Source organism: Pseudobutyrivibrio ruminis (assembly GCF_015057245.1).
Classification (GTDB): domain Bacteria; phylum Bacillota; class Clostridia; order Lachnospirales; family Lachnospiraceae; genus Pseudobutyrivibrio; species Pseudobutyrivibrio ruminis_E.
This window is the reverse complement of record NZ_SVET01000003.1, coordinates 1-57671: the sequence shown is the minus strand read 5'-3', so window position 1 is coordinate 57671 and position 57671 is coordinate 1. Positions and strand designations below refer to the sequence as shown.

50 protein-coding genes (1 of these 50 running past the window's edge) are annotated in these 57671 nt (G+C 37.5%); 49 read left to right on the top strand and 1 reads right to left on the bottom strand.

Annotated features, from left to right (window positions below):
* The 44 genes from addA to E7274_RS03725 form a co-directional block, all read left to right on the top strand.
* Positions 1-3092: the 3' portion of a helicase-exonuclease AddAB subunit AddA gene (addA, locus tag E7274_RS03940; protein ID WP_304173926.1), read on the top strand. 514 nt of this gene lie to the left of the window's left edge; 3092 of the gene's 3606 nt are visible here — the last part of the coding sequence; its start codon lies off the left edge, out of view; its stop codon occupies positions 3090-3092.
* Entirely contained in the window at positions 3077-3331 is a 255-nt protein-coding gene (locus tag E7274_RS03935; RefSeq protein ID WP_033154444.1) for a hypothetical protein, read from the top strand. The genes addA and E7274_RS03935 overlap by 16 nt, the downstream gene beginning before the upstream one ends.
* Before the next feature lies 1 nt (position 3332).
* On the top strand, positions 3333-4319 hold the full coding sequence (locus E7274_RS03930; protein WP_304173924.1) for a peptidylprolyl isomerase: 987 nt from the start codon (positions 3333-3335) through the stop codon (positions 4317-4319).
* A gap of 187 nt (positions 4320-4506) precedes the next feature.
* Positions 4507-4953, top strand: a complete 447-nt coding sequence (locus E7274_RS03925; protein ID WP_052169908.1) for a DUF6465 family protein — start codon at positions 4507-4509, stop codon at positions 4951-4953.
* A gap of 84 nt (positions 4954-5037) precedes the next feature.
* A complete protein-coding gene (locus E7274_RS03920) occupies positions 5038-6255 on the top strand; it encodes an acyltransferase (protein WP_304173922.1) in 1218 nt (405 codons plus the stop codon).
* A gap of 231 nt (positions 6256-6486) precedes the next feature.
* Entirely contained in the window at positions 6487-7779 is a 1293-nt protein-coding gene (locus tag E7274_RS03915) for an ABC transporter substrate-binding protein (RefSeq protein ID WP_304173920.1), read from the top strand.
* Positions 7780-7926: 147 nt separating this feature from the next.
* Positions 7927-8805 carry a carbohydrate ABC transporter permease gene (locus E7274_RS03910; protein ID WP_033154440.1) on the top strand — a complete coding sequence of 293 codons (879 nt, stop codon included), beginning with the start codon at positions 7927-7929 and terminating at the stop codon, positions 8803-8805.
* Entirely contained in the window at positions 8805-9659 is an 855-nt protein-coding gene (locus tag E7274_RS03905) for a carbohydrate ABC transporter permease (protein ID WP_033154439.1), read from the top strand. The genes E7274_RS03910 and E7274_RS03905 overlap by 1 nt, the downstream gene beginning before the upstream one ends.
* 55 nt (positions 9660-9714) lie before the next feature.
* On the top strand, positions 9715-10692 hold the full coding sequence (locus tag E7274_RS03900; protein ID WP_304173918.1) for a LacI family DNA-binding transcriptional regulator: 978 nt from the start codon (positions 9715-9717) through the stop codon (positions 10690-10692).
* A gap of 90 nt (positions 10693-10782) precedes the next feature.
* Positions 10783-11190 carry a PaaI family thioesterase gene (locus tag E7274_RS03895; protein ID WP_304173916.1) on the top strand — a complete coding sequence of 136 codons (408 nt, stop codon included), beginning with the start codon at positions 10783-10785 and terminating at the stop codon, positions 11188-11190.
* Between the two features lie 162 nt (positions 11191-11352).
* Positions 11353-11496 carry a YezD family protein gene (locus tag E7274_RS03890; RefSeq protein WP_074791284.1) on the top strand — a complete coding sequence of 48 codons (144 nt, stop codon included), beginning with the start codon at positions 11353-11355 and terminating at the stop codon, positions 11494-11496.
* A 123-nt stretch (positions 11497-11619) separates the two neighbouring features.
* Entirely contained in the window at positions 11620-12864 is a 1245-nt protein-coding gene (metK, locus tag E7274_RS03885; protein ID WP_304173915.1) for a methionine adenosyltransferase, read from the top strand.
* Positions 12865-12881: 17 nt separating this feature from the next.
* Positions 12882-13760 carry a nucleotide-binding protein gene (locus E7274_RS03880; protein ID WP_074791288.1) on the top strand — a complete coding sequence of 293 codons (879 nt, stop codon included), beginning with the start codon at positions 12882-12884 and terminating at the stop codon, positions 13758-13760.
* A gap of 23 nt (positions 13761-13783) precedes the next feature.
* Complete coding sequence (locus E7274_RS03875; RefSeq protein ID WP_304173914.1) at positions 13784-15178, top strand: nitrogenase component 1; 1395 nt, start codon at positions 13784-13786, stop codon at positions 15176-15178.
* Positions 15178-16611, top strand: a complete 1434-nt coding sequence (locus E7274_RS03870; RefSeq protein ID WP_304173912.1) for a nitrogenase component 1 — start codon at positions 15178-15180, stop codon at positions 16609-16611. The genes E7274_RS03875 and E7274_RS03870 overlap by 1 nt, the downstream gene beginning before the upstream one ends.
* Before the next feature lie 19 nt (positions 16612-16630).
* Positions 16631-17695: an ABC transporter substrate-binding protein gene (locus tag E7274_RS03865; RefSeq protein ID WP_304173910.1), complete on the top strand. Its 1065-nt coding sequence runs from the start codon at positions 16631-16633 to the stop codon at positions 17693-17695.
* Positions 17696-17716: 21 nt separating this feature from the next.
* Entirely contained in the window at positions 17717-18946 is a 1230-nt protein-coding gene (locus E7274_RS03860; protein ID WP_304173909.1) for a radical SAM protein, read from the top strand.
* 10 nt (positions 18947-18956) lie between these two features.
* A complete protein-coding gene (locus tag E7274_RS03855; protein ID WP_304173907.1) occupies positions 18957-19718 on the top strand; it encodes an ABC transporter permease in 762 nt (253 codons plus the stop codon).
* Positions 19715-20416, top strand: a complete 702-nt coding sequence (mtnN, locus tag E7274_RS03850; protein ID WP_304173905.1) for a 5'-methylthioadenosine/S-adenosylhomocysteine nucleosidase — start codon at positions 19715-19717, stop codon at positions 20414-20416. The genes E7274_RS03855 and mtnN overlap by 4 nt, the downstream gene beginning before the upstream one ends.
* Positions 20417-20453: 37 nt before the next feature.
* Positions 20454-21242 (top strand): ABC transporter ATP-binding protein, encoded by a 789-nt coding sequence (locus E7274_RS03845; RefSeq protein WP_304173903.1) that lies wholly within the window; start codon positions 20454-20456, stop codon positions 21240-21242.
* A gap of 133 nt (positions 21243-21375) precedes the next feature.
* On the top strand, positions 21376-22026 hold the full coding sequence (locus E7274_RS03840; protein ID WP_304173901.1) for a DUF3990 domain-containing protein: 651 nt from the start codon (positions 21376-21378) through the stop codon (positions 22024-22026).
* 4 nt (positions 22027-22030) lie between these two features.
* Entirely contained in the window at positions 22031-22663 is a 633-nt protein-coding gene (locus tag E7274_RS03835; RefSeq protein WP_304173899.1) for a helix-turn-helix domain-containing protein, read from the top strand.
* Positions 22664-22757: 94 nt separating this feature from the next.
* A complete protein-coding gene (gene hemA, locus E7274_RS03830; protein ID WP_304173897.1) occupies positions 22758-23882 on the top strand; it encodes a glutamyl-tRNA reductase in 1125 nt (374 codons plus the stop codon).
* A complete protein-coding gene (gene hemB / locus E7274_RS03825) occupies positions 23869-24840 on the top strand; it encodes a porphobilinogen synthase (RefSeq protein WP_304173895.1) in 972 nt (323 codons plus the stop codon). Before hemA ends, hemB begins: the two co-directional genes overlap by 14 nt.
* A 2-nt stretch (positions 24841-24842) precedes the next feature.
* Positions 24843-26108, top strand: coding sequence for a glutamate-1-semialdehyde 2,1-aminomutase (hemL, locus tag E7274_RS03820; RefSeq protein WP_304173893.1), 1266 nt, complete (start codon positions 24843-24845; stop codon positions 26106-26108).
* A gap of 183 nt (positions 26109-26291) precedes the next feature.
* On the top strand, positions 26292-27668 hold the full coding sequence (locus E7274_RS03815) for a YeiH family protein (protein ID WP_304173891.1): 1377 nt from the start codon (positions 26292-26294) through the stop codon (positions 27666-27668).
* Positions 27669-27688: 20 nt separating this feature from the next.
* Positions 27689-27970: a hypothetical protein gene (locus tag E7274_RS03810; RefSeq protein WP_304173890.1), complete on the top strand. Its 282-nt coding sequence runs from the start codon at positions 27689-27691 to the stop codon at positions 27968-27970.
* Positions 27971-28207: 237 nt separating this feature from the next.
* Positions 28208-29374: an ATP-binding protein gene (locus E7274_RS03805; protein WP_304173888.1), complete on the top strand. Its 1167-nt coding sequence runs from the start codon at positions 28208-28210 to the stop codon at positions 29372-29374.
* Positions 29375-29542: 168 nt separating this feature from the next.
* Positions 29543-32014, top strand: a complete 2472-nt coding sequence (gene hpsG / locus E7274_RS03800; RefSeq protein WP_304173886.1) for a (2S)-3-sulfopropanediol dehydratase — start codon at positions 29543-29545, stop codon at positions 32012-32014.
* Positions 32015-32016: 2 nt separating this feature from the next.
* Positions 32017-32952: a glycyl-radical enzyme activating protein gene (locus tag E7274_RS03795; RefSeq protein WP_304173884.1), complete on the top strand. Its 936-nt coding sequence runs from the start codon at positions 32017-32019 to the stop codon at positions 32950-32952.
* Between the two features lie 76 nt (positions 32953-33028).
* Positions 33029-34333 (top strand): ABC transporter substrate-binding protein, encoded by a 1305-nt coding sequence (locus tag E7274_RS03790; protein ID WP_304173882.1) that lies wholly within the window; start codon positions 33029-33031, stop codon positions 34331-34333.
* Between the two features lie 12 nt (positions 34334-34345).
* On the top strand, positions 34346-35224 hold the full coding sequence (locus E7274_RS03785; RefSeq protein ID WP_304173880.1) for a carbohydrate ABC transporter permease: 879 nt from the start codon (positions 34346-34348) through the stop codon (positions 35222-35224).
* Positions 35225-36064 carry a carbohydrate ABC transporter permease gene (locus E7274_RS03780; protein ID WP_304173878.1) on the top strand — a complete coding sequence of 280 codons (840 nt, stop codon included), beginning with the start codon at positions 35225-35227 and terminating at the stop codon, positions 36062-36064.
* Between the two features lie 141 nt (positions 36065-36205).
* Positions 36206-37423, top strand: a complete 1218-nt coding sequence (locus E7274_RS03775; RefSeq protein WP_304173876.1) for an O-acetylhomoserine aminocarboxypropyltransferase/cysteine synthase family protein — start codon at positions 36206-36208, stop codon at positions 37421-37423.
* Positions 37424-37434: 11 nt separating this feature from the next.
* A complete protein-coding gene (locus E7274_RS03770; protein WP_304173874.1) occupies positions 37435-38304 on the top strand; it encodes a 4Fe-4S binding protein in 870 nt (289 codons plus the stop codon).
* A 55-nt stretch (positions 38305-38359) separates the two neighbouring features.
* Positions 38360-38608 carry a sulfurtransferase TusA family protein gene (locus tag E7274_RS03765; protein ID WP_304173872.1) on the top strand — a complete coding sequence of 83 codons (249 nt, stop codon included), beginning with the start codon at positions 38360-38362 and terminating at the stop codon, positions 38606-38608.
* Positions 38609-38610: 2 nt separating this feature from the next.
* Positions 38611-38928 carry a thioredoxin family protein gene (locus E7274_RS03760; protein ID WP_304173870.1) on the top strand — a complete coding sequence of 106 codons (318 nt, stop codon included), beginning with the start codon at positions 38611-38613 and terminating at the stop codon, positions 38926-38928.
* A gap of 19 nt (positions 38929-38947) precedes the next feature.
* On the top strand, positions 38948-39154 hold the full coding sequence (thiS, locus tag E7274_RS03755; RefSeq protein ID WP_304173868.1) for a sulfur carrier protein ThiS: 207 nt from the start codon (positions 38948-38950) through the stop codon (positions 39152-39154).
* Positions 39154-39993, top strand: a complete 840-nt coding sequence (gene thiF, locus E7274_RS03750; RefSeq protein ID WP_304173866.1) for a thiazole biosynthesis adenylyltransferase ThiF — start codon at positions 39154-39156, stop codon at positions 39991-39993. The genes thiS and thiF overlap by 1 nt, the downstream gene beginning before the upstream one ends.
* Positions 39980-40411 (top strand): M67 family metallopeptidase, encoded by a 432-nt coding sequence (locus E7274_RS03745; protein WP_304173865.1) that lies wholly within the window; start codon positions 39980-39982, stop codon positions 40409-40411. Before thiF ends, E7274_RS03745 begins: the two co-directional genes overlap by 14 nt.
* A gap of 9 nt (positions 40412-40420) precedes the next feature.
* A complete protein-coding gene (gene hemC / locus E7274_RS03740; RefSeq protein ID WP_304173863.1) occupies positions 40421-41326 on the top strand; it encodes a hydroxymethylbilane synthase in 906 nt (301 codons plus the stop codon).
* A gap of 1 nt (position 41327) precedes the next feature.
* Entirely contained in the window at positions 41328-42863 is a 1536-nt protein-coding gene (cobA, locus tag E7274_RS03735; protein ID WP_304173861.1) for a uroporphyrinogen-III C-methyltransferase, read from the top strand.
* Between the two features lie 81 nt (positions 42864-42944).
* Positions 42945-45041 carry a molecular chaperone HtpG gene (gene htpG, locus E7274_RS03730; protein WP_304173859.1) on the top strand — a complete coding sequence of 699 codons (2097 nt, stop codon included), beginning with the start codon at positions 42945-42947 and terminating at the stop codon, positions 45039-45041.
* A 190-nt stretch (positions 45042-45231) separates the two neighbouring features.
* Positions 45232-46866: an alpha-glucosidase gene (locus tag E7274_RS03725; protein ID WP_304173857.1), complete on the top strand. Its 1635-nt coding sequence runs from the start codon at positions 45232-45234 to the stop codon at positions 46864-46866.
* A gap of 40 nt (positions 46867-46906) precedes the next feature.
* Here the strand turns inward: E7274_RS03725 and E7274_RS03720 are convergent, their stop codons facing one another.
* On the bottom strand, positions 46907-51160 hold the full coding sequence (locus tag E7274_RS03720) for a 2-hydroxyacyl-CoA dehydratase (protein ID WP_304173855.1): 4254 nt from the start codon (positions 51158-51160) through the stop codon (positions 46907-46909).
* Between the two features lie 259 nt (positions 51161-51419).
* On the opposite strand from E7274_RS03720, the gene E7274_RS03715 reads away from it, so the two are divergent.
* The 5 genes from E7274_RS03715 (at position 51420) to E7274_RS03695 (ending at position 57629) form a co-directional block, all read left to right on the top strand.
* Positions 51420-52667, top strand: a complete 1248-nt coding sequence (locus E7274_RS03715; protein WP_304173853.1) for a glutamine synthetase family protein — start codon at positions 51420-51422, stop codon at positions 52665-52667.
* 14 nt (positions 52668-52681) lie between these two features.
* A complete protein-coding gene (locus E7274_RS03710) occupies positions 52682-53254 on the top strand; it encodes an ANTAR domain-containing response regulator (protein WP_304173851.1) in 573 nt (190 codons plus the stop codon).
* A gap of 1 nt (position 53255) precedes the next feature.
* Entirely contained in the window at positions 53256-54848 is a 1593-nt protein-coding gene (locus E7274_RS03705) for a CTP synthase (protein WP_304173849.1), read from the top strand.
* 34 nt (positions 54849-54882) lie between these two features.
* Positions 54883-56310 carry an NCS2 family permease gene (locus E7274_RS03700; RefSeq protein ID WP_033154429.1) on the top strand — a complete coding sequence of 476 codons (1428 nt, stop codon included), beginning with the start codon at positions 54883-54885 and terminating at the stop codon, positions 56308-56310.
* 146 nt (positions 56311-56456) lie between these two features.
* Positions 56457-57629, top strand: coding sequence for an aldo/keto reductase (locus E7274_RS03695; RefSeq protein WP_304173847.1), 1173 nt, complete (start codon positions 56457-56459; stop codon positions 57627-57629).
* Positions 57630-57671 lie beyond the last annotated feature (42 nt).

Genomic DNA, 57671 nt, shown 5'->3' with positions numbered 1-57671 from the left:
TGGTCTTCGCATTACATGATAAAGCTACCAGTTTTGCATGGGTAGATGAATGGTATGATAATGCCTTAAATCTATACAATATTGATAGCGTTCAAGAATTAGAAAAGTCTGAATTAATAAAACAGATTATCGCATATACGGATTTATATGTAGCTGGACTCATAGATTCAGTTGCAAAGCTTTTAGATTTATATGATTCAGATTGTGATTCAAAGGATAAAAACATATTTTCAAATGAGTTGGCACAGCTTAGAGGCATAGCCGAAGCTACTTCTTTTAAAGATAAATACAGTGCTGTTATAGGTACAGATTTTTCTGAAAGATTTGGAAGCAAAGGCACATCTTTAAATGAGGATGATTTAGCCAGAGCAAAGGCGCTTAGAACAAAATACAAAGATGTAGTTGGTAAACTCAAGGAATCATATTATTCAGCCAGTTTGGAAGATATGTTTTCTGATTTGATGTATGTGAAAAAGCAGGCATCAGCCCTGATTAGATTTACAAAAGAATACACAGATGTTCTAAACAAAATAAAAGCCAAGAAAAACATATACGATTTTAATGATATAGAACATATGGCTCTTGAAATCCTTAGAAATAAGGATTCAAAAGAGCATGAAAAAAGACCTGTAGCTATAGAACTGTCGCAGCATTTCAAAGAGGTTATGGTAGATGAATACCAGGATTCTAATGAATTGCAGGAGCAGATTCTTACTGCAATCAGCAACGGAAGCAATTATTTTACTGTAGGTGATGTTAAGCAGTCTATATATGCTTTTAGACAGGCTAGTCCACAGTTGTTTATAGACAAACTATACTCATATCCAACTGAGGGAACAGGCAATGATATTCGAATCGATTTGGACAACAATTTCCGAAGTAGATGGCAAGTTCTTGATTTCTGCAATCAGGTATTTGAGCCTCTTATGCAGATGGATGTTGGTGGAGTTGCCTATGATGAAAAGGCAGCCTTAAAGCTTGGAGATAAGAGCTTCCCTGGTGATGAAAAGGACTATGAGTCAGAAATAATAATCGCAACTCAAAATACCGATTCAATGCAAGAGCTCGATATCGAAAATGGAGATGAGTTAGAGGCTCTTGTTGTAGCAAAGCGCATTAATGAACTGATGGCGTCAGGTTTTCAGGTCAGTGGCAAAAACGATGAGGGACGATATCTTAGAGATATGCGATTATCAGATGTTGTTATCCTCATGAGAGGTACAAAGGGACATGCGGACAAATATATTTCCACCCTAAAAGATTATGGCATACCTGCATATGTTGCCGAGGAGACAGGATTCTTTGATAGAGAAGAAATTGAAACAGTACTGTCTATGCTTACAATTATTGATAATCCTTTTAATGATATTCCTCTGGCGGCAGTACTTCATTCTCAAATGTTCGGTTTTTCTTCTGAAAGACTTGCTGAAATACGTACAATTAATCCGGATGAATCATTGTATGGATGCTTACTTGAGTGGGATAAAACAAAGTCCACAAAGGATGTTTCAGAGTTTCTTGATACATTAAACTATTTCAGGGAGCAGGCAATAGATACACCAATCCATGAAATAATAGAAAATATTTTGGAATATACCAAATATGGAATGTACTGCAAGGCTCTTCCTAATGGCAAGATGGCTTCTGCGAATCTGGATAAACTTGTTGATGAGGCAGTTAATTTCGAGAGCACCAGCTTCAAAGGCTTGTCACGTTTTGTAAGCTATATTGAAAGTCTTAGAACCTATGATGAGGATTTGGGACTGGCTAAAACAGTTGGTGAAAATGATGAGGCTGTCAAAATAATGACCATTCACAAAAGTAAGGGATTGGAATTCCCTGTGGTTTTTGTTTGTGGATGTGGTCGTGGCTTTAGAAACGATACAAGCAATTTTTCATATGATGCTTCACTTGGTGTAGCTTTAAATTATCGAAATCCTGCTACAAGGATTACCTACAAGACACCATTTTTTAATCTGATTCATGCAAAAGCGGCAGCTGAAGAGAGAGGAGAATACCTACGAATTCTCTATGTTGCCCTTACAAGAGCTGTTGATAAATTAATAATTACTGGTGCAATAAAACCATCGAAAGATAAAAGTGTTGTTGATAAGTTAGAAGAGTTTAGCGGGGATGGAAGTAAGCTTAGTTTCCCTACTAAAATAGGGGCATCCACAAGTATCGAACTTATTATTCGCGCTTTAAATGCATCAGCTAGAGACTACAATAGACGTATTGTAGATTGTCAGGAATTATTTATTGACCAGGTTGAAAAGGAAATTGTAAAGGAACAGGTTAAGAAAACAATTGAAACTATTATTCAGTCTGACAGTGCAGAAAAAAACACTATCGTAAATACGTTATCATTTAAATACAATGGTCTTGCAGATAGTAAATATAAAAGCAAGTATTCTGTTTCAGAGATCAAACATCAGGCAATGGAGAATGCGTTCAGGTTTAATGAAGATGCAGCGCCAGCTTTTATTCAGAGCGATGAGGAAAGCTATATTCCGCAGTTTATGCGTACAGCTGTAGAAGGAAAAGACGATGAAAGCAAAGTCCCTTCCGGTGCCTTATATGGAACGGCAATGCATAGATTTTTGGAATGCTTTGATTTTGCCAGAGATGATTATAATTCAAGCTTTGATGAGCAACTGAAATACATGGAAGCAACAAAAAGCTTATCGGAGGATGAATTTGCTAGAATTAACCATAGAAAACTGAAAGTATTCCTAGATGATGATTTATCTAATCGTATGTCAAAGGCGGCTTTAAATGGAAAGCTATATAAGGAAAAGCCTTTTGTATTTGGAAGTGATGCAAAGGAATTGTTTGATGATGACGATGTTACTGACGAGATGATCTTAGTGCAGGGTATTATCGATGTATTCTTTGAAGAAGATGATGGAATAATTCTTATGGACTACAAGACTGATAAGGTGGACGAAGATAATGAATTAGTGCTAAGATATGAAAAGCAATTAAAGCTATACAAAGATGCAATTGAGCATGCATATGATGTTCCGGTTAAGGAAGTGCTCATTTATTCATTTGCACTTGAAAGGAGTATAAATATATGTACGACAAATTAGTAGTAGAAACATTTTTGGAAAAGCAGTTACAGCTATTTCCTGAAAAGGTTGCAGAAGATTATGATGAGGCAGTAGAGTTTTTAGAGGACGTATGTGCTACAGTCTGCAAGAATAAAAAAGAGGTACTTGAATATCTTGAAGATGAAATGGATATCACTGGCATGAGCGAAGAAGAAATATTATCAGCCGAAGAAGTTTTCTCTATTTCTGATGGTAGATATCTTGTAGTAGAGGGTTAATATGAAGTTTTATAAGAAGTTATTACCTATCGCATTTGCGATATGCCTAGCGGTTAATTTTACTGGATGCACCATAGGAGATAAAGTAGTTTATTTTGATACATCTAGTGGATACAATACTGTGTTTAAAATCGGAGATTTTAAATGCTCTAAAAAGGAAGCTCTGGTTTATCTTTTAAATGAGAAAAACATATATGGATCTGTTGATGGAGTGAATCTTTGGTCAGAGGATTATGACACTGATACAATGACAAGCTCAATCAAAGATTTAACTATGGAACATTTGACAAGAGTATACATCTTAAATCTTTATGCAAGTGAGCAGGAAATAGAGCTTTCAGAATCAGAAAAAAACGCATGCTCAGATGCTGCTGAAGAGTACTATAAATCATTAAATTCGGCAGAAAAAAGTTTTACAAAAGCAAAGAAAAAAGACATCGAAAAAATGTATATGCGATATGCTTTGGCCTCTAAAGTATACGAAGAGTTAATGAACTCTGTTGATGAAGAAGTATCAGAGGATGAGGCTCGCGTAATGGAAGCATTTGTACTGTATGTTTCAGACGAATCCACAGCTGAAACTATCCAGGGAATGATAGATTACGGCTATACATTTGAAAGACTTGCATCAACATACACAGAGCTAGATTCTTACCAGGTTACCTTCGCAAGAGGAGAGTATCCTGAGGAAGTAGATGATGTAGTTTTCAATCTTGATACAGATGAAGTTTCAACAGCAATTGCTGCTGATGGAGGATATTATTTCTTCCAGTGTTTGGATAAGTATAACGAAGAATTATCAGAAGAAAATAAAACAGTAATCATTGAGAATCGCCGTAAGCAGGTGCTTGAAGATATTGTTTCTGATTTAGAGGATAGATATTTTTCTGATATGAATACAAAGCTTTGGGAATCCATAGACTTCCCAGAGGATTCTTCTGAATTGACAAGTGCAAGTTTTTTTGAAACTTTGAATAACCATTTTTAGATAATTCAAAATATAATCAACTTTCTATATATAATTGCAATTTGTACTAAAAAGAATTAATAATTTATATTTTATTAGTGATTTGGTAGAAAATTAATTGAATGTACTAGCAATTGTGTGAGTAAATGACTATAATAAAGGGCATATAAAAAATAATAATTGTTTGCTCATATAGGAGGGTGAAAAAATGGTAACAAATGCAAAGGTTACAGTTGACGATGTAAAGAAGTCAGCTGCATCTGCTGCTACAACTGTAAAGACTGCAGCAGCAAGCGCTAGTGAAGCAACTAAGAAAGCAGTTGCAGAAGTTAAAAAGGAAGCTACAGCAGCTAAGAAGACAGCTACAAAAGCTAAAGCAACAGCAACAAAGAAAGCTACAGCAGTTAAGAAAACAGCTACAAAGACTGTTAAGAAAGCAGCTGCTAAGTCTAAGAAGGCAGTAGTAACAACAGCTGTTGTTCAGTATCAGGATCGTGAATTTACAGAAGCTGAGTGCCTCAAGAAAGCACAGGCTCAGTTCAAGAAGGATTACAAGAAAGAGACTCTTGAAGAGCTCAACATCTACATCAAGCCAGAGGAGCGCAAGATTTATTATGTAGCAAACAAGGATCGTGTTGGTTCAGTAGATCTTTAATCCTAAATAATTTTTATGTCGTAGCACAAAGCTGTATCGTATATACGATGCAGCTTTTTTACGGTCATGCTACGTGGAGGAATGATGAAAAAAAGTTTATTCGCAGTGGCCTATTGGATATTTGTAGATATCCTTTTCCTGGCTATTATAGGAGTGTTTACAACACATCCTATTAATTGGTTTATCGCCATTTTAATTGTTGTGTTATGCAGTGTTTATAGTATTGTAAAATCTATTAAAGATACAGGCTATATAAAACAGACATTAGCGATACCAGAAAACAATCATAAACCAGTATATGATTACATTCGTGCTCTTGCGGTATTATTTATTATGTTTGTTCATGTGCTGGCTTTGGATTGGCCATATGCATCAGGTATGGCAGGAACTCCTTTATATGAAGCTTTAAATCTTATTAGATGTATTTCCGGGGTAGGAGGCAACTGTTTATTTTTAATGATATCAGGTGCATTGTTACTACGCTTTAAGGATGAAAATCTTTTGACATTTTATGGCAGAAGATTTACCAAGATAATAGTGCCTCTTGTAATATATTATTTTTATTATTTGTGGGAGTATAATGCGCAGCGCTATACATCATTTACAACTGCAATTTATAAAATAATTACTGCAGATTATTCTAAGGCGAATGTTCATCATTTTTGGCTTATATATGTAATCATTTCTTTGTATGTACTGGTACCGTTTTTACGATACATGCTTAAAGAATTGCCATACAAGAAAATGACTGCATTGATATTTGTTCTATACATATATTTTGTTCTTACAAAAGTAATTATCAATGAAAATGCCATGCCAATGAATTTTACATTCTGGCTTATGATTTTCTTAATAGGATATTGGTATAGCTTGGATGAGTCACGTAAATACGATAACATTGCAATGGTGGCTGGAGGAATTGCACTAATATTATTTGAAGTGGCAATACATATGTATCCACCTATGTCAGATGATTTGGCAGCTCATTATCCATATATGATAGTTGCATCAGTTGGCATAATGGCTTCATTCTTTAAGCTAGGTGATAAGCTTAAAAATATCTATCTGATAAGACTGATCAGTCAATATAGCTATGGCATTATCTTAGGGCATATGTTGGTGCTGGTTTTTGCAGTGAGAAAATATTGTTATGCATTTACCAGCTCGTTAATGCATAAAGGCATGGGATTTTTATTCCTTTCACTAGCTACATTAATGGGTTCTGTAATAATTGCCTATTTCATAGACAACATAACTGTTAAACCTATATCAGCTTTATTTGATATAAAAAAGAGTAAATAATTAACATGGCGGCTTTAACATATATCACACGTTTGACATATGTTAAAGCCTTTTTTATGCCCATATTAGGTGAATAATGCACAAAAATAATTCTAACAATTTGACCTATTTTTACAAAATGAACACTTTGAGCTCTAAATTGTATGTCAACCGATTGACATAGTATATGTTGCATGCTAATATCCAATTTGTAAACAACACACGAACCTATTTGAAGGAGGGTTAATTTTAATGAAGAAGAGGTTATTATCACTCATGGTGGTAGCTGCAATGTCAGCTTCACTAGTTGCTTGTGGTAGCTCAGATGGTGGTTCATCTGACGGTGCTTCAGGCTCAGGCGTATCAATCACAGTACTTAATTCAAAGACTGAGATTCAGACACAGTTCGAAGAAATGGCTGAAGCTTATGAGGAAGCTACTGGCGTACACGTAGAGGTATACAACGCTGATACTGATACAACAGTTGCATCTCAGGTAGCAACAAAGTATGCATCAAACGATCCATACACACTTACAATGGTTGATGCAAAAGATATTTATTCACTTGCTGATGATTATGCTTATGATCTTTCAAATGAAGATTGGGCTAGTCACACAACACTTGGTATCACAGTAAACGATAAGCTTGCTGGTTTCCCAGTTTGTGTAGAGGCAAGAGGAATTATTTACAACGCAGATGCAATTGAGGCAATTACAGGCGAGACATTTGATCCATCATCAGTTGCAACACTTGATGATTTCCAGGCTCTTTTAGATGAGCTTAAGGCTGGCGGAATGGAGACTCCAGTTGGTGTCCTTTCTGAGTATTGGTCGCTTGGCGCACATTACTTCGCAGAAGTATATGAGCAGCAGGAAGATCCAGATGCATTCGTTAACTCATTATTAGCTGGTGAAGCTGATCTTGGAAGCAACGAAAAGTTCAACGAGCTTATGGATACATTCGACACATTAATCGCTTACAACTATGCTAAGGGTTCAGCAGCAAACGCTGACCGTGAAGAGTCTTCAATGATGCTTGCACAGGGCGATATCGCATTCATGTTTGGTGGTAACTGGGATTGGTCAGTAATCAACCAGTACGATTACACAGAGAACATGGGAATCATGCCAGTACCTGAGAACACATCTGATGACACAAATACAAAGCTTGTTGGTGGTGGTTCTAAGTACTTCTTCGTAGATAACTCAGATGCTACAAGCGATGAGCAGAGACAGGCAGCACTTGACTTCCTTAACTGGTTAGTAAGTGATCCTGAAGGAAATGCATTCCTTACAGAGCAGTGTGCACTTGTTCCTGCATTCGACAACATCGATGCTTCAGCACTTGACCCACTTTCATTATCAGTTAAGTCTTATGCAGATGCAGGAAAGCTTATTCCTAACTACAACTACTTACCAGATGATCACATGACAGTTGTTGGTCAGGAAATCATGCAGAAGTATTTGGATGAGGCTATGACAAGAGACGAATTGGTTACAGCTGTAGAAGACTACTTCAAGACAGCAACACCAATTGAGCACTAAAATCATATATTTTTCCTAGCTTGCGAAGGAAAAACATATGACAGCGAGTCCTATTGACGAAGTCAATCAAAAATGGACGAGCTTCCTAGTTATTAAAAGGGGGCCAGCATTATAGCGGGCCCCATGTTTTTTGAAAGGGATAGAATTATGAAAACAAATACAATGAGCTATAAAATAAAGCAGTATTTGCTTTTTGCAGGTATATCAACAGTTATATTTGCCTGCGTGGTAATCATACCTTTCATTTATGGTTTATACTTAACACTTACCAGCTGGGATGGTGTTTCTCGTAACAAACCATTTGTGGGTATTCAAAATTACGTTAACGCATTTGCGGATTCAGGTTATTGGGTTTCATTAGGACGCACATTTATTTATTCAGCAATTGCAGTTGTACTTGTAAATGCTGTAGCTTTTATCATTGCCTATATGGTAACAAGCGGAATTAAAGGGCAGAATTTTTTCAGAGCAGGTTTCTTCGTACCAAACTTGATTGGTGGTATCGTACTTGGTTACGTTTGGAAATTTGTATTTAATAAAGCTTTTGTAGCATTGGGAAGCTTTATTTCATCAGGCAATGCTAAGTCACTCCTTGCAACAGAAAATGGGGCGATAGCAGCACTTATTATAGTTTCTGTATGGCAATATGCAGGCTATATGATGCTTATCTATGTTGCAGGTTTTATGAGTGTTTCAGAAGATGTTATTGAGGCGGCTAAAATTGATGGCTGTACAGGAACACAGTCAATCATTCACATATCAATTCCACTTATGACAGCGTCATTTGTACAGTGTCTGTTCCTTACAATCACCAGATGTTTCATGGTTTATGATGTAAACCTTTCATTGACAAACGGTGATCCATACGGTAGTTCAGCTCTTGCAGCTATGCACGTATACAATCAGGCATTCGTTAACAAAAACTATGGTACAGGCCAGGCTGAGGCTTTGATCTTGTTTGTTATCTGTGCAGTAATCGGTGGAATTCAAGTTTACGTTGGTAAGAAAGGGGAGGTGCAGGCATAATGGAAAATGAAGTAGCAGCTCGTAATAAAAAAATTAAACATGCCATTATGATTATCGTACTTACGTTATTATTTATTGCATTCGTATTCCCTTTCATAATGGTTATCTTGAACGTTTTCAAGGTTAAGGCTGATATTACAGCAAGTCCACTTGCTCTTATAGGTAAGCATGGATTTACACTTGAAAACTTCCCAAATGCTATCAAGAAAATGAATTTCTTTACAGTATTTGGAAACTCATTGTTCGTAACAATTCTTTCTACAATAGGAACTATCATTCTTTCATCTATGACAGCATATCTTATTGTTAGAAATAATTGGAAGGCTAACAAGATTTTATTTGTACTTATGATTGCATCAATGGTTATTCCTTTCCAGGTGCTCATGGTACCTCTTGTTTCCCTATATGGTGGAATTTTTGGTATTTTAAATCATAGAGTTACATTAATTTTTATGCACATAGGTTTTTCGCTTTCTATGGCAACATTTATGTTCCACGGAAGTATTCATACCAATGTACCAATTTCGTTGGAAGAAGCAGCTACAATTGATGGATGTAATAAATGGCAGATTTTCTCACAAATCGTATTTCCGATATTAAAACCTACAATCGCTACAGTAGCAATCATTGATGCTATGGCATTCTGGAATGATTATTTGCTTCCATCACTTGTACTTGGTAGAAAGGAATTATATACTATTCCTATTGCAACAAAGGTATTCTATGGGCAGTTTTCTACAGACACAGGATTAATTATGGCAGCACTTTTGCTTGCTATGTTACCTATCCTCATTCTTTATATTTTCTTACAGAGATATATTGTTGAGGGAATAACAGCGGGGGCTGTGAAGTAGGCAATTATAATGCTGCGTCTTCCCGTAAATATCCTTGTATGATAAGGGGGTTACAATGGCAACATTAAAAGATGTGGCAGCAGAATGCGGACTGACTGTCACCACGGTATCGAGAGTATTAAATAACAGAGGTTACATTAGCGATAAAACTCGTAAAAAGGTTTATGAAGCTATGGCTAAGCTTAACTATAGACCGAATGAGGTAGCAAGATCTCTATCGAAAAAAACAACTAATACTATCGGGGTCATTGTTCCTCATATTAGGCATCCATACTTTGCAGAGATGATAAGTAACATCGAAAATGCCGCTAGTAAGCATGGTTACAAGATTATTTTGTGCAACTCCAAGGGGAGAAACAATAAGGAAAAAGAGTATTTGGATATGTGCACGAGCAATAGGGTTGCAGGAATCATTCTTTTCTCTGGAAGTGTGGCAGTACAGGAATTTACGGATAGCAATATAGCACTTGTTACAGTTGAGCGTTTTGTTGAAAATGGAACAGCAGCTGTAGAGTGCGACAATAAACAAGGGGGAGAGCTTGCAGCACAGCATCTTATTGATTGCGGTTGCAAGAGACTTCTACACGTCAGTGGTATTTTGGACAACTCCATGCCAGCTGATGACAGAGCTCTAGGGTTCATAGAAGTCTGTGAAAAGAACGGAGTATTTTATAAGGTTGTTGCTACGAATATGGGGCAATATAACAGCCTTGATTATCATGATATGCTGGAAGGTGCATTGGAATATGACGAAGAAATCGATGGAGTCTTTGCCAGTTCAGATTTGATTGCTTCTCAGATTTTGCAGGTATGTTCCAAGCTTGGCAAGCGTGTACCTGAGGATATCAAAATAGTTGGATTTGATGATGTTATGATTTCTCAAATCACAAATCCACCAATCTCTACCATTCATCAGCCAATAAAAGAAATGGCTGAGGCGGCTGTTGATATGGTAATAGCAGCATCTGAAGGCAAGACAGTTCCTAAGCGAACATTGCTTCCAGTTACGCTTGTAAAGAGAGAAAGTACATAATATTTCAGCTCACATCAGGGTTTGATGTGGGCTGTTTTTTTGTTTTAAATAATTTATAATATCTCTAGTTAATTGAAAGGAAGTTATATTATGAGTGAAGAATTAATGGAGATGTTAGCAGAATCTCTTAATGCAAATGAATTTGTAAAATATAATCATATCGTTATGGACGATATTGAGTTGACAGGTGCCACCGCGCATATTGATATTGTGCCAGAAACACTTAATGTTCTTGGAATTGCCCACGGTGGAGCACAATTCACATTGGCAGATACTTGCGCTGCCTACACTGCAAGAGCAGATGGACGTCAGTACGTTACACAGCAGTCAAACTACTATTTCCTTAAAGGCGCCAAATCTGGACGTATTACAGCAAAGGGAAAAGTTGTAAAGCGTACTCGTAAGTTCTGTATCATTGATGTGGAAGTAACAGATGACAACGGCGAATTAGTTAGCAAAGGAACCTTCGATTATTACTGTGTTGCAGATCACCAGTAATGGGTTTATATGTACTAAAAATACCAAATGAGAGCTCGTTATAAAACAGATTTATAACGGGCTCTCATTTTCTTTAGGAGCTAGAAGTATTGAATTTATAGGCGTTCTCTAATATAATTCCTAACAACTTAACAGAAGGCAATTGTAAAGGGAGAGAGACATATGGCAAATGTAAGGAGCGTTTCTAATGATGAACTGGCAAAAATAAAAGAATTCATAGAAACAATAAAATTTGGTTCTGTTAGTATAATTATCCAGGATGGAAAAATAGTACAGATTGATAAAAGTGAAAAAATAAGAATTTAATATAGATATTAAATAAACTGACTAGACAACTAGAGGTTTAGAGCATGGTTCCATTAGCTGTGCTTTGGCCTCTAGTTGTTTTTTCATATAAAAAAATATTTTAAGAAAAGGAGACAAACAAATATGGGAAAGTTATTCACATCAGAATCAGTAACAGAGGGACATCCAGACAAAATTGCAGATCAAATTTCTGATGCAATCCTTGACGAGCTACTTGCTCAGGATCCATATTCAAGAGTAGCCGCTGAAACAACAGTTGCTACAGGACTGGCACTTGTTGTAGGCGAGATTACAACAAAAGCTTATGTGGACATTGCAAAAATTGCAAAGGATACAATCAGGGAAATCGGATATGTAAACAATGTGGATGGGTACAACGCGGATTCAATTGCAGTTCTTACATCAATCGATGAGCAGTCAGCTGATATCGCACTTGGTGTAGATAAGGCATTTGAATCAAAACAGGAAGGAGTAAAGGAAGATTTTGGAACAGGAGCTGGAGATCAAGGAATCATTTTTGGATACGCAACAGATGAGACGCCTGAATATTTACCACCTGCTATTTCGTTTGCTCATCGTCTTACACGTCAGCTTACAAAGGTTCGAAAGAATGGAACACTTCCATACCTTAGACCAGATGGAAAATCTCAGGTGACAGTAGAATTCGATGATGATAATAAAACAGTTAAACGAATTCATACTATTGTAATTTCAACTCAACACGCGGCAAATGTAACTTTAGAAAAGATTAGAGAAGATGTAATTAAATATGTTATTAAGCCAGTTATTCCAGAGGAGCTTTTGGATGAGGACACAATATATTATGTAAATCCTACAGGACGATTTGTAATCGGCGGACCACAGGGAGATGCAGGACTTACAGGTAGAAAGATTATTGTTGACACATACGGCGGCACCGGTCGACATGGTGGCGGTGCTTTCTCAGGAAAAGATCCTACTAAGGTCGACCGCTCCGCAGCATATGCAGCTAGATGGGTGGCTAAAAACCTTGTGGCAGCAGGTGTTGCAAAGCAGGTAGAGGTTGAACTTGCTTATGCCATTGGCGTAGCAAAGCCTGTATCTATTTCAGTTGATAGTTTTAATACGGGGGTAATCAGTGATGAAAAAATTGCAGAAATTATTGAAAATGTTTTCGATCTTAGACCAGCAGCTATCATCGACGCCCTTAATCTTCGTAGGCCAATCTACAAACAGACTGCTGCTTATGGACATTTCGGCAGGACCGATGTGGACCTTCCATGGGAGCATTTAGATAAAGTGAAGGAGATTAGAAAGTATTTAGAAAACGTAAAGGTTGACTTGGCTGTTCAGTATATTTCTGAAGCAAGGGAAGCTGTAACAATTTAAGAAAGGTAGATGAAATAATGGCTGGAAAAATAGGAAAGCATATAGCGATATATGGCAAAGGCGGAATTGGTAAATCAACAACTACATCTAATATAAGTGCAGCTCTTGCAGAGGCTGGTTACAGAGTAATTCAAATTGGATGTGATCCGAAAAGTGATTCTACAAATACACTTAGAGGAAATAACTACCTTCCAACAGTACTGGATAGTCTAAGAGAAGGAAATAAGATTCATTTGGATGATATTTCTGTTAAAGGATTTGGTGGAGTGCTTTGTATTGAATCAGGCGGGCCAGTTCCAGGAGTAGGTTGCGCAGGGCGTGGTATCAATGCGGCTGTAAATTTATTGCAGGAGCTAAATCTATTTGAGGAATTTAAGCCTGATTATGTTTTATACGACGTATTAGGTGATGTTGTTTGCGGAGGTTTTGCAGTTCCTATCAGAGATGGAATTACTGACAGAGCATATGTTGTTTCTTCTTCTGATTTTATGGCATTGTATGCAGCAAATAACCTTTTCAAGGCAATTAATAAATATGCTCCTACTGGTGGCGCAAAGCTTGGTGGAGTTATTGCAAACAGCATGAAGCCAGGCTATCACAGAGAGATAGTTGATGACTTTGTGGCAAAGACTGGCACAAGCATTGCCGGCTATGTAAATCGTTCACTTGATGTTCAGCAATCTGAGCTTTATGGAAAGACAGTTATCGAGGCAAAACCAAACAGTGCCCAGGCAGATATTTATAGAAATCTTGCAAAGTATATTGCTGAAAATGAAGATCTGGTAGTACCAAATCCTCTTGGTTCAGCAGAGCTTAGAGATTGGGCTAGGTCCTGGGGAGACCGTATATACGATATTGAAAATGGTGTTGTAAATGGAGTGGCTGAGGCTATTTAGCATTTAGGTAAGGAGGAGATTTTATGAGTTTTTTGGAAGATAGAAAAGCCCTTACCAGAGAAAAAAGATTAAGTGCATTAAGTCATTTTCACGGAACACTTGAAGGTCTTATTGATGAAACCTCAGGTACGGAAATCAAACAACGAGTAAGGACTTATTCTCAAATCCATGTGGATGAAACTATATATGCATTTGATGTGTTATCTAAGATTGAGGATGCTGCAATAATTGTGAATGGTGCAATTGGCTGCGCAGCCCTTGGAATAGGACAGGACCAGGAGCGGGACTTCTCATGGTTTTCTACAAATCTTGTGGAAAGAGACACAATTCTTGGTGGTGATGATAAGCTTCGTGAAGCAATTCTTAGGGCTAATGAAGAAAAGCATCCAAAGGCTATTTTCATAATAGGTACTCCAGTTGTTGCTATAAATAATGATGACATTAATTCGGTAATTCTGGAGCTTGAAGATGAAATAGGTATTCCAATCATCAGCATATACACAGATGGTTTTAAATCCAAAACACCAGTAACAGGATACGACATTGTGACACATAGTTTGTTGAAGTATCTGGTGGATAAGAATGTAGACCTAAAGGAAGATTTTATAAACATCATTTCCTTTTCAGAAAACATTGAGGACGTGGCTTCCATCGCAGTCATATTCAATGATCTGAATATAAAGTTTCAAGTGCTTCCGAGATTTTCAAGTGTAGATGAAATTAGAAAAGCATCGAAGGCCAGGGCAACTATTGTACTTAATCCTGATGAGGGACACTATCTGGCAAGAGAGCTGGAGGAGGTATATGGGGTGCCTTACATAGAAAGTGATGCACCTATAGGTTTTAGAGGAACAAAAAACTTTTTACAAAAACTAGGAAGCTTCTTAAATATCGATGAGCAGGTTGTTGCGTACATTGATGTGGCGGAAGAAAAAATATCAGAGCAATTTGTTAGCAATATTCTAGAGAATAAAAGAGTTTTTGTGGATGCTTCACTAAGCAAAGTGTATGGCTATGGTAGATTGCTTACAAATCTGGGTGGACAAGTAGTAGGTTTTTCTTCTCCATATGTTGATTTGGAAAATAGAAAGCAGTTAAAGAGATTTGATTTTCTAAATAAGAATGCAATAGCAATTATTGGAAATGGTCAGCAGTTTGAGAAAGCTAATGAGCTAGAAAAGAACAATATTGATATTTACTTCAGCGAGAACGTAGGTAACTCATTTGTCACCGATGAAGGTGCTATAGTTGTATCTACTAGAAATAGAGTTACATATGGCTTTGAAGGTGTGGACGTTATTATTGCTTCTGTAAGAAGAGCACTTAGGCTTCAAGGAAAAAATGGCAATAAGAGCAGCTACAAAGAAAGTTTTAAGCGACGCAGTGGTAACTGGTATGTAAAGCAGGAGGTAAGCTAATGTCAAATGTTATTAAGAATCCAAGAAATGGATGTGCACTACATGGTGCTTTGCAGACAGTACAGGAAATTGACGGAGCAGTTCCTGTTGTTCATGCAAATGCAGGCTGCGGAGTAATAAACTATCTTGCCAATAAAACAGTGGGAAATGGAGTCAGTAGATACAGCGGATTTGCTACTCCAGGTACTGCCGTACAGGAAAGACATGTTATTTTTGGTGGAGCTTCAAGACTTCGTGAACAAATCAAAAATACAATTAAGGTTGTGAATGGAGATTTATATGTCATTTTAAACAGCTGCGAGTCTGCGATGGTAGGTGATGACGTGGATGCCATGACCAGAGAAATTGTAGAGCAAGGGGCGCCAGTAGTTGATACTCTAATAGCAGGTTTTAATGGCGGTAGTCACTTTGGATACGAGCATGTTATTTACGATATATTAAAGTCCATTGACGGAGTGAAGAAAAATGAGCAAAACACTGATGAAAAGCTTATTAATATCTTTGGGATAGTTCCTGATAAGGATCCATATTGGCAGGGAAATCTAGAGGAAATCAGAAGAATTTTCGAAGGGGTTGGTTTAAAGGCAAATCTTATCTTTGGAGTATATGGAGGAGTAGAAGATTTGGTAAATGCTAAAAATGCTGTGGCTTCAGTTGTCTTTAGCAGATGGGGAGAGCTTCCAGCAAAACTTTTAAAGGAAAGATTTGACGTACCATACATTAGTTTTAGTTCATTACCTAGCTTTGTTAGTGATGAAAGAGAACTTATTGAGAAGGTTTCTGAATATACCAAAATAGATTCAGATGCTAAGGAAAATTTTCTAGAGAGGGAGGAGAGATACGAGAAGAATTATCTTTCAAGAATCAGAGATGACATTATCGAATATGACCTTGGAAAGAGAACACTCATTGTAGGAGATGAGGAGCAGGTGATTCGATACGGAAAGTTTTTCAGGCAGGTGTTTGGTGCAAGAATTGTGGGAGCAGTTCTTACAGATGCGTTAAAGAAGGATGAGGAGCATAAGACAGATAATTCTGAGATTCTTGAAGCCATAGCAGAAAAAATTTATATCACATCAGATGAGAAGGACATTGAGGATATTATAAAGAGAAGCGGTGCAGAGGTTGTAATTGGAAGCTCGCTCGAGAAAAAGATTACAGAATCAAATAATGTTTCACTGCTTGAGTTTAGCTATCCAATTTATCACAGAGCAATTCTCAATCAGACTACAGTAGGTGTGAGAGGCGCAGTAGAATTTGTAAGTGATTATATTACAACAGTAAAGCAGGCTGAAAAGGAAAAATCTGAGGTGCTTCACGAATACTTAAAGCAGCTGAAGAATCAGAATATCTGGCAGGGACACTCTTCTAAAAAGGGGCAGGTGAAACAGATAAATCTTGTTTCTGAATTGGTATCGAGAGAATCTATATAGGCATACAGGAGGTAGACTAATGAAGAAATTGAAAAATATATTGTTTGCGGCTATAGTTGGTACTTTTGTTTTATCAGCTGTAACAGCTTGTGGAAGTTCAGCAGACAATGTAGTGGACAATAAAGAGAAAGAAATCACAGCTTCCAGTGACGGAGCGCGAGAAGTAAATATCGGATTTGTTGATACTTCTGGTGCAAATATCTTACTAGGCAGCGAAGGAATTGCCAGAGACAATGGATATTTTGAGGAAGAATTTGAAAAGATTGGGGTAAAGGTAAATCTTGTCCCTATGTCGGGAGCAGGTCCTGCTATAAACGAGGCATTGGCTTCTGGTAGCCTTGATATTGGAATCCTTGGAGATGTTCCAGCTGTAAATGGAAAGTCAAACGGAATTGATACAACAGTAATTGCTTTTAATGGTTTGAATAATTTTATAGTTATCTCTGCAAATCCTGATTCAGGAATCGATTCAGTAAAGGATTTGAAGGGCAAAAAGGTAGCAACTCAAAAGGGTGCATTTATGCACAGATTGCTTTTATACGCCCTTGAAGAGCAAGGACTCACTATTGATGATATCGAATTTGTTCCAATGACGAGTCAGGATGCTTTGGCAGCTCTTGAGACAAAGAGTATAGATGCAGCTGTTGTCCAGCCTAACGATGTGACATACAGACTTTCTAGGGAGAATGGATTTAAAGAAATCTTATTTAGCAATAACCACGAAGGCTGGGCAGCAGGTTCTATTACTGAAATTAGAACTGAGTATTTAAATTCTAATCCAGATGTTGCTGTAGCATTTCTCAAGGCACTTCTCAGAGCTAATGAGTACATCGAAGCTAATGAAAATGCTTTAAAGGACCAGTGGATTGCAGCAGGTTATGCAGCAGACAGCTATGATTATGCTTATCCAAACCATGACAATTATTCAAGTATTGAAGCAACAGATGATGTTATTGAAAATGCTAAAAAGACACTGGCATTCCTTCAAGAAAATGATTTATCTGATGGGGATTTTGATGTAGATGCCTGGTATGACCTTTCATATTATGAAAAAGCTAAGGCAGAGTTTGAAGGTAGTAAGTAATAAAGCAAAATAGGAGAAAAAATGAGCACTATAAAAGACAGATTATATAACGAGCTAAAGTTTAAAGCTAAAGTAAATGTAGATGGAATAAAGGTTGATCCAAAGATTTTTAAGAATCTAGATTTAGGTGGTAAATATCAGGAGCAGATTCATGCATTATTTGAAATGGACCATGTGGCTCATCCAGAGGTTCTGTTCCCTTGCAATTTTACATCACCAAGTGGACTTCGCTATTCATTTTCATGGGATCCTAGATCTAGCGTTGAGATTAAATATATTAATGATCAGTTTGTATTGTTCGACAATGGGGTGGAGAAATTCCCAATCGAGTTTGATCACAGACCACAATACTATAGTAAGAAAACATCTGATGGAACAGAAATGTCTCACGTAGCTACATATTCAAATGGTGTTGTAAGTATTGCATATAGTAATGAGTGTTCACTTAAGGAAAAAGGTTTGGACTGCTTGTTCTGCAATGCCAATGCTACAAAAGATACATACGCTGAAAAGGAGAACATTCAGTGGAAGAATCCAAGACAGATTGGTGAGACAGTTGCAGAGGCATTTAGACTCGGTGAAGGAAGACACGTGAATCTTACAGGTGGCTTTGTACCAGAACGTCGAGAGGTAGATTACTACATTGATGTAGCTGAGGCCATTCAGGATGAGACTGGTCTTGAAGACTTTAACGGAACAGCTGTTATTGGGGCTCCTGCTGATTTATCTGTAATCGAAAAATATAAAGAGGCTGGATTTAGAACACTTGCTATTCAGCTTGAAGTATGGGATGAAAACTATTTCAAAGTTATTTGCCCAGGAAAAGAAAAAGAGTGTGGCGGAAGAGAAAACTGGATAGCTGCGCTTGATAAGGCGGTATCTGTATTTGGACGAGGCAAAGTGAGAACAGGATTTGTTGCTGGAATTGAGCCCAAGGAAAGAACTCTTGAGGGTGTCGAAATTCTTACTAAGAAAGGTATTATTTGCTTGACAAATGCATGGTGCCCGAATCCAGGTTCAAAGCTTGAGGGACACAGAACACCTACACACGAGTGGCACTATGATTTAGCGCAGAAGACATATCTGCTACATAAACATGCAGGAATTACTTATGAGCAGTATTTGGATGTTTCGCCATCTCCAGATTTCTTAGTACTTGATTTCTATAGAATTGAAGAGGAAAGACTACCTATTTTCAACGAGGAAAGGATTGAAAGAAAGAAGGAGAATGAGACTGCCGTAGCTGTATAGGAGGACATGTATGAGTAACAAGCTTAAAGATGCTAATGTTAGTTTTATAATCCCGCTTTTGATTGTTCTGGCTTGGTTTTATGCCACTACAATCAATAATATGTCAGGAGCTATTTTGCCAAAGATTAGTGATGTTTTTACTGCGTTTAGTAATCTTACTCAAAAGGGGCAGCTACAGCAAGATATTATTGCAAGTTTACTAAGAGTAATTCAAGGATATGTAATTGCATCATTGCTTGGAATTTCATTTGGCGCATTGGCAGGAATGATTCCTTTTGTTAGAAAGCTTATATTACCAGTAGCAACAGCAATTCGACAGGTACCAATCATTGCTTGGATTCCACTTATTATTCTATGGTGCGGGATTGGCGAATTATCAAAGGTTGTTGTTATAGTTATCGCAGCTACATTCCCTGTTATGATTAATACCATGAGTGGTGTTTCATCTACATCAGATTTGTTATTAGAGGTTGCCAGTCTATATAAATTAGGGAAATGGGAAACTTTCGTAAAGGTGTATTTACCCAATGCTCTTCCATCGATTTTAGTAGGATTAAAGCTAGGTATGGGAGCCTCATGGATGGCTGTGGTGGCCGCGGAGATGCTTGGTGCTTCATCAGGAATTGGATATCGATTAAATGATGCTAGAAGTATGCTTAAGTCAGATCAGGTAATCCTTTGCATTTTTTTAATTGGTTTCATCGGTATAGGAACTGATTGGCTTTTATCTAAGTTTTTTAAGAAGATTACACCATGGGAGAGTAATAAATGAAAAGAGTAGCAATAGTAAGCGCAATGGATGAGGAAACTGAGTACATTCATGAGTATCTAAGTAATAGAGAAGGGTGGTCAAAAACAAAGGAAAATCTATATAGGAATGAAAAGAAGGATATAGATATTTATATAAAGGTTCTGGGCGTGGGAAAAGTAAATGCAGCATATAATACAGCAGATGTTATTAGTGAGTTTAATCCTGACTTTATCGTAAATATTGGTGTTTCAGGTGGACTTGCTCCAAATGCAAAGAGAGGCACAGTTGCCATTGGAAAGAGTTATGTGCAGACTGATTTTCATCCATATATTGAGGATAATTATCCAATAATCAAAGATACCGAGGATTGGATTATAGATGGACTTGAAAAATCTGCAAAAGATAAGAATTTCGATTATATTACAGGAAAGCTTGCTACAGGAGATTTCTTCTTAAGTGATGAAAAAGAACGACAAAACATTATCGATACTTATAATCCAGTATCTTTTGATATGGAAACAGCAGCCATAGCTCAAGTGGCTACTGCAAAAAAAGTTGAGTTTGCAGCACTTCGTATTTTTTCGGATTTGGCCAATAACGAGTCTATTTCGATTATCGAAAATAAGAAGGCAAATAATAGTAATCAAAAAGAAATAGACAAGAAATTAAAAATCAGACCTACAGAACTTCTGGTTCCGTTTTTAGAGGGAATTGGCTGATAGATAATTAGGAATCTACTAAAAAAGGAGAACAGCCATGAGCAATAAGGATAAAAACATTATAAAAATTCATAATCTAAACAAGGAATTCGTTGTAAATAAAAATCCTCTAAGAGTATTGAGTGACATTAATCTTGAAATTAAAGAAGGTGAATTTGTCACTATTGTGGGACATTCGGGCTGTGGGAAAAGCACTTTGCTTAAAATTATGTGCGGATTAGTAGATTACGAGGATGGAACTGTTGAAAGAAACGGTCATCCTGTAGAAGGGCCAGGTCCAAATTGCGGCATGGTATTTCAGGATCATAGATTACTTCCATGGCTAAAAATCAAAGATAATGTAGGATTTGGATTAAAGAATATTTCTAAGGAAGAGAAAGAAAAAACAGTACTAAGTCATCTTAAAATGGTTGGGCTAGAGGGATTTGAAAATAGTTATCCTGCTCAGCTTTCAGGAGGAATGAGTCAAAGGGCAGCTATAGCAAGAGGTCTTGCAAATAATCCAACTATCCTTCTGTTGGATGAACCTTTTGGTGCATTAGATGCACTTACAAGGATTCAGATGCAAAAGGAGATTTTAGAAATTCAAAAAAAAGAAAAGACTACTATGGTAATGGTTACACACGATATTGATGAGGCGATTTATCTAGGAGATAGAATCGTGGTAATGTCTGCGCGTCCGGGAGAAATAAAAGAAATAATAGAGACAGATCCGGTGGAATCAAAAAAACGTGGTAGTGTTAAATTTGCAGAGTACAAGAAAAAGATATATGCCTATTTCTTTGAAGACTCAGATGTAGATTATGAAATTGAATATGTGATTTAGTGTTAATTACAAATTGAAATATAAGCTAAGCAACATAGATTATTTAATTAAAATTCTCTTTCTTATAAGCGCTTGATTCTATACTTCTAAGGAGTTATAATAAAAGTACTTCCACAGAAGTATAGGAGAGAAAATGAATAAAATCACTTTATATCATGGCTCAGATAAAATTATATCTGAGCCTAAATGCAATTTAGGAAAAAAATATAATGACTACGGCCAGGGATTATATTGTACAAAACATATAGAGCTTGCAAAAGAGTGGGCTGTGGATGAAGGCAGAGATGGCTTTGTTAACATCTATGAAATAAATTTAGCAGGATTGAAAATACTTGATTTAAATAGCGATAGTTACAGCATTTTACATTGGCTGACAGTTTTACTTGAGCATAGAAATATTAGTGTTAATACTCCAGTTGCGATAGATGGCTTGGAGTATTTGAAAGAGCATTATCATGTAGCCTTAGATGATTATGATGTAATAATAGGCTATCGAGCTGATGATTCATATTTCTCTTTTGCAAGGGCTTTTATATCAAATTCTATTAGTGTATCTCAGCTTCAGAAGGCAATGTATTTAGGCGAATTAGGAATACAATATTTTGTTAAAAGTGAAAAAGCATTTTCAAAGCTCAAATTTATTGAAGCCATTCCAGTTGATTCAGCGGAGCATTATTCAAATAAAGTTTTAAGAGATTCCAATGCACGAAAAAACTATAAGAGAATTACAGAATCTGTTGATAAAAATGGAACATTCTTATTAGATCTTATGCGAAAGGGGTAAGGTTATGACATATTCGTATAATCAGGTATATTTGAATGATGCTATGAATAATATGGCCGAAGCATTTGAAATAGCAGCTCATATTTATAAATTCAATCTCGATTATTTTTTACAGATTTTTATAATTTCTGGTATTGCATCCCAGTTTGAAAAAGGAAATCCTAAATATATAGCAGGTAAATCTGGAGCAGAATTAGTGGCAGATGCTGTAATACTTACAAATGCTTCCGAGGTTAAATTGCCAGAAACATCTTTTATAAATATATCTGAGGAATATTGGACTGGTTGGGTGACTGCTTATTATCAGTGGATTTCAGGTAAGACCTTTAAAGAGATTCAGCAAATAATTAGTATGTCTGAATTAAAAAATAAATATAACCCTTATCATGAAATGGATGAGATGCAGATAGTAGATTATATTCAATCAAAGGCAGATAAAACTAATGCTGTTAATCGTCTTCAGATGTATCGAAAGAAGTTAGGCTTATCTCAAAGTGAACTAGCTACTGAAGCAGATGTTAATCTAAGAACATTGCAACAATACGAAATTGGAGCAAAAGATATACACAAAGCTTCAGTCTCCACCATTGCTTCACTTGCGAAGGTATTAAAATGCGATATAAAAAATCTATTATAAGCAAAGTCCTATTGACCTGATAGGTAATTATAATTATAGTAAAAGCAAACTTTATCCTAGGGTAGAGTTTGCTTTTTTGTATGAGGGTAATGTTATGTTTGTAGTTTCACTAAATCATAAGAAAGCTAATGCTCAGTTTCGCGAAAAGCTTTCCTTTGATGAGGAAAAAAAGCTAGTCTTTTTAAAAAAATTAAAAGAGATAGGATTTGAGGAGTGCATCTACTTAAGCACCTGTAATCGCTGCGAAGTATATGGTGTGGGAAAAGCATCGAAGGTTATAGCGGTCCTGGCAGAAATGGCTGGCGTAGATATTGATGAACTGAAAGAACAACTGTTATTTTTTGATGGAAATGGCGCTGTATCACATTTGTTTCATGTAGCTGCAGGATTCGATTCTATGGTTCTTGGAGAAGATGAAATCTTGCGTCAAATAAAAACTGCTTATAAATATTCTAAGGATAACGGATATACGGATTATCAATTAAACACCATTTTTCAAGCAGCTATTAAATGTGCCAAAAAGATAAAGACAAGAACTAGATTATCTAAGACATCAGTATCTATAGCATCTCTGGCAGCTACCAAGATTCATCATTACAAGCCAGGTATGAAAAAAGTAATGATTATGGGGGCAACAGGTGATACTGGTAATAAAGTAATGCTTAATCTTTTATCCTACGGCGATTGCCAGATTTATGCTACAAAACATATTCATCATATTAGCAATCCTAATGCAAGGTCCATTCCTTATAGTGAAAGATATGATTACATCAAGGATATGGACGTAATTGTTTCTGCAACAAGAGGCCCACATTACACAGTTACCTATGGTCAGCTAAAGAACATTCAGCTTGATGATAAGGAGCGCTTGTTTGTGGATTTAGCAGTTCCTAGGGATATGGATGAAGATATTGTAAATATCAAAGGTAGTAAGCTTATTACCATAGATGATTTTACAGCTATTGCAAAAGAAAATAATAAACTCAAATCCAAGGAAAAGGAAAGTGGAGAATCTATTATCGAGGATGAAATGGATTCCTTAATAAAGGAGCTTACATTCCATGATAATAGAGAAGTCTTTGAAGATATGAAAAAATCTCGCAAAGAAGACTTTGAGCACTTTGTATACAAGTTTAAGGACTTGGCTACATCAGAGGAATTTGAGAGTTTTATAAATGTTTTAAATAAGATGCAGGAAGTGGAAAATGAGACGATTTAGAAGATTAAGACAGACAAAAGAAATGAGAAGCTTCGTTAGAGAGCACGAAGTAAGTGTGAAGGATTTAATATATCCAATGTTTGTAATAGAAGGAGATAATATAAAAAACGAAGTTCCTTCAATGCCAGGCATTTATCAGTATTCATTGGATAGGATTGATGAGGAATTGGACAGAGTAATGGCTGCAAAAATACCGGCAGTTTTATTGTTCGGAATTCCAGCGCACAAGGATGAAAAGGGCTCAGGCGCATATGATGATAATGGCATCACTCAAAGATGCATTAGACATATCAAAGATAAGTATCCTTCAATTATCGTAATTGCGGATGTGTGCCTTTGCGAGTACACTTCCCATGGTCACTGCGGATTAGTATGTGACGGTCATATTTTAAATGACGAGACATTACCTTTACTTTCGAAAATGGCTGTTTCTATGGCAAAAGCAGGAGCAGATATTGTGGCCCCATCAGACATGATGGATGGCAGGGTCGCTGCTATTAGAAAGGCCCTTGATGAAGAAGGCTTTATCGACACACCAATTCTTAGCTACAGTGCAAAGTTTGCCTCAGGATACTATGGACCATTTAGAGATGCAGCAGGATCAGCACCACATTTTGGAGATAGAAAATCATATCAGATGGACCCAGCCAATGGCAGGGAAGCAATGCGTGAAATAGAGGATGATTTAGAAGAAGGGGCAGATATGATTATCGTAAAGCCAGCCTTGGCTTATCTGGATATTATGAAAGAAGCAAGAGAATGCTTTGATGTTCCATTTATCACCTACAACGTCAGCGGTGAATATTCTATGGTAAAAGCAGCTGCAGCAAATGGCTGGATTGATGAAAAGAGAATCGTTCTTGAAAACATGATTGCCATGAAAAGAGCAGGAGCAGATAGAATTATCACATATCACGCACTGGACGTTGCTAAGTTTTTGGAAGAAGAGGAAGCATAATCATGGGTACAAAATCAGAAGGTTTATTTAACGATGCAAGAACTGTCATACCTGGCGGAGTCAATTCACCAGTAAGAGCTTTCAGGGCAGTAAACAGAGATCCTCTTTTCATTCGAAATGCAAAGGGAAGCCATATATTTGATGTAGATGGAAATGAATACGTAGATTATGTATGCTCTTGGGGACCAATGATTTTAGGTCATGCATATGCACCGGTCATTGCGGCAGTGAAGAAGGCTTGCGACAATGGTCTTTCTTATGGAGCACCAACTGAAAATGAAACAGTATTAGCAAAGCTTATTCTTGAAGCTGTTCCATTTATGGACAAGGTTCGTCTTGTAAATTCCGGTACTGAAGCAGTAATGAGTGCCATTAGAGTGGCAAGAGGCTACACAGGTAAAGATAAAATAATCAAATTTAGAGGTAATTATCATGGTCATAGCGATGGCCTTTTAGTAACGGCAGGTTCTGGTCTTCTTACAGAATCAAATCCTGATTCAGCAGGTGTTCCGAAGGGCTACACAGCAACAACTCTTTTGGCTGATTACAATGACAAGGATTCAGTGGAAGCCTTATTCAATGCCAATAAAGGGGAGATTGCAGCAGTCATAGTGGAGCCTGTTAGTGCCAATATGGGTGTTGTACCTCCAAAGGAAGGATTTCTCGAGTTTTTACGTGATATTACAAAAGTCAATGATGCTTTGCTTATATTTGATGAAGTTATCACTGGATTTAGGCTTTCATATGGAGGAGCCTCAGAGTACTTCGGTATTGAGCCGGATATGATTACCTTTGGTAAAATTGTAGGTGGTGGAATGCCACTGGCTGCCTATGTAGGTACAAAGGAAATAATGGATGTGGTTGCTCCAGTTGGAAGTGTATATCAGGCTGGAACTTTATCTGGCAATCCTATTGCTGTTACAGCAGGCATTGAGCAGCTCAAGGCATTAAAGGCAGACAAGGACATTTATAAACGTATAGACGATTATGCAAAGAAGCTTGAGGAAGCCTATAAAAACAATGGTGTTCCGGTAAACAGAGTAGGTTCTTTACTTTCTCCATTTTTCACCACTGGAGAGGTAAACAGCTATGACGACGTTTTGAAATGTGATACAGATGAATTCGCAAAGTATTTTAGAAACATGCTATCAAATGGAATATATGTAGCACCAAGCCAATTCGAAGCGATGTTTATTTCAGATGCTCATACTGCGGAGGATTTGGAAAAGACTATTAATGCTATAAACAATAGTATTTCAAAGAATTAAAGGATTTTCTAGGAAAACAATTGAATAAGAAATAAAAAACTATGGCTGGTTATAGAAATTATCTATAACCAGCCATAGTTTTTTGTTAATACTCAAATGGCAGTTTTGTATTGAATATTACCTACCTGTTCTGCTAATATCCTATCAACCTAGTAGATAAGTAGTTTGAAAGGAGAAAATGATATGGCGGATATAACAGTAGGAAGAAATCAAGTGAAAAATGATGATATTGTTACAACATCAAAATCTCAGATTTCGGATTTGTGGAAGAAAGAGGATTGGTTGACAATTTGGATTGGAGCAATCCTCATCGCAGTAGCAGCAATAGCAGTACTTACGGGAGCTTTTGATTTTAGTGCAGCTAAGTTTTCTACATGGGGAAACGGAGTGAGTGTAGTTGAACAGCTTTCTACAGGAAGTTTTTGGATTTCATTAGTTCGAACATTTCTTGTTACAGGAGCACTTTTTACTGCTGGAGTTAAGCTAAAGGGTGAATCAGTAAAGGATTATATTCCAGCATATTCTGTATTATTTATTCTGGCAATTCTTGTTAGATTTATTTCAGCAGAGTATACACTCAACAGATATTTAGAGTGGGCTTTCTGGGCACTTATTGTTGGTCTTGTTATCTCAAATACAGTTGGAGTTCCACAATGGCTTAAGCCAGCTGTTCAAACAGAATACTATATTAAGGCAGGCCTTGTAGTAATGGGATTTTCTGTATTGTTTTCTAACATCATCAACTTTGGACTGTACGGTCTTGGCATAGCATGGATAGTTACTCCAGTTGTCATTATCTTTATGTGGTTTTTTGGAACAAAGGTATTAAAGATTGACAATAAGCCATTAGTTATCACACTTGCGACTGCAACATCTGTTTGCGGTACATCGGCAGCAATAGCAGCAGGTGCTTCATCAAAGGCAAAGAAAACAGATCTTTCTCTTGCAGTTTCAATTTCAATAATCTTTACAGTAATCATGATGGTATTCGAGCCAATTTTGATAAAGGCTACAGGCCTTGGAGAGCTTATGGGAGGTGCTCTTATCGGCGGAACAATTGACTCAACAGGAGCTGTTACAGTAGCAGGAACTGCACTTGGAGAAACAGCACAGACAGCAGCAGTACTTGTAAAATCTATTCAGAATATTCTTATTGGATTTATCGCATTTGCGGTAGCAATTTTCTTCTCTACAAGAGTGGAAAATGGAGATGGAAAAACAAATGTTTCGGCAGCAGAGATTTGGTATAGACTTCCAAAATTTATCTTGGGCTTCTTTGCAGCATCTCTTATTGCATCATTCATTTTCCTTCCTGCAGTAGGTAGTGAATCTGTTTCAAGTATCAATGGAGTTCTTGATCAATACAAGAATTGGGCATTTGTTCTTGCATTTACAAGCATTGGACTAGATACAAACTTCAGAGAAATTAAGGAACAGTTTAGGGGAGGAAAGCCACTGGTTCTTTATATAGTAGGACAGTTGTTTAATATCCTTCTTACATTTATAGCAGTATATGTACTTCTTTCTGGAAAAATTTTCCCTATTCCAGTATTGAACTAACTTTTTAGGAGATGATAAATATGAAATCTACATTGAAAAAAATTATAAAAATAATAGGAATCATATTTATGATAGGAGTGGTAGCTGTAGTGCTATATATTATGGCAAATGGCATTGGACTAATTGATAGTTTGGACTTTGGCGCAGGTGCATATTATTATGCTGACATTCCACAGTTTTCAAAGTATGTAAATGGGGAGCATTTTAAATCAGCTTTTCCAATGTGGATTCATATTGTTTTATTTTTAATCTGGGGTGTAGCAATGTATAAGTTATGGAGTTGGCTTGATAAAAAGCTATAATCTTATAGAGAAGGTTGTGCTATGGAAAATATAAATGATTTCAAAAGTTGGATTATATTTTTGATAATAGTAATTATTGCTGTGGTGTCTAACGTGTATACCTGTAAAAGTAATGGATCGAAAGAAATTGACAAATCATCAAAAAGAAAATAGTATATTATAGCCTACCAATTTGATAGGAGAACTTCAAAGCAGATGTTATAACATCTGCTTTTGTGTTGTTTAATGAGGTATTTTATGAGAGAAATCACATTTGAACAGCTTACAAAGCTTGATAAAGATAAATACATGCTGGTTGATACCAGAAATGAAGGAAGCCTGAAATATGGCATGATTCCTGAGGCAATAAGCATCACCCATGAATTATTTGAAGTTGATTTAGATAGCGTAATGTCCAAGCTAGATAAATCAAAGCAGATTGTTTTATATTGCACAAGAGGTCAGGTTTCAATAGATGATGCAGGACTTCTTACAGAGCAGGGCTTTGATGCTGTCAGTCTTAAGGGCGGATACAACAGCTACCTTTCATACATGATGGATAAGCAAAACTCAGAGGCAGACGATGAGCTTAAGGAGCAGAGAGCAGAAATAGAAAAGAGTATTCGAAAGAAGTTCCACAAGAGCTTATTCTCCCCATTTGCCAGAGCTTGCAAGGAGTATGAGCTTATAAAAGAAGGAGACCATATCGCTGTTTGTATTTCAGGTGGTAAGGATTCCATGCTGATGGCAAAGCTTTTCCAGGAAATTCAAAGGCATCAAAAGGTTAATTTTGAGCTTACCTTCCTTGTTATGGATCCTGGATACAGTGAGGTAAATCGTCGCCTCATTGAGAGCAACGCAAAGCTTATGGGAATACCAATCGTTATCTACGAAAGCGATATTTTCGATGCCGTAGATACTGTTGAAAAGAATCCATGCTACTTGTGTGCTAGAATGCGCCGAGGTCACTTATATTCAAAGGCAAAGGAATTAGGGTGCAACAAAATCGCCCTTGGTCATCACTACGACGATGTTATCGAAACAATCCTTATGGGAATGCTTTACGGAGCTCAGATTCAGACAATGATGCCAAAGCTTCATTCCACAAACTTTGAAGGCATGGAATTGATTCGTCCACTTTATCTTGTTAGACAGGATGATATTATTGCATGGCAAAGATACAACGGATTACACTTCCTTCAGTGTGCATGTCATTTCACAGAGACATGTGACAGCTGTTCAGTAGATGGTACAAGCGCTTCAAAGCGTCTTGAAACAAGAAATCTTATTGCAGAGCTAAAGAAGGTTAATCCTTATGTAGAGTCGAATATCTTCAGAAGTGTTGAGAATGTAAATCTTGCTACTGTAATAGCTTACAAGCAGGATGGAGTAAAGCATCACTTCCTAGATGACTATGATAAATAAAATAGTACGTAAATACGGTAGTATTAAGAGTAAAGAGCTAGCTATAAATATGATTTATAGCTAGCTCTAATTTTATTTAGGAACTAGCTATATTGAAGTAGAATCCAGCATCTGTTATTATCCTATCAACCTACTAAGTGAGTAGGTAGATGTAGGAGGATGTATAAAATGTCTAATGTATTATTATCTCCTCAGGAGGAGAGGATTGAAAAAAATAAGGGAAAAGTAAAATTATTCGGTCGTGAACAACGTATATACGATAGCTTTCAAAATTCAAAGTCTGTTGTAGATGTTCAAAGAGCTAAATATTTTACAGAGTCTTTTAAAGAAACAGAAGGCCAGGCTCTATCTTTAAGATGGGCCAAGGCTTTATACAACATAGCAGAAAAGATTGATGTAGTAATAGATGAAGATCAGCTAATAGTAGGACGAGGCGGTAAAGCTGGTAAATACGGAATAATATATCCAGAGCTTGATGGCTGCTTCCTTAGACAGTTTGTAAAACAGGCAAGCAGCAGAGTGGAATCGCCATTCGAAATTGATGAAGAGGATATAAAAGTAATTGAAAATGAAATAGCACCATATTGGGAAGGCAAAACTTATTATGAGGATTTTGCACATGCAATGCCAAAGGATGTACTTAAGATTACATATGATCCAAAGGATTTGTTCTCTTCAAGATTTATTCTGAATGAATCTTCGTCAATGCGTTCAGCATTACAGTGGGTTCACGATTATAAAAAAGGAATTGACTTAGGATTTGAAGCTATTAAGTCAGAAGCCAAGACAGCACTTGATAACTTAGATGAGTTTGATCCAAAGGATACCGTTGATAAAGCTGAGTTTTATGAAAGCATCATCATCGTAAGTGATGCAATTATCCTGTGGGCAAGGCGTCATGGTGATGAAGCCAAAAGACTTGCTGAAATCGAATCAAGTCAAAAAAGGAAGCAGGAGCTTTTAGAAATTGCAAGAATCTGCTACAAGGTGCCAGCGAAACCTGCAGAAACATTCCATGAGGCATTACAGGCACAGTGGTTTATTCAGATGTTCTCTCGTCTTGAACAAAAGACAGGAGCAACAATTTCCAATGGACGTATGGACCAGTACCTATATCCATACTATGAAAAGGATTTAAAGGAAGGCAGAATTACACCTGAAAAAGCAAAGGAATTATTCAGATGCGTATGGCTTGCTATGGCTCAGTATCAGGATTTGTTTGTGAGTCCTGCAGGTGTTAAATTCCATGAAGGATATGCTCACTGGGAAGCAGTGACAATCGGTGGTGTGGATGAAGACGGATATGATGCAACAAATGATTTGTCATATCTTTTACTGGAGGATAAGAGAGAGTTCCCATTAAACTATCCGGATTTAGCAGCTCGTGTGCATGCTGGTTCACCTGAGAGATTTCTTAAGGAAATCGCAATTACCATAAAGGATGGCTCAGGTTTTCCAAAGCTTATTAACGATGAGGAAATTATTCCTATCCTTGTATCGAAGGGAGCGGATTTTGCATCAGCTAATGATTATGCAGTATCAGGTTGTACAGAAGTGAGAATGCCAAATCTTGACACATTTACAACACCATGTCCATTTATCAACCTGGCAGCTATTTTAGAGCTGACATTGTACAACGGAAGAATGGCAAAGTATGGAGATGAGCTGTTAACAATAGAAACAGGTGATGTTTCTACATTCAAATCCTATGAAGAATTGGAAAATGCATTTGTTGCCCAGGAGAGATATTTATTAAAGCAGGCTCTAAGACAGCAATTTGTGGCAAACAGAACACGTCCAAAGCATTTTGCTTCTCCACTGGGATCTTCACTTCATAAGCTTTGCATGAAAGCAGGCAAGGATTTGCATAGTGAAAAGATAGATGGCGGATTTGATGCAGGCTTCTTTGATTTTATAGGATTTGGAACCGTTGCTGATTCATTGGCTGCTATAAAAAAGTGTGTTTACGAAGATGAAACTATTAGCTGGAGTGATTTACTTCAGGCCCTCAAGGACAATTTTGAAGGGGCAGAACCTATAAGACAGCGTTTATTAAACGCACCTAAGTATGGAAACGATGACGAATACGTCGATTCCATTGCAAAAAGAATTGATAAAGAGGCTGTAAGCTTTGTAAATCAATATGCAAAAAATATAGGAATCTATATGGACTTAAGATATGTATCTCAGTCAGTTAATGTACCATTCGGAACTGTTGTTGGGGCAACTCCAAATGGCCGATTTGCTGGAACGGCATTATCTGATGGTTCATCAGCTTCACAGGGAGCAGATGAGCATGGACCAACAGCTGTATTATTGTCTAACTATCACACAAAGAACACTAATTATAATAATCGAGCTGCCAGATTGCTAAATATTAAGCTGACACCAGCAAGTGTGGCAGGAGATATTGGAACCAAGAAACTCGTTCAGTTTATAAAGAGCTGGAGAGATTTAAAGCTTTGGCATTTACAGTTCAACATTATAAACAAAGAGACATTGCTTGATGCAAAGGCTCATCCAGAGAACTATCGAAGCTTGCTGGTTAGAGTGGCAGGCTATAGTGCATACTTTGTTGAATTGTCTCCAAATCTACAGGACGATGTTGTTAATAGAACTGCACATGATGAGATAGCATAGTTATGAATGAAACAAAGGGATTAATATTTAATATTCAAAGGTTTTCAGTTCACGACGGCCCGGGGATTAGGACCGTCGTTTTTGAAAAGGGATGTCCTTTAAGGTGTAAATGGTGTGCTAATCCTGAATCGCAAATTCCATCACCTCAATTAGCATGGACAAAAAACAAGTGCATAGGATGTGGAGAGTGCAGTAGAGCAAGTCTAAAATGCAGTCCATATTTTTCAGAGGATGAACTGTATTGGGATAGTTTAGATGATGGGGATGCAGCTGCTATAGATAAAGTCTGCCCATCGAAGGCACTACACGTCATAGGTTATGAGACAACTGTTTCTGAGGTGATAAAGCAGATAGATCGTGATTCTATCTTTTATGGTGACGAGGAAGGCGGTTTAACAATCAGCGGCGGAGAACCTTTAATGCAGCCTAAGTTTACATATCAGCTCCTTAGAGAAGCAAAGAAAAATGGAATCAACACAGCAATTGAAACTACTGGTTTTGGGACAGCAGCAGATTTTATAAAAATAGCAGGAAAACTGGATTATTTATTGATGGATATTAAGACGCTTGATGACAATATGCATAAGAAGGTTACAGGTGTTAGCAACGAAGTAATCCTGGATAACTTTAATACCATATCAAGAGCATATCCAGATTTGCCTATTCAGGTTAGAACACCAGTTATTCCGGGAGTAAATGATACAGAAGAGGCTATTGGAAGTATTGCAGATTTTATCCGTTGCAAGAACAACGTCAGGTATGAGCTTTTAAAATATCATCGTCTAGGAGAGAGCAAGTATGCTTCTTTACATAGAATGTATCCTATGGGAGATGTAGAGCTGTCAGAGGAGACATTTAGAAGGTTAAAGCAGTTTGAGTTCAACAATATAAGCTCCCAGTTAGAGGATGAAGGATGGCAAAAAGGGCTTGGAATTTAATAGGTTGCTTTTTTTTTCGGCCTATTTAATTAAATAATTTAATCAATTCTAGAATGAAAGGGAAAAGGTGAGGAATATGAAGAAAAAATTATTAGGACTTTTACTAGCAACGTCAGTGGTGGCAGCCAGCTTTGCAGGCTGTGGCAACGAATCATCATCAACAAGTGCAAGTGCAGCATCTGCTACAGATGAAGCTACAAGTCCAGAGGACATTTCTGGTGAAATTACTTTTGTAAGTGCCAATGATCAAACTGGTGCTTTGGATGAGATGATTGAAGCATTTAACAAAGTATATCCAAACGTGGTTGTAAATCATGAAAGTCTTCCAGGAGCAAGTGATGATATTAAAGAAAGTCTTATGACATCTCTTGCAGCAGGAGATTCAAGCCCTGATGTATTTGAATGTGACATCATTTGGGTTTCTCAGTTTGCAGCAGCAGGATGGCTTGCAGATGTGACAGAAGATATTGAGCCAATTGCAGATCAGTATTTAGGCGGACCTCTTTCAACTGTTTATTACAATGATCGAGCTTATGCTTATCCAGATTACACAGATGTTGGATTGCTTTATTACAGATCAGACATTATTGATACACCTCCAACAACATGGGACGAGTTGGTGGAGCTTTCAAATGAATACGTTGGCAAAGACGGAATTGAATATGGATATTTATTCCAGATGTTCCAGGGCGAGCCTACAAGCTGCAACATGCTAGAGTTCATCAAACAAAATGGTGGTCAGGACTTGGTAAATGGAGAGTTTAAGCTTAATAGCTCAAATTCAGTAGAGTCACTTGAATTTGTAGAGGAGCTTATCTCATCAGGAGTTTCACCAGAAGGTGTGCTTACCCACAAGCCTGCAGATTCAAGAGCAATTTTTGAAGAAGGAAATGCATTATTCATGCGTAACTGGACAAGTGCTTATGCACTTACTCAGACAGAGGAAGGCAGCCAGGTAGTTGGCAAAGTGGGTGTAGCTGCACTTCCTACAGGACCAAATGGTTCTTCATCATCAGGAACTCTTGGTGGATGGGCATTTGCAGTTAATGCATATTCAGAGCAGACAGAGGCTGCAAAGGCATTTGCTGAATATATGTCTAGCTACGAGGCACAGAAGATTTCAGCTCTCAAGAGAGGAACTTTCCCAGTAGTTGCAGATGTTTATGATGACGAAGAGGTTCTTAGCGAGCAGCCATATATTGCAGCTGTAAAGGATGCGGCAGATGCAGCTGAACCAAGACCACAGGTAAGAGATTACTCTACAGTATCAACTCTCTTTGCTGAGTATATTCACAAAGCACTTACAGGCGAGCTTAGCAACGAAGAAGCGCTTGAAACATTGGATACAAAACTAAACGAGGCATTAGCAGAAATGCAATAAGGAAATAGATTTATGACTAAGACTATAAAAGAAAACTTAATTGGATATTTGAGTATAGCTCCAGCAATTCTATTAATAGGAGGAGTTGGAATTATACCAATACTGATTACATTTACATACAGTTTTCAATATAGGGTTCTAACGGATCCGTTAAATATACATTTTGTAGGACTAGATAATTATATAAAGCTTTTGACGGATCCCTCCTTCTGGGAGGTGTTTAAAAACACTGCAGTGTTTGCAATTTTATCTATGACAGTGGAATTGTTTGTTGGTCTTACAGCAGCATTATTTATGAATAGTGCAAAACGATATGTGGGGATAATAAGAACTATTATATTGATACCTTGGGCAATTCCAGGAATTATCATTGCTTACATGTTTTCATTTATGTTTAATGATCAGCTTAGCGTAATAAATGTAATTCTAGAAGGTCTTGGCTTGATAGACAATCCTATTACATTTCTTGCAAACAAGCATTGGGCAATGTTTGTAGTTGTAGTTGCCGATACATGGAAACAGTTCCCATACATAGCGCTAATGCTCTTAGCAGGACTTCAAACTATCCCTAAGGAGCTTTACGAATCTGCAAGTGTGGATGGAGCTGGAACAATACAGCAATTTTTCAAAATAACATTGCCAAATTTAAAGGGGATTATTCTTATAGTTCTTTTATTTAGAACAATGGGAGCTATCAGAATCTTTGATATTATCTATGGAATTACAGGTGGTGGACCTGCAAATTCTACAGCAACTTTATTATACAAGGCATACAAGTATATTTTCGGAGATATGAATTTTGGACTTGGTTCAGCGATGTCTACCATTATCACATTAATGATAATGATACTTAGCTTTGTATATATTAGAACACTTAAAACGGAGGACTAGATGAAATCAAAATCAGCAATTATAGGTAAGAAGATATTTTATATAGTTGGCTTGCTGGTGTTTATGATAATTATCGTATTTCCGTTTTACTGGCAGGTAATAACATCCATAAAAGATCCGGCAGATATTACTAAGATGCCTACAGAGCTGTGGCCAAGTAGATTTTCATTAGATTTATATAAAAGTGTATTTGTAAATCATCATCTTCAGGTGTACTTGCTAAACAGCATTATAGTAGCAGTTGGAGCTATGCTTCTAACAGTTGTTGTTGCATTTCCTGCAGCTTATGCGTTTGTCAGATTCAAGTTTAAATTTAAGAAATTCTGGCAAAACATAATACTTCTTGCAAATATGTTTCCATTAATAGCAATAGTAACGCCTATGTTTATTATTTTTAGACAGTTACATCTATTAAATACATATCTTGGATTAATACTTCCAAGCGTAATACTTACATTGCCAATGGCAATATGGACTTTAATAGCATTCATAAAGACACTGCCATTTGAGCTTGAGGAAGCAGCGAAGATTGATGGAGCAAGAAGAAGAGATGTAATCTGGAAAGTAGTATTGCCGCTATCATTTCCGGGATTATTTACTACAGCAATCATTGCATTTATATCTGCTTGGAATGAGTTTATGTTTGCTCTTGTACTTGTTACAAAAGACGAAATGAGAACTGTTCCAATCGCAATCTCAATGTTCCCAGGAGAATACTCAGTTCCTTGGGGGGATATGTCAGCAGCATCAATCGTTGCAACAATTCCAATTATTATTGTGGTTCTTATATGCCAAAAGAGGATTATTTCGGGTCTTACATCAGGAGCAATAAAGGGATAATACACAATTTTGCATTGATATAAATTTCATTTATAGCTAGTTCTAATTTTATTTAGGAACTAGCTATATTGAAGTGAATGTCAGCATCTGTTATTATCCTATCAACCTAGTAGGTAATAAGATAATGAGAGGGGGGATTACATGAATTTCAATACTAGACTTCTCCATGAGGGAGTGAAAAAACAGCCTAATGGAGCAACATTTCCTCCTATATTTCAAAGTAGTGCTTTCGCACAGGAATCAGCAGAGGATTTAGCAGGGATTTTTGAAAACAAAAAGATGGGATATTGTTACACTCGAGTGGCAAATCCTACAATCACAGCTTTTGAGGAACGAATAACAAAGCTGGAAGGCGGAATGGCTTCCGTTGCCTGTGCGTCGGGAATGGCAGCACTTTCTATGGCACTTCTCAATATCCTAAAAGCAGGAGATGAAATCATATCCAGCGCCAGCTTATACGGAGGCACAATCGATTTATTTAGAGATATAGAAGCGTTTGGCATTAATACCAAATATGTAGAAAACAATAACTGGGATGAAATAGAGGCGGCTTTTAGCGACCGTACCAAGGTGGTATTTGCAGAGACCATCGGGAATCCCTGTTTGGACGTAACTAATATTGATAGACTTGCTGAAATAGCACATGCCCATGGAGTACCGTTAATAGTTGATAATACTACTGCAACACCATATTTGATTCGAGCGATAGAGCATGGGGCTGATATTGTTGTTAATTCATCTTCAAAATACATAAACGGAAGCAGCAATTCTATAAGCGGTGTGCTTACAGATAGCGGGCATTTTAAATGGGACAAGGAAAAATATTCTATTTTAGGAGAATATTTAAAATTCGGACCAATGGCATATATTGCTAAATTAAGAAACGGACTATATAGAAATATAGGAACCTGTCTTTCTCCATTTAATGCATATTTAAATGTTATCGGTCTTGAGACACTGGGACTTAGAATGGAAAAGCAGTGCAGCAATGCATTTTTACTTGCGAAGTGGATAGAGGAAACATATCCAGATGTGATTGTTAATTATCCGGGGCTTAAATCTAGTAAATGGAACGATATCGCAAATACGATATTAGATAAAGGTTACGGCGCAATTCTTACTATTAGAGTTGGAAGCAAGGAAAAAGCCTTTGAAATCATGAACAACCTGACAATTCCTTATATATTGTCCAACATAGGAGATACCAAAACACTGGTTGTTCATCCTGCATCAACTATTTCATTGCATAGCACTGAAAAAGAATTGGAAGATGCTGGTGTATATGATGATTTAATTCGTATAAGCGTAGGTATAGAGGATGTTGAAGATCTTATTGAAGACTTCAAAAATGCAATATAAAAGGAGTAGAGATGGCAGAAAAAATTGATTACAAGGCTTTGAAGGCTGGCGGCTTCATGAGTCAAAAACAAAAAGGTTATGGTTCTTTAAGACTTGCTGTAGTAGGCGGAAATCTTGATGCAAGTGCAATCAAAACTGTTGCTGAAGTAGCTGAAAAATATGGACATGGCTATGTTCATATGACAAGCCGTCAAGGTATTGAGATTCCATTTATTCATGTCAATGATTTGGAAAAAGTAAAGGAAGAGCTAAAGGAAGGTGGTGTATACACCGGAGTATGTGGTCCTAGAGTTCGTACTATCACAGCGTGTCAGGGCTCTGAAATCTGTCCAAGTGGATGTATAGATACATATACATTGGCCCAGGAACTTAATGATAGATATTTTGGTAGAGAGTTACCTCACAAGTTTAAGTTTGGTGTTACAGGATGTCAAAACAACTGTCTTAAGGCAGAGGAAAATGATGTGGGTGTAAAGGGCGGCATGACCGTAGAATACAAGGAAGATGCTTGTATTTCCTGTGGCGTTTGTGTAAAGGCTTGCCGAGAAGGTGCACTTACTATGAAGGACGGCAAGGTTGAAATCGACAATGCAAAGTGTAATCACTGCGCGCGTTGCGTAAAGAGTTGTCCTACAGATGCATGGGTAGGCACACCTGGATATATTGTTTCCTTCGGTGGAACATTTGGTAACAAAATTTATAAGGCAGAGGAATTGGTTCCAATCATTCGCGACAAGGAAACTCTTTTCAGAGTGACAGACGCAGCAATTGATTATTTTGAGGCCAACGCAAAACCATCAGAACGTTTCCGAGCAACACTTACTCGCCTCGGCGACGAAGGCTTACGCGAGGTGTTGGATAAAGCTTATCAGGGTAAGTAGATTATTAGATGGGCAGTAGGCTTGTAGCCGTAACTGCCGGACTAGGAGGTTTAGTATGAGTGAATTATTAGAATATGATGAAGCGGTAGATATCACAGATAAGGTTTGTCCTTTGACTTTTGTTACTGCCAAGGTAGCAATCGAAGAGCTTGACGATGGACAGATTTTGGCTGTCCGCATGAATGATGGCGAGCCAGTACAAAACGTACCTCGTTCATTTAAAGAGGATGGCCACCAAATTTTGAAGCTTAATGACAATGAGGATGGAACATATACATTGTTTGTAAGAAAAGTGGAGGAGTAAGTATGGCTACAAGAATTTATACAGATGATTTTGAATCAAGGGTACTTGAAAGTGACGTGCCAGTTGTAGTGGATTTTTATTCTGATTCATGCATTACATGCAAAAAGTTGGCTCCAACTCTTTGTGATATTGAAGAGGAGTACGAAGGCAAGCTTAATGTATTTAAGGTTAATACAAACTATGATACAAAGCTTGTTGAAGAGTATGAAATTAAGGCGAATCCTACTCTTATTCTTTTTAAAGAGGGCAAGGCTGTTGGCAAGCAGGTAGGCCCAAGAGAGTATGATGAGCTAGTTGAGTGGTTAGAAGACTATATTTAATTTATTGGAGGATAATAAAATGACAATCACAGTTTCAGGCGAAAAGAAAGAATATAAGGATGGTTTGACATTACCAGAGCTTATTGAAATTGAGGATGTGGAAACACCTCAGTATGTTACAGTTTCAATCAATGATGAGTTTGTTCCAACAGAAGAGAAAGAGTCTACTGTTTTAAAGGAAGGTGATTCTGTTGAGTTCCTTTACTTCATGGGAGGTGGCTGTTAATGGCAATGACAGATGAACAGATTGAACGCTACAGTCGCCACATCATCCTTAAAGAAGTAGGAGCAAAGGGACAGAAAAAACTTTTAAATGCCAGTGTTCTAATTATCGGGGCAGGTGGTCTGGGTGCACCAGCAGCAATGTATCTTGCAGCAGCAGGTGTAGGGAAAATTGGTATCGTAGATGCGGATGAAGTTGATTTATCAAATCTTCAGCGTCAAATTATCCATAGTACTGCAGATATTGGTAAGCCAAAGGTAAAATCTGCAAAGGAAACTATGAACGCCATGAATCCTGATGTTGAAGTGAAAACCTATCATAAGTTTGTGGATTCAACAAACATTCGCGAACTAATTCGTGAATACGATTTTATAATTGACGGTACAGATAATTTCCCAGCAAAGTTTCTTATAAATGATGCATGTGTTATGGAAAAGAAACCATTCAGCCATGCAGGTATCATTCGCTTTAAGGGGCAGCTTATGACGTACGTTCCAGGGGAAGGCCCTTGCTACAGATGTGTCTTTAAAAATCCACCACCAAAGGATGCAGTACCAACCTGCAAACAGGCAGGAGTTATTGGTGCAATGGGCGGCGTGATCGGTTCGCTTCAGGCAATGGAAGCAATCAAATATATTGTTGGTGTTGGTGATTTATTAACAGGAAAGCTTCTAACATACGATGCTGTAAACCAGGACTTCAGAAAGATTAAGCTTCCACATGATACAAGCAAATGTCCTGTTTGTGGTGCTAATCCTACAATCACAGAGCTTATTGATTATGAGCAGGAAGTATGCGAGGAAACAGCAGGTAGATTCGAGGTTAAAAATGAAAATAATTAGACTGAATTATCGTATTTACGATGAGTTGGTAGAATATGCAAAAAATCATTTGCCAGAGGAAGCTTGTGGGTTGATTGCTGGTAAAGAAACAGATGGCGGATTTACTATAGAAAAGGTATACTACTTAGAGAACATTGACCACGCAAATGATCATTTTACACTTGATCCTAAGGATCAAATGACTGCAATCAAGGATATGAGAACACTTGGATTGAAGCCTATAGGCAATTGGCATTCTCATCCAGAATCGCCATCTAGACCATCTTTGGAGGATATAAAGCTGGCCTACGATTCAAAGGCTAGCTATATGATTCTTTCTTTAATGGCAAAAAATCCGGTGCTCAACAGTTTTCATATTGAAGATGGGCAAGTGAGTAAAGAGGATTTGCGAATCTATTCAGAGGAATACTATTACTAGGATTAATTGATGAAAATTAGAATTGGAACTCGTGGCTCTAAGCTAGCCTTAGCACAGTCAAATTACGTATTAGAAAAATTAAAAGAAAGATTTCCAGAAAATGATTATGAATTAGTAGTAATCAAAACAACAGGAGATTTGGATCAAAATAGACCCTTGGATGCATTGGGCTCCAAGGGAATTTTTACTGATGAGATTGAAAAGGCACTTTTATCTGGAGAAATTCAGCTTGCGGTTCATTCGATGAAGGATATGCCAGATACGCTAAAGGATGGTCTTATTTTTGCTGATCCTTGGGATAGGGAGGATGCTAGAGATGTGTTGGTTCTCAATGACGCAGAATCCTTGGAGGACCTACCAAAAGGAGCCAATATTGCAACAGGTAGCAAGCGACGTTCTTATCAACTTCTTGCACTTAGGCCAGATATCAATATCTTTCCAATAAGAGGAAATATTGATACTAGAATCAGAAAGCTTAGAGAGGGACTTCCTGACGGAACAAAGCTTGATGGAATTGTGCTTGCGGCAGCAGGATTAAAGCGTTTAGGTTTGGAATCGGAAATATCTCAGTATGTAAGTATACAAGACATGATTCCCGCACCAGCTCAAGGCACACTGGCTATTGAACTAAAAGCAGATAATGAAGAGCTTTTAGAGATGGTTAACTCTTTCTCGGATGAAGTAATACGAAATATCACATATTTAGAGCGAGGCTTCCTAAAGAAAATTGGTGGCGATTGCCATTTACCAATAGGAGCATATGCATGTGTTACAGATAAAGGCTACGAGCTTAGGGCTTTGTTTGGCACAGAGGATGGAAGCAAAATTGCAAAGACTGTTGTGTCGGGAGAAAAAGCTACAGAAGAAATGATTGATAAGGCTGTTTTGGTTATTCGAAAACAGCTGGAGGATTAGTATGTCAGAACTAAACAAAGTAGTTTTAGTTGGAGCAGGTCCAGGTGAGTGGGGCCTGCTCACTTTAAAAGGAGCAGAATACTTAAAAAAAGCAGACTGTGTTATTTACGACAGACTTCTAAATAAAAAGTTTCTGGAAATGACGCCTGATGGTTGTGAGAAGATTTTTGTTGGAAAAGAAAATCATAATCATACCATGAAACAGGAGAATATAAATGAGCTATTATATGAGAAATCTAAAGAGTATAACCTTGTCGTTCGCCTAAAAGGGGGCGATAGTTATGTATTTGGAAGAGGCGGAGAAGAAGCATTATATCTTCTTGAAAGAGGTGTAAATGTAGAGGTGGTTTCTGGTGTAACGTCACCTATAGCAGCTCTTTCTGCAGCAGGCATTCCAATTACACATAGAGGATTGGCAAAAGGCTTTCAGGTTATAACGGCTCACAGTAGAAAAGATGAGGCTGCGGATATTGATTATAGTCAGCTCCTTGAGGAGGATGTGACCCTTGTGTTTTTGATGGGGTTATCACATGTTGGTGAAATAGCAGAAGGGCTAATCAATGCCGGCCGTTCGCCAAAGACTCCAGCGGCAGTTATTTCTAATGCTACCACTAATAAGCAAAAGAAATGTGTGGGGACTTTAGCTGATATATCGGATTTGGTTGAAAAGGCAAATCTTGTTTCCCCATCTATAATTGTGGTGGGAGATGTGGTTGCTATGTCAGATAGACTGTCTTTATTTGAAAAGCGCCCATTATTCGGCAAAAGGTATTTTCTCCCAAAGATTATAGGATTTAATTACGGTTTCGGTGAGAAGTTTTCGTATGAGAAAACTAATAAGTTGGAAGAGCAGCTGATACAATTGGGCGCTCAAGTCTACACTGTTGATAGTGGAAAGATTGTTCCATTAGAAATTGATCTTGGTTTCTTAGAATTAACTCAGCCAAGTGATTACATCGTGTTTACCAGTGCAAATGGTGTAAAGGCTTTCTTTTATAATTTATATGAGGTTTCAAAAAAAGATATTAGAAGTATTGGTTCTGTTAAGATAGCTGCCATAGGAGCAAAAACTGCGTCGGCTCTAGAATCTTTTGGGGTGAGAGCAGATGTGATATCAGAAGCACAAAATGGTAAAGATTTGGCTCTGAAAATTAGCGAAAAGATTGTAAGTGGTGGTAAAGTATACTGGCTGTGCGCTTCAAACATGTCCGAGGATTTTGAAGCAAATCTTGATAATAGAATTCTATTAAACAAGATTCCTGTATATAAAAACGAAAAGCTTGAAGTATCTATTACTGATAGTGATTTAGAAGAAATATCATCCTATGATGGTGCAGTGTTTACTAGCGCCAGTAATGCATTGTTTGGAGCTGAGATTTTAGGAGATAAAATGCCATCGCAGATTTTTGCAATAGGAAATGCTTGTAAAAGAGCAATATCAGACAGGTATGATAACATCTCGGCAGCAGAGATTTCTTCCTATGAAGGACTACTGGATTTGATAAAAAATTATACTATTAGCACTCATTGTATATGAGTGCTAATTTTTTATTGACTTTGAAAATTTGCAGTATTATCATATATTTCAGTGAGATTAACACAAAGGAGTGACGTAATTATGAGTAACAAAAAAGGTAGTTTATCAATTACAAGTGAAAATATTTTTCCAGTGATTAAGAAGTGGTTATACTCTGATCACGACATTTTCTATAGAGAGCTTATTTCAAATGGTTGCGATGCTATCACTAAGCTCAAGAAGTTGGATATGATGGGAGAGTATTCACTCCCACTTGATTATAAGGCAAAGATTCAGGTTATCGTTAGCCCTGAGGACAAGACACTTACATTCATTGATAATGGTCTTGGTATGACAGCAGATGAGGTAGATGAATATATCAATCAAATCGCTTTCTCTGGTGCTACTGATTTCCTTGAGAAATATAAGGACAAGGCTGATTCTGATCAGATTATTGGTCACTTCGGTCTTGGTTTCTACTCAGCATTTATGGTAGCTGATGAAGTACACATCGATACACTTTCATACAAGGATGGCGCTACAGCAGTTCATTGGGAATGCGATGGCGGCACTGAGTTCGAAATGGGCGATGGTGATTGGGACCAGGTAGGTACTAAAATCACATTATTCTTAAATGAAGATTGCCTCGAGTTTGCTAATGAATATAGAGCTCGCGAAGTCATCGAGAAATACTGTTCATTCATGCCTACAGAGATTTTCCTTTCAAAGAAGGATGCTCCAGAGGAGTATGAGACTATCGATGCAGCTGACAAGCTTGACACAGACAAGGTTATCGAAGAAATCCATGAGGATGCTAAGTTTGAAGAAAAAGAAAATGAAAAAGGCGAGAAGGAACAGGTAGAGGTTTCTCCTGCAAAGGACAAGCTTAAGATTGTTAAGCGTCTAGTAGCTCTTAATGAGACACATCCACTTTGGACTAAGAATCCTTCAGAGTGTACAGAGGAAGAATACAAGGCATTCTATCGTGATGTATTCCATGACTACAAGGAGCCACTTTTCTGGATTCACCTCAACATGGATTATCCATTCAATCTCAAGGGTATTTTATACTTCCCTAAGATTAACACTGAGTATGATTCAATCGAAGGTACAATCAAGCTTTACAACAATCAGGTATTCATTGCTGATAATATTAAAGAGGTCATCCCTGAGTTCTTGATGCTTCTTAAGGGTGTTATTGATTGTCCAGACCTTCCACTTAATGTATCACGTTCTGCACTTCAGAATGATGGATTTGTTACAAAGATTTCTGAGTACATTACTAAAAAGGTTGCTGACAAGCTTACTGGTATGTGCAAAACAGAAAAAGAATCTTATGAGAAATATTGGGATGACATCGCTCCATTCATCAAGTTTGGCTGCTTAAAGGATAACAAGTTCTGCGATAAGATGAACGATTACATCCTCTTCAAGGATATCAACGACAAGTACATCACACTTCCTGAGCTCTTAGTTAAGGAAGAAGAAAAAGCTACAGATGAAAATGGTGAAAAGGTCGAGGCAGAGGTTGTTGATGAGGCAAAGGATGCTGATGAAACAAAGGATGCTGATGATAATAAAGAGCCAGAGGATACAAGAAAGACTGTTTACTATGTAACAGATGTTGCTCAGCAGGGCCAGTACATCAACATGTTCAAAGAGCAGGGCATGAATGCTGTAATCCTTGATCATGCAATTGATACTTCATTTATTACTCAGCTTGAACAGAGAAATGAGAACTACAAGTTCTGCAGAATCGATGCTGATGTTACAGATTCTATGGTTGAGGAAACATCTGAGGACGAGCTTAAGTCTGAAACAGAGACACTTACAGATGTATTTAGAAAAGCTTTAGGCAACGAAGGTCTTGAAGTTAAGGTAGAAAAGTTCAAGAATAAAGATCTTTCTTCTATGATTACAGTATCAGAAGAGAGCCGTCGTATGCAGGATATGATGAAGATGTATGCTATGGGCGGCATGGATATGAGTATGTTTGGCTCAGCTTCTGAGACACTTGTACTTAATGCAAACAATGACTTAGTTAAGTACATCCTTAATAACAAGGATTCAGAGAATGTACCTACATTTGCAGCTCAGCTTTACGATTTAGCAAAGATTGCAAATGCACCACTTTCACCAGAAGCTATGACAGAGTTTGTTGCTAGATCAAATAAGATTATGATGTTATTAACAAAGTAGTAGATGCAAAACTTGCATTCTTTTATAACGGTAGGCGTTTTAGCCTGCCGTTTTTTTAAAATATAAAGCGAATAGAAAGAATTAACAAACAACTTATCTTTATTTGTGTGTAAATTGTGAATAAATCATTGAAATAATGTGTCATTTTAGTTATTATTAATCTATCACATATTGCTATGGGGGAAGGGTTATGGCAGCAGCTGGTACAAAAAAATGGTGGAAAAACGCTATAGTTTATCAAATTTATCCACGATCGTTTTGTGATAGTAATGGTGATGGAATAGGGGATATTCCAGGTATAATTTCAAAATTACATTATCTAAAAGAACTGGGAGTAGATGCCATTTGGCTTAGTCCAGTTTATCAAAGCCCTGGTTATGACAATGGTTATGATATTTCTGATTATAAGGGCATCAATCCTGAATATGGCACCATGGAAGACATGGAGAAGCTTATAAGTAAAGCCAAAAGGCTTGGAATAAAGATAATAATGGATTTGGTTATTAATCATACTTCTGATGAGCATGAATGGTTTAAAAAAGCTCTCGCTGGTGATGAAAAATATCGAAATTATTATTATTTCAGAGAAGGAAATGGTCGCAGTTATCCAAATAACTGGGGTTCATTCTTTGGCGGTCGCGCATGGTCAAAAACTGAAAAGGGTGATTATTACTTACACCTTTTTAGTAAAAAACAACCTGATTTAAATTGGCAAAATCCTGATGTATTTGATGAAATAACAGATATCATGAGATTTTGGTTGGATAAGGGTGTTGCTGGATTCAGATGTGACGTAATTAATATCATTTATAAACAGTCACTGGAAAATGGAAAAAAGCGTTTAGCATTGACAGGTAGGGAACACTATCTGAACACTGAAGGATGCCATGAATTATTAAAGCGCTTCAACGAGGAAGTGTGGAGCAAATACAAGACATTCATAGTTGGCGAAACTGTTTTTGTGACTCCTGATGATGCAAAGCTTCTTAGTGATGAAAATCGTAAAGAGCTTGATGCTGTGTTCTTCTTTGAACACATGGACGTAGATAACTACGGAATAAAATGGTTTAAAAAGGGATTTAATCCAAGTAAGCTTATTAAAGTGTTGGATAAATGGCAGAATGCTTTAGAAGTTCCAGCGAATTATTTGGAGAATCATGATCAGATTCGCTCTGTTAATCACTTTGGAAATGTTGGCAAATACTGGGAGAAAAGTGCAAAACTTTTATGTGGTTTAAATCTTAGCCTTCGAGGAGTTCCTTTTATATATGAGGGTGAGGAAATTGGCATGACAAATGGCGATTTTAAGGGCCTTAAGGAACTAAAAGACGTAGAATCATATAACATTAATCAATCATTGAGAAAGATGTTATTGGTCCACTCTATTCGACGCAAATTAATTCTTCAGACCACAAGAGACAATGCAAGAACTCCTGTACAATGGGATGCAAGCGATAATGCAGGTTTTACTACAGGTACACCTTGGCTAAAAATCAATGCTAATAAATCATTTATTAATGTTGAGACAGAGCTTAGAGATGATAATAGCATCTTAAACTTCTATAAGAATATGATTGAATTCCGAAAGAATTCAGAGGCACTTCAGGATGGAAATTATAGAAGAGTAGCCTCACCAAGTGATGTTTTTATCTTTACCAGAGAATCTACTCATGAAAGACTTTACATTTACTGCAATCTTTCTAGCTTCAACAAGGCTGTAGAATTTTATGGTGACAATATCATCTTTAGTAATTATGAGGAGGCAGAAAGAGAAAACTTCTTCTTAAAGCCATATGAATTTAGAATAGTGGTGGCAAATATATGATAAACAAAAAGCCAGCTCTGCGGAGCTGGCTTTTGCTATATTACTCGGCCTTAGCCAAGTTTTTATTTGCTGTAGAAAGCATAAGCTTAATTCTGTTGAGCTGGTTAACTTCAGATGCACCTGGATCGTAGTCGATGGCTACGATATTTGCCTCTGGGTGCTCATGACGGATACGCTTGATAACACCCTTACCAACTACGTGGTTTGGCAAGCATCCGAAAGGCTGGATACATACGATATTGCTTGCACCTGTTTCAATAAGCTCAAGCATTTCACCTGTAAGGAACCATCCTTCACCAGTCTGGTTACCGATTGATACGATTTCTTTAGCGTTTGCTGCAGTATCTGTAATGTATGCTGGAGCAGTAAATCTCTTCGACTTATTAAATTCATCTCTGGCAGCACTTCTGAGCCATTCAAAGAATTTAATTCCCATGTTGCAATAGAACTTTGTCTTGCGACTTGCACCAAGGTTTTCCTCCTTAAAGTTTGCATTGTAGAAACTGTAAAGAAGGAAGTCAGTAAGATCTGGAACAACTGCTTCGGCACCTTCCTGCTCAAGTAATTCAGCAAGCTGATTGTTTGCTGCTGGAAGGAACTTAACAAGAATTTCTCCTACGATACCAACACGTGGCTTCTTAAGACCTTCGATGATAGGAAGGTTATCGAAATCGCGAATCATTTCACGGCACATTCTCTTGAACTTGCGGTGAGAAAGAATCTTTGTATTAGAAACAAAATCGATAACTTGTTTTCTCCACTTATCGTGAAGCTTGTTTGTTGAGCCAGGAACTGCTTCATAAGGACGTACTCTATAAACACAACGAAGTAAGATATCGCCAAAAGTAAGAGCGTAAAGTCCGTGCTGGATAAGGCTAGGTGTAAGCTTGAATCCAGGGTTTGGCTCGAAGCCGTTAAGGTTCAATGAGATAACTGGAACATCAGGATAGCCTGCTTTTGCAAGTGCACGTCTGATGAAACCGATGTAGTTTGAAGCACGACATCCACCACCTGTCTGTGAAATGAGGAGAGCAGTACGGCTCATATCAAACTCACCTGAATCGATAGCAGCCATAAGCTGTCCGATTACCATAAGTGAAGGGTAGCATGCATCGTTGTTAACATACTTAAGTCCCACATCTACACATGTACGTGTAGGAATATCAGGAATCACCAGGTTGTAACCGGCTGCATTAAATGCAGGCTCGATCAAATCAAAGTGGATAGGTGACATCTGTGGGCAGAGGATTGTGTAATTCTTCTTCATTTCCTCTGTAAATACGATACGGTTGTAATTAGCTGGAACAATAGTGCGCTCCTGCTTTTTCTTCTTCTTAACGCGAAGTGCAGCAAGTAGAGAACGTACTCTGATACGAGCAGCACCAAGGTTGTTAACCTCATCAATCTTAAGGCAAGTGTAAATCTTACCAGAGTTTGTAAGGATATCAGCAACCTGATCAGTTGTAACGGCATCAAGACCGCAACCGAATGAGTTAAGCTGAATTAAATCTAAGTTGTCATGCTTCTTAACATAGTTTGCAGCTGAGTACATACGAGAGTGGAACATCCACTGGTCCATAACGATAAGAGGACGCTCAACCTCACCAAGGTTTGAAATAGAATCCTCAGTAAGTACTGCAATGCCGTAGCTGTTAATAAGCTCTGGAATACCGTGGTTAATCTCAGGGTCTACGTGGTAAGGTCTTCCTGCAAGAACGATACCATGCTTTCCTGTTTCTTCTAGATACTTAAGAACTTCCTGGCCCTTAGCGTACATATCATTTCTGAAATGCTCCTGCTCAAGCCATGCTGCATGTGCTGCTGCCTTAACCTCAGAAGCGTCAATATCAAACTCTTCCTTAAATACCTTTTCAAGCTGAGTTGTAAGAATCTCCTCAGAAGAGAATGCCATAAATGGATTAAGGAAACGAACCTTACCAGTTGTAATTTCATCCACATTGTTCTTAATATTTTCAGCGTAAGATGTAACGATAGGGCAGTTGTAGTGGTTGTTAGAATCAGGGAACTCATTTCTTTCGTATGGAATACATGGATAGTAAATGAAGTCCACATTGCCTTCGTTGATAAGCCATTGAACATGACCGTGTGCTATCTTGGCTGGGTAGCACTCTGACTCAGATGGGATTGACTCGATACCCATTTCGTAAACCTTACGGTTTGAACGAGGAGAGAGAACTACTCTAAATTTAAGAGCCTTAAAGAATGTAGCCCAGAATGGGTAATTCTCATAAAGGTTAAGGACACGTGGAATACCAACTGTACCACGAGTAGCTTCTTCCTCTGAAAGAGGCTCATAATCAAAAAGTCTGTTGTATTTATACTCGTAAAGGTTAGGGATGTTTTCTTTGTTCTTAACACCGCCTGCACCCTTTTCACATCTGTTACCTGTGATGAATGAACGTCCGCCTGAGAATCTATTGATTGTAAGTAAGCAGTGGTTCACACAGCCCTGACAACGAGTGAGCTTTGTATCAAATGTAAGGCTGTTAATCTCATCAATGCCAAGTGTAGTTGTAGTAGGATTTTCTTCGTAACGTTCCTTTGCAATAAGAGCACAACCAAAGGCGCCCATGATACCTGCAATATCAGGACGAACTACATTTACACCTGCAACCTTTTCAAGGGAACGAAGAACAGCATCATTGTAGAATGTACCACCCTGAACAACGATGTTCTTGCCGAGCTCTGAAGCATCAGAAAGCTTGATAACCTTGAAGAGTGCGTTCTTTATAACTGAGTAAGCAAGACCAGATGAAATATCTGCAACTGAAGCACCTTCCTTCTGTGCCTGCTTAACCTTTGAATTCATAAATACGGTACAACGTGTACCAAGATCGATTGGGTTAAGAGCGAAGAGCGCTTCCTCGGCAAAATCCTGAACTGTGAAATCAAGGGACTTTGCGAAAGTCTCGATGAATGATCCACAACCAGAAGAACATGCTTCGTTAAGCTGTACGCTATCAACAACTCCATTCTTAATACGGATACACTTCATATCCTGACCACCGATATCAAGGATACAGTCTACATCAGGATTAAAGAATGCTGCAGCATAGTAGTGAGCGATTGTCTCTACTTCGCCATCATCAAGCTGTAAAGCAGCCTTAAGTAAAGCCTCACCATAACCTGTTGAGCAAGAGTGCACGATATGTGTATCTTCAGGCATGATAGAGTAAATTTCTTTTAAAGCTTTAAGTGAAGTAGCAAGTGGGCTACCATTATTGCTTGAGTAGAATGAGTATAGAAGTGTGCCGTCATCACCTACAACAGCAAGCTTTGTAGTAGTAGAACCAGCATCAATACCAAGGTAAACATTACCGTGATAGTTAGCTAAATCACCCTTCTTAACCTGAGCCTTTGCATGTCTGTCCTTGAAGGCTCTGAAATCGTCCTCGCCCTCGAATAAAGGCTCTAGTCTGGCAACCTCAAAGTCCATCTTGATTCCCTGTGAAAGCTTATCGATAAGCTCGTCCATAGGTACGTTCTGATCTTCCTTTGAGTTAAGTGCAGAACCAATAGCTGCAAAAAGGTGAGAGTTATCAAGCAAGATAGCATGCTCATCATCTAATTTAAGTGTACGAATAAATGCTTCTCTAAGTTGATCCAAGAAGTGAAGAGGACCACCGAGGAATGCAACGTGACCACGAATTGGTTTACCACATGCAAGACCTGAGATAGTCTGATTAACTACTGCCTGGAAAATAGAAGCAGATAAGTCTTCCTTTGAAGCACCTTCATTGATAAGTGGCTGAATATCTGTCTTTGCAAAAACACCGCAACGAGCAGCGATAGGATAGATAGCTTTATAGTCCTTTGCGTACTCATTTAATCCAGGTGCGTCAGTCTGAAGTAAAGAAGCCATCTGATCAATGAATGAACCTGTACCACCGGCACAGATACCGTTCATACGCTGCTCAACATTGCCATTTTCAAAATAAATGATTTTAGCATCTTCACCACCGAGCTCGATAGCAACATCTGTCTGTGGAGCATAGTGAGTGAGTGAAGTAGAAACAGCTATAACTTCCTGTACAAATTCAACACCAAGGTGCTTTGCAAGGGTAAGTCCGCCTGAGCCAGTAATCATTGGACGAACTTGAATCTGACCAAGCTTAGACTTGGCTTGAGTTAATAAATCAGTGAGAGTTTGCTGGATGTTAGCAAAGTGTCTCTGATAGTCAGAAAATAAAAGATTGTTATCATCGTCAAGCACTGCAATCTTAACGGTTGTAGAGCCTATATCGATGCCTAATTTGAATAATTTGTTTTCCATATAATAATAATTCTTTCTTATTAATATAATATTTTTGCAACATTACGTATTATAAATGTAGATAAGCAAATATACAATAAACAAAATCTTAAAAATGTTATTTGGTTAAAAGACAATTATATTTTATACAATTGAAAATTTATAAAAATTTTTCTTTACAAATGGATAATGCTGTTGTAATATTTCAGAGTAATTGAGCGTATTTTTTTTAGGAAAGATTTTTCCAAAAAAAAAACGCTTTTTTTATTTTGGAGGGAGCATGTCAAATCTATCAGTAGAAGATATCATCGATTTCGTTGAAGAAAACGACGTAAAATTTATACGTCTAGCCTTTTGTGACCTATACGGTACACAAAAAAACATATCAATAATGCCACAGGAGTTGAGACACGCCTTTGAAGAAGGCGTGAATTTCGACTCCTTTTTAATTTTAGGCTATCATGATGGAGATAGTCAGGATTTATTCCTTAAGCCAGATCCTGATACACTTCATATTTTGCCTTGGCGTCCACAATCAGGACGAGTTGTTCGTATGTATTGTGATGTGGTTCTTGCCGACGGCACTCCATTTACTTATGACTATCGTAATTTCTTAAAAGAAACCCTTAATGAATGTGAGAAAGCAGGATTTAGTACTCGTATGGGTCTTAAATCTGAGTTTTATCTATTTAAAACAGATGAAGATGGAAATCCAACTAAAGAACCATTTGATAATGGTGGATATCTTGATGTTGCGCCAAGTGATAAGGGGGAAAACATTCGAAGAGAAATTTGTCTTACATTGGAAGAAATGGGAATCATCCCACAAACATCTCATCATGAGAGAGGGCCAGGTCAAAATGAGATTGATTTCATGTCCGCCGATGTTCTTACAACAGCTGACAATCTTGTGACCTACAAAAACGTAGTAGAAAACATTGCAGCTAGAAATGGTGTTTATGCATCATTTGATCCACTTCCATTGGAAGATGCACCTGGTAATGGTTTACATATCAAGATGGCAAATTACAAAGGGAATGTAAATCTCCAAACATCTGATGAGGATTTCTCAGAAAGCTTTATGGCAGGTATTCTTAATAGAATGAGGGATATTACTTTATTCCTTAACTGTAGAAGAGATTCCTATAACAGATTTGGAATGGCAGAAGCACCAAAGTATATTACATGGTCTTCTCAAAATAACTCAAGATTATTCAGAGTTCCTGAGATTAATGGGAAGAGAGACCATTTTATACTTCGTTCTCCAGATTCTTGCATCAATCCTTATTTGGCAAGTGCAATTATTTTGCAGGCTGGTCTTGCGGGAATCAAAAATAAAGAAAAGCTTCCACCTGCATTAGAAGTAAATTCTAGATTCTTAACAGAGGATAGATCTGCTTATTTGGAAATGCTACCACTTTCCATTGAGGAAGCTATCGAGTGCGCTGAGAATAGTGAGTTTATCACTAAGTCTTCTTTCAGTGAGGTTACTCAGCGATATATTGATATCATAAAATCTTATATTTAATTTGGAGAGGTTTTATGGAAAGGGCATTGATTGTCTGCAACAACGAAAAAGGAACTCTGTTTTACAAATCCTTTCTTAAAGAAAATGGAATTGTAGATGTGGTTGCAACTGACAATGGACCGCGGGCAAAGAGGGCTATTTTGGACTACGATTTTGATATATGTATTATAAACGGTCCTATAGATAATAGCTCTGGAGAAGATTTAGCAATAGATATTGCTGAAAAGAATAATTGCCAGGTCATATTGTTTATTAAAGCAGAATTTATTGACGAAGTTGCAGAACACGTTGAAGATTACGGCATTATAACTGTTTCAAAGCCAATAAATAAGCAGTTATTTTGGCAGGCTTTGAAACTTGCAAGAGTTGCGCAAAGACGTATTAGTATGGCTCATAAGGAAAGCGCAAAACTTGAGCAAAAGTTAGAGGATATGAAAATCATATCTAGAGCAAAGCTTCTATTGATTGTTAACAATGATATTTCAGAGGAAGAAGCTCATAAAACTATAGAGAAACAAGCGATGGATACGCGAAAATCTCGTGTTGAAGTTGCTAAAGATATTATAAAGAAATACGAAGGAGTTTAAGATGACAAAGCATGTATTTGTTACAGGTGGTGTAGTATCAGGATTAGGAAAAGGTATTACAGCAGCGTCATTAGGACGTTTATTAAAAATGAGAGGTTATAAGGTTGCATCACAAAAACTTGATCCTTATATGAATGTTGATCCTGGCACAATGAGCCCATATCAGCACGGAGAGGTTTTTGTTACAGATGATGGAGCAGAAACAGATCTTGATCTTGGACATTATGAACGCTTTATTGATGAAAGCCTTAACAAATATTCTAATCTTACGTCAGGAAAAGTATATTGGAATGTTCTTAATCGTGAGCGTAAAGGTGAGTATTTAGGCCAGACTGTTCAGGTTATTCCACATATCACAGAAGAAATAAAGAGATTCATTTATATGGGTGCTGAAACATCTGATTGTGATGTTTTGATTACAGAAATAGGTGGAACAACAGGCGATATAGAGTCACAGCCTTTCCTTGAGGCTATTCGCCAGGTATCTCTTGAAAAAGGACGTGAAAACTGCTTATTTATTCATGTAACTTTGGTTCCATGGCTTTCAGGCTCAGAAGAACATAAATCAAAACCAACACAGCATTCAGTTAAGGAGCTACAGTCTCTTGGTATTTCGCCAAATATTATTGTTTGCCGTGTTGATCATCCACTTGAGCAGTCTATTAAGGATAAGATTTCTCTATTCTGTAATGTAAAGAAGGACTGCGTTATTGAGAATGATACCCTTGATTGCTTATATGAAGCACCTCTTATGATGCACAAGTATGGCCTTGATGATGTTGTATGTCGTGAACTTGGTTTAGAAAATCCTTCTCCAGACATTGAAGAATGGGAAAAAATGGTAGATAATATAAAAGGCTTGAAGAAGGTGACAAAAATTGCTATTGTTGGTAAGTACGTTGCACTTCATGATGCTTATTTATCAGTTCGCGAAGCATTATACCACGGCGGATATGCAAACAGTGCTCACGTTGAAATCGAATGGGTTGATTCTGAAACAATCACAAAAGACAATGTAAAAGATGTTTTAGGTGGTGTAGATGGAATTCTTGTACCAGGAGGATTTGGCGATAGAGGAGTAGAAGGAAAGATAGCTGCTTGCCAGTTCGCACGTGAAAATGATATTCCTTATCTTGGTATTTGCTTAGGTATGCAGGTTGCTGCAATTGAGTTTGCAAGAAATGTTTGCGGCCTTGAGGATGCCAATTCTCGTGAGTTTAATAGCACAGGAAAGAATTGCGTAATCGACCTTATGGAAGAACAGATGGCTGTTCTTAGAAAGGGCGGAACAATGCGCCTTGGAGCATATCCTTGTGCAGTTCAAAAAAATACAAAATTATATGAAGCATATGGTTCAGAAAATATATCTGAGCGCCATAGACATAGATTCGAGTTTAATAATCAATATCGTAAGCTTATGACAGAAAAAGGTCTCACAATCTCTGGTACTTCACCTAATGATGAAGTTGTTGAAGCAATCGAAGTTTCATCAAACAAATTCCATGTAGGTGTACAATTCCATCCTGAGTTTAAGAGCCGCCCAAATAAGCCACATCCATTGTTTGCTGCGTTTATCAAAGCAAGCTTGAAGTAGTTCCCTATAAATTTTTTATATAAAGGAGAAAAAAATGTTAGAGAAAAGATTTAAACTCAAAGAGAACAACACTTCTGTAAAGACAGAAATCATCGCTGGTCTCACCACATTCATGACAATGGCTTATATCATTGCCTTGAATCCAAACCTTCTTACTGGTTACGGTGCAGGTGGTCAGGCACTTTGGAATGGTGTATTCCTTGCCACATGTATTTCATCAGCGGTCGCTATGTTTGTTATGGCTTTCCTTGCAAATAAGCCTTTCTGTCTTGCTCCAGGTATGGGACTTAACTCATTCATGGCTATTGTAATCGGCAACCTTGTTGCTATGACTGGTATGGGATATGTAGAGTCATTCCAGGCAATGCTTTGCATCATTCTTATCGAAGGTATTGTATTCTTTATCCTTTCACTTCTCAATATTCGTGAAAAGATTGTAGATGCAATTCCACTTGGCATTCGTCTCGGTATTTCACCAGCTATTGGACTTATGCTTCTTAACATTGGTTTTGGTTCAAATGTTTACATTGCAGATTCAAACTTCAATCAGTTTTTTGCAATGAAAGATTTCTTCGGAGCTCTTACAGCTTCATACGCTAAGCAGACAATGACAGATGCTTACCCAGTAATGGTTCTTTCTGTTATTACAATGTTTGTTGGTTTGTTTATTATTGTAGTTCTTGCATCAAAGGGCGTTAAGGCTTCAGTTATTATTGGTATGCTTGCTGCATCAGTAATTTACTGGATTGGCGATTTCTTCGTACTTGGCCAGAATCCTTTTGCATCACTTGCAACAGCATCATTTGTTCCTGCATTTGGTGATATGGCTACAACAACACTCTTTAAGTTTAATTTTGCTGGTCTAACTCAGATGGGGTGGTTTACAGCAGTAACACTTGTTATCACATTCTGTATCATTGATATGTTCGATACAATTGGAACATTAGTAGGTACAGCTTCTCGTGCAGGTATGGTTGATAGAGAAGGCAATATGCCAAACATGAAGGAAGCTCTTCTTTCAGATTCTGTCGGAACAATTTTCGGTGCTTGCACAGGTACATCAACAGTTACAACATTTATCGAGTCAGCTTCAGGTGTTGAGGCAGGAGGACGTACAGGTCTTACAGCACTTACATGTGGTATTGCTTTCCTTCTTTGCATTTTCCTTGCACCTATCGCAGCAATTATTCCAGCAGCTGCAACATCAGCAGCACTCATCTATGTTGGTGTTCTTATGATGACAGGTCTTAAGAAGGTAAACTTTGATGACCTTTCAGTATGTGTACCAGTTACTATCATGCTTATTGCTATGCCTGTTTCTGGTTCAATCGGACATGGTATTGGTCTTGCAATGATTTCTTACACAGTAATCAAGGTGTTCACAGGCAAGGCAAAGGAAGTATCTGCTCTTACATATGTAATCTCAGTACTTTTCCTTATCAAGTTCTTCTTGGCAGTATAAGAAATAATATAGACATTCAAAAGCTAGCTCTAATTACGGAGCTAGCCTTTTTTATTGAAAGCGAATATCTGAGTTTCTATTGACTAACTATATGGAGTGTGGAGTATTATGTAGATAGATTTTGCACAATTGAAAGGAGAGGACTAATGGCAAATATATTTGGGGATAACACTAAAAAACTCGGTTTTGGTTTAATGCGTTTACCAAGATTAGATCCTAACAAAGAAGATTCAATTGATGTAGAGACTCTTAAAAAGATGGTTGATACCTTTATTGAAAGAGGATTTACATATTTTGATACTGCTTGGATGTATTGTGGATTTAAGTCTGAAAATGCTACAAAAGAGGCATTGGTAGATAGATATCCTAGAGACAAATTCACTCTTGCCGATAAACTCCATGCTGGCTTCTTTAATAAAGCCGAAGAGATGGATGAAATTTTCAACAAGCAGTTGGAAAAGACAGGCGTTTCATATTTTGATTATTACCTTATCCACGATGTGGGCGAGGGACACTATAAGAAATATACAGAGCTTGGAAGCTTTGAATGGCTGGCTAAAAAGAAAGAAGCAGGCCTCGTTAAGCATATGGGATTCTCTTATCATGACAGAGCTGAGCTTTTAGACAGAATTCTCACAGAGCATCCAGAGGTTGAATTCGTTCAGCTTCAGATAAACTACCTTGATTGGGAAAGTGAAGCTATTCAATCAAGAAAATGCTACGAGGTGTGTGTAAAGCACAATAAGCCAGTGGTTGTTATGGAACCAGTTAAAGGAGGTACATTAGCAAATGTGCCAGATGCAGTGACAGATTTATTCAAGAACTACGATGCTAATGCTTCAATTCCATCGTGGGCTATACGTTTTGCGGCGTCACTCCCAAATGTAAAGATGGTTCTTTCTGGAATGGGAAGTGAACAGATGCTTCTTGATAACACAGGCTATATGGCAGATTTTAAGCCTTTATCAGAGGAAGAACAAAAGCTTGTTGCTATGGCAAGAGATATTATTAACGGTGCTATTGCAATTCCATGTACAGCATGTGCTTATTGTGTAGATGGCTGCCCAATGAATATTCCAATTCCAAAGTATTTCTCATTGTATAACGCAGAAAAACAGGAATCAAAGGATAAAGGATTTACTATTCAACGTGAATACTATGAGCGTTTAAATGCAAATTTTGGTAAGGCTAGTGATTGCATTAAGTGTGGTAAATGCGAGAATATCTGCCCTCAGCATCTTCCTATTAGAAAGAATCTTGAGCTTGTAGCAGAATTATTTGAAACTTTGAATGCAAAAGCAACTGCTAGTAAACATTGACACTAAAAATTTTAAACCTTAAAATGAGGCCAAAACGGAGCT

Bases quoted from the DNA above. Each gene is read 5' to 3' on its own strand.
- E7274_RS03935 (WP_033154444.1), top strand. From the start codon at position 3,077: ATGTACGACAAATTAGTAGTAGAAACATTTTTGGAAAAGCAGTTACAG.
- E7274_RS03930 (WP_304173924.1), top strand. From the start codon at position 3,333: ATGAAGTTTTATAAGAAGTTATTACCTATCGCATTTGCGATATGCCTA.
- E7274_RS03925 (WP_052169908.1), top strand. From the start codon at position 4,507: ATGGTAACAAATGCAAAGGTTACAGTTGACGATGTAAAGAAGTCAGCT.
- E7274_RS03920 (WP_304173922.1), top strand. From the start codon at position 5,038: ATGAAAAAAAGTTTATTCGCAGTGGCCTATTGGATATTTGTAGATATC.
- E7274_RS03915 (WP_304173920.1), top strand. From the start codon at position 6,487: ATGAAGAAGAGGTTATTATCACTCATGGTGGTAGCTGCAATGTCAGCT.
- E7274_RS03910 (WP_033154440.1), top strand. From the start codon at position 7,927: ATGAAAACAAATACAATGAGCTATAAAATAAAGCAGTATTTGCTTTTT.
- E7274_RS03905 (WP_033154439.1), top strand. From the start codon at position 8,805: ATGGAAAATGAAGTAGCAGCTCGTAATAAAAAAATTAAACATGCCATT.
- E7274_RS03900 (WP_304173918.1), top strand. From the start codon at position 9,715: ATGGCAACATTAAAAGATGTGGCAGCAGAATGCGGACTGACTGTCACC.
- E7274_RS03895 (WP_304173916.1), top strand. From the start codon at position 10,783: ATGAGTGAAGAATTAATGGAGATGTTAGCAGAATCTCTTAATGCAAAT.
- E7274_RS03890 (WP_074791284.1), top strand. From the start codon at position 11,353: ATGGCAAATGTAAGGAGCGTTTCTAATGATGAACTGGCAAAAATAAAA.
- metK (WP_304173915.1), top strand. From the start codon at position 11,620: ATGGGAAAGTTATTCACATCAGAATCAGTAACAGAGGGACATCCAGAC.
- E7274_RS03880 (WP_074791288.1), top strand. From the start codon at position 12,882: ATGGCTGGAAAAATAGGAAAGCATATAGCGATATATGGCAAAGGCGGA.
- E7274_RS03875 (WP_304173914.1), top strand. From the start codon at position 13,784: ATGAGTTTTTTGGAAGATAGAAAAGCCCTTACCAGAGAAAAAAGATTA.
- E7274_RS03870 (WP_304173912.1), top strand. From the start codon at position 15,178: ATGTCAAATGTTATTAAGAATCCAAGAAATGGATGTGCACTACATGGT.
- E7274_RS03865 (WP_304173910.1), top strand. From the start codon at position 16,631: ATGAAGAAATTGAAAAATATATTGTTTGCGGCTATAGTTGGTACTTTT.
- E7274_RS03860 (WP_304173909.1), top strand. From the start codon at position 17,717: ATGAGCACTATAAAAGACAGATTATATAACGAGCTAAAGTTTAAAGCT.
- E7274_RS03855 (WP_304173907.1), top strand. From the start codon at position 18,957: ATGAGTAACAAGCTTAAAGATGCTAATGTTAGTTTTATAATCCCGCTT.
- mtnN (WP_304173905.1), top strand. From the start codon at position 19,715: ATGAAAAGAGTAGCAATAGTAAGCGCAATGGATGAGGAAACTGAGTAC.
- E7274_RS03845 (WP_304173903.1), top strand. From the start codon at position 20,454: ATGAGCAATAAGGATAAAAACATTATAAAAATTCATAATCTAAACAAG.
- E7274_RS03840 (WP_304173901.1), top strand. From the start codon at position 21,376: ATGAATAAAATCACTTTATATCATGGCTCAGATAAAATTATATCTGAG.
- E7274_RS03835 (WP_304173899.1), top strand. From the start codon at position 22,031: ATGACATATTCGTATAATCAGGTATATTTGAATGATGCTATGAATAAT.
- hemA (WP_304173897.1), top strand. From the start codon at position 22,758: ATGTTTGTAGTTTCACTAAATCATAAGAAAGCTAATGCTCAGTTTCGC.
- hemB (WP_304173895.1), top strand. From the start codon at position 23,869: ATGAGACGATTTAGAAGATTAAGACAGACAAAAGAAATGAGAAGCTTC.
- hemL (WP_304173893.1), top strand. From the start codon at position 24,843: ATGGGTACAAAATCAGAAGGTTTATTTAACGATGCAAGAACTGTCATA.
- E7274_RS03815 (WP_304173891.1), top strand. From the start codon at position 26,292: ATGGCGGATATAACAGTAGGAAGAAATCAAGTGAAAAATGATGATATT.
- E7274_RS03810 (WP_304173890.1), top strand. From the start codon at position 27,689: ATGAAATCTACATTGAAAAAAATTATAAAAATAATAGGAATCATATTT.
- E7274_RS03805 (WP_304173888.1), top strand. From the start codon at position 28,208: ATGAGAGAAATCACATTTGAACAGCTTACAAAGCTTGATAAAGATAAA.
- hpsG (WP_304173886.1), top strand. From the start codon at position 29,543: ATGTCTAATGTATTATTATCTCCTCAGGAGGAGAGGATTGAAAAAAAT.
- E7274_RS03795 (WP_304173884.1), top strand. From the start codon at position 32,017: ATGAATGAAACAAAGGGATTAATATTTAATATTCAAAGGTTTTCAGTT.
- E7274_RS03790 (WP_304173882.1), top strand. From the start codon at position 33,029: ATGAAGAAAAAATTATTAGGACTTTTACTAGCAACGTCAGTGGTGGCA.
- E7274_RS03785 (WP_304173880.1), top strand. From the start codon at position 34,346: ATGACTAAGACTATAAAAGAAAACTTAATTGGATATTTGAGTATAGCT.
- E7274_RS03780 (WP_304173878.1), top strand. From the start codon at position 35,225: ATGAAATCAAAATCAGCAATTATAGGTAAGAAGATATTTTATATAGTT.
- E7274_RS03775 (WP_304173876.1), top strand. From the start codon at position 36,206: ATGAATTTCAATACTAGACTTCTCCATGAGGGAGTGAAAAAACAGCCT.
- E7274_RS03770 (WP_304173874.1), top strand. From the start codon at position 37,435: ATGGCAGAAAAAATTGATTACAAGGCTTTGAAGGCTGGCGGCTTCATG.
- E7274_RS03765 (WP_304173872.1), top strand. From the start codon at position 38,360: ATGAGTGAATTATTAGAATATGATGAAGCGGTAGATATCACAGATAAG.
- E7274_RS03760 (WP_304173870.1), top strand. From the start codon at position 38,611: ATGGCTACAAGAATTTATACAGATGATTTTGAATCAAGGGTACTTGAA.
- thiS (WP_304173868.1), top strand. From the start codon at position 38,948: ATGACAATCACAGTTTCAGGCGAAAAGAAAGAATATAAGGATGGTTTG.
- thiF (WP_304173866.1), top strand. From the start codon at position 39,154: ATGGCAATGACAGATGAACAGATTGAACGCTACAGTCGCCACATCATC.
- E7274_RS03745 (WP_304173865.1), top strand. From the start codon at position 39,980: ATGAAAATAATTAGACTGAATTATCGTATTTACGATGAGTTGGTAGAA.
- hemC (WP_304173863.1), top strand. From the start codon at position 40,421: ATGAAAATTAGAATTGGAACTCGTGGCTCTAAGCTAGCCTTAGCACAG.
- cobA (WP_304173861.1), top strand. From the start codon at position 41,328: ATGTCAGAACTAAACAAAGTAGTTTTAGTTGGAGCAGGTCCAGGTGAG.
- htpG (WP_304173859.1), top strand. From the start codon at position 42,945: ATGAGTAACAAAAAAGGTAGTTTATCAATTACAAGTGAAAATATTTTT.
- E7274_RS03725 (WP_304173857.1), top strand. From the start codon at position 45,232: ATGGCAGCAGCTGGTACAAAAAAATGGTGGAAAAACGCTATAGTTTAT.
- E7274_RS03720 (WP_304173855.1), bottom strand. From the start codon at position 51,160: ATGGAAAACAAATTATTCAAATTAGGCATCGATATAGGCTCTACAACC.
- E7274_RS03715 (WP_304173853.1), top strand. From the start codon at position 51,420: ATGTCAAATCTATCAGTAGAAGATATCATCGATTTCGTTGAAGAAAAC.
- E7274_RS03710 (WP_304173851.1), top strand. From the start codon at position 52,682: ATGGAAAGGGCATTGATTGTCTGCAACAACGAAAAAGGAACTCTGTTT.
- E7274_RS03705 (WP_304173849.1), top strand. From the start codon at position 53,256: ATGACAAAGCATGTATTTGTTACAGGTGGTGTAGTATCAGGATTAGGA.
- E7274_RS03700 (WP_033154429.1), top strand. From the start codon at position 54,883: ATGTTAGAGAAAAGATTTAAACTCAAAGAGAACAACACTTCTGTAAAG.
- E7274_RS03695 (WP_304173847.1), top strand. From the start codon at position 56,457: ATGGCAAATATATTTGGGGATAACACTAAAAAACTCGGTTTTGGTTTA.